Source organism: Streptomyces achromogenes subsp. achromogenes (assembly GCF_000720835.1).
GTDB lineage: Bacteria > Actinomycetota > Actinomycetes > Streptomycetales > Streptomycetaceae > Streptomyces > Streptomyces achromogenes.
The window spans coordinates 1-57,671 of the sequence record NZ_JODT01000012.1; the positions used below are offsets into that span (position 1 = coordinate 1).

The following is a 57,671-nucleotide window of genomic DNA, read 5'->3' on the forward strand; positions in this document are numbered from 1 at the left end:
CGCCCCCACTCCCTTGACGCCGCCCCGCCCCCGCCCCCGCCGTACCCTTGACGCCGATGAGACGCCGTACGCCGCCCCCGCCCGCCCCGCTCCCCCAACGCGACGGGGTCGATCCCGTACGGGTACGGCTGCCCGTCGACGGGGCCTGGGCCACCGTGCGGGAGCATCTGGTGGAACGGCTCACCGGGGCCGGGCCCGGAATGGTGGAGTCGATGTTCGCCGCCGGCCAGGTGTTCGGCGCCGACGGGCGGCCCGTGCCGCCGGACGCCCCGTACCAGCCGGGAATGTACGTCTGGTTCCACCGCGAGCTGCCCGCCGAGGTGCCGGTGCCGTTCCCGGTCGAGGTGGTGTACCGGGACGAGCACATCGTGGTGGCCGACAAGCCGCACTTCCTGGCCACCACCCCGCGCGGCTCGCATGTCGCCCAGACCGCGCTCGCCCGGCTCCGGCACGAGCTGGGCCTTCCGACGCTGACGGCGGCGCACCGCCTGGACCGGCTCACCGCCGGGCTGGTGCTGTTCACCGTGCGGCCCGGGGAACGCGGCGCGTACCAGACCCTGTTCCGGGACCGGCGGGTACGCAAGGAGTACGAGGCCGTCGCCCCGTACGACCCTTCGCTGGCCCTCCCCCGCACCGTGCGCAGCCGGATCCTGAAGGAGCGCGGGGTACCGGCCGCCCGTGAGGTCCCCGGCGAGCCGAACGCCGAGACCCGGGTGGAGCTGGCCGGACACCGGGCCGGGCTGGGCCGGTACCGGCTCGTCCCGGCGACCGGCCAGACCCACCAGCTGCGGGTGCATCTGGCCGCGCTGGGGGTGCCCATCCTCGGTGATCCGCTGTATCCGGAGGTGACCGGCCCGGTGCCGGCCGGCGACTTCCGGCGTCCGCTGCAACTGCTCGCCCGGCGACTGGAGTTCACCGACCCGGTCACCGGCGCGCACCACACCTTCACCAGCGGCCGCCGATTGAGCGCCTGGACGTCGTACACCGACTGGTCCGGCGGGTCCGGCCCGCACGGCTGACACCCGGCCGGGGCGTCAGCCGCCGTGCCACCAGCGCAGCAGCCGCTGCCACAGGCCGCGGGGAGGGGCCGGTGCGAGGGCCGCGGGGGCGGGATCCGGTGCGGACGACGGCTGGTGGGCCGCGGGCTGCGGTTCGACGGCCGGGGCCGGGTCGCTGCTCAGCGCGCCGACCTGCCAGTTGGCGCGCTGCGGCGGGACCGGCATGGCCCGCGGCGGCAGGTCCACGTCCTGCTGCAGCTTCGGTTCGAAGCGCACCGGCAGGGCCACCAGGTGCCGGGAGGCGATGGACGACCGCCAGCGCAGGTCTTCCTCGGCGCAGTCGAGCTGGATGTCGGACAGCCGGGTCAGCAGCGCGTCCACGCCGACGTCGGCGATGGCGCGGCCGATGTCCTGGCCGGGGCACTCGTGCGGGCCGCCGCCGAAGGCGAGGTGGGAGCGGTTGCCCTGCATGCTCTCCGACGGATCGGGCCGCACCCGCGGGTCGACGTTGCCGGGGGCGGGCGCGAACAGCAGCCCGTCGCCCTTGCGGATGCGCCGGCCGCCCAGCTCGGTGTCCTGCTTGGCGAAGTAGCCGAAGACCGTGCTGAACGGCGGCTCGTCCCAGAGGGACTGCTCGATCGCCTCCGGCACGGTCATCTGGCCGCCGTTGAGCTGGGCCCGGAAGCCCGGCTCGGTGAGGACCATGCGCAGCGCGTTGGCCAGCAGGTTCGCCGTCGCCTCGTAGGCGGCGAACAGGACGAGCCGCAGGTGTTCGCGGACCTCGTCGTCGGTCAGCCCGGCCGGGTGGCCGATGAGGTGACTGGTGAAGTCGTCCTCGGGCCGGGTGCGCCGCCGGGTGGTGAGCCGGCTGAGCGCGTCCATGACGTAGGTGTGGCTCTGGATGGCGGTCTCGGTGCCCTTCAGGGCGTCCCGCGCGGCCTGCACCATCCGGTCGTTGTACTCCTCGGGCATGCCGAGGATCTCGCACATCACGGCCATCGGCAGGTGCTCGGCGAACTGGGAGACCAGGTCGGCCCGTCCGCGTTCGCAGAAGCCGTTGACCAGGGCCTGGGTGTGGCGTCCGATGTGCCGGCGGACGCTGCGGTGGTCGATGGTGGCCATGGCCGCGGTGACCGCGTCGCGCAGCCGCTCGTGCTCGGCGCCCTCGGCGTGCGAGCAGATGGGCTGCCAGGCGATGTGCGGCATGAGCGGGTGGTCGGGCTTGACCCGGCCGTCCTTCAACGGGGTCCAGATCCGGCTGTCCCGGGTGTACTGCGAGGGGCTGCGCACCAGTTGCAGGTTCTCGGCGTGCCCGAGCACCACCCACATGGGTACGTCGTCGTGGAGCAGCACGGGAGCCACCGGGCCGTGCTCTTCGCGCAGGCTTTCATACAGGCCGGCGAGGTCGTCGGCGTCGGGGCCGTAGAGCCGCCGCGGTCCTGCGGGGCCGAGGCCGTGCGCGGGGCAGCCCGGCGGCGGGGCGAGGGACTCTGTGCCGGTCAGGGAGGGGGATTCAGACGTCACGGTGGTGTCGCTCCGGAAACGGATGGGGTGGGCCGGCGGCGGGTCAGGTGAGGGCGCCGGACAGGGCGAGGGAGTGCAGGAAGCGGGTGAGGGTGAGCAGCACGTCCTTGCTGGAGGCCCGGCGGCGCACATCGCACTCGATGATCGGGATCTCCGGGCCGAGGTCCAGGGCCGTGCGCAGTTCCTCCACCGGGTAATGGGGAGCGTCCGGGAAGGAGTTGACGGCGACGACGAAGGGCACGCCGCGTTCCTCCAGCCGGCCCATGACGTCGAAGCTGACCTCCAGGCGCCGGGTGTCGACCAGGACGACCGCGCCGAGGGCGCCCTCGAACAGGCCGTTCCACAGGAACCAGAAGCGCTCCTGGCCGGGCGTGCCGAAGAGGTAGAGCACCAGTTGGTCGGTGATCTGGATGCGGCCGAAGTCCATGGCCACGGTGGTGGCCGTCTTGGACTCGGAGCCGTAGTCGTCGTCCACGCCGATGCCGGCCTGGGTCATGGTCTCCTCGGTGGTCAGCGGCCTGATCTCGCTGACGGAGCCGACCATGGTGGTCTTGCCGACGCCGAACCCGCCCACGATCACGATCTTCACCGCGGCCTGGGCCGTGTGCGGCAGATGATCCTCGGTGCGCGGGCCGGGGATCGTGTCAGAGCCTTTGAAGTCCATGCATCACCGCTTCGAGGAGGGAACGGTCGAAAGCCGCCTGGCGGACGATCGGGGCGCGGGCCTGCACCAGTTCCGCCTGGATCAGCTCGGTGATCAGTACGGTCATCGCGCTGAACGGCAGTTGGAGGTAGGCCGAGAGCTCGGCCATGGACAGGGGGGCGGTGCACAGCCGGAGCACGGCCGCCACCTCCGGGGAGGCGGACAGCGGGGGCGCGGAGCGGGCCACGATCAGCGTCACCAGATCGAGTTCCGCGCGCTTGCCGTCCGTCGATCCGGCGATGGTGTAGAGCCGCTCGGGGTTGCCGGGCTTCTCCGCACCGCCCGCCGGTTTCACGGCCGGCGCCGGCGGGGGCGACTGGTGCTGCGGCCGGCGCCGCTTGCGCCGTGGAGGGGTCATACGGTCTGCCCGTTCCGCCGGGGCGGACTGGTGAGGTGGGCGCCGATCCGGACGACGAGGTCGCGCATCATGCCGCTCATCCGGCCCGGTTCGCAGGTGACGTCCGCGAGCACGGCGAGGTAGGCGTTGGGGCCGGCGTTCATCAGGTAGAAGTAGCCGCCCTCGATCTCGAACACCACGAGCTTCATGTCCCCGGCGCCGGGCAGTTCCTGGATGATGGCGCCGGCCAGGCTCTGGACGCCCGCGCAGGCGGCGGCCACCCGGTCGGCGGCGTCGGGCTCGCCGCCGTAGCGGGCGATGCGCAGTCCGTCGGCGGACAGGACCACGATCATCTCGATACCCGGGACGCCGTCGTTGAGCTGCTTGAGCATCCAGTCCAGGTTCGCTCGCTGCTGGATCACTTGAGGTCCCCCTCGTCGTCGGCCTCGGTGCCGCCCTGGGCGTATTCGGCCGGATCTTTGAGCAGATGCAGGTACTTGGTCGGGTTGCGGGTGAAGTCGGTCAGCTCGGGACCGGTGGCGTCCGGGGGCATGCCCTCCCTGAGGCCCTTCCAGAAGGCCTCGATCCCGGAGCCGATCGGCCGGTCCATGAGCTTCCTGCGCTCGGGGTCGATCTCGGGCTCGGGGTCCGGCTCGGTCCGGGTCTGGGACCAGATGGTGGGCCTGCCCTCGCGCTCGGCGCGCTCGATGGCGGCCTGTTCCGCGATCCGCTGGCTGAGCGGGGTCTTCACCCGGCTGCGGCGCTGCGGCAGCCCGGTCGCGGTCCACTCGGTGACCTCCGGAATGTCGTCCTCCAGGGAGATTCCGGCGGGGATCTTGGGGCTGGTGGGGCGGCGCGTCTTGGGCGGGCGCTTGGGGCCTTCCACGGCGCCGAGTTCGGGCTTGGGGATGCCGGTGGCGCCGATGCCGTGGGCGACGCCGACACCGGGCTCGGTGGTCGTCATGACGCGCGGCACGATGAGGATCGCGCGGACGCCGCCGTAGGCGGAGGAGCGCAGCGAGACCTCCATGTCGAACTGCTTGCAGAGCCGGCCGACGACGGCGAGGCCGAGGCGCGGGTTCTCGCCGAGGTTGTCCGCGTCGTCGAGGTTCCTGGCGTCCTCGATGGCCTTCTCGATCCGGGCCCGGGACTCCTCGCTGAGGCTGACGCCCGCGTCCTCGATCTCGATGGCGATGCCGGCCTGCACCTCGGAGGCGGTGACGTGCACCTTGGTGGTCGGCGGCGAGTACCGGGTGGCGTTGTCGAGGAGTTCGGCGGCGGCGTGGATGACCGGCTCGACCGCGGTGCCCTTGATGTTGATGTTGACGATGGAGCTCAGCTCGATGCGGCGGTACTCCAGGATGCGGGACATCGCGCCGCGCAGCGTGCTGTAGAGGGAGACCGGCAGCGGCCACTGGCGGCCGGGCCGGCCGCCGCCGAGGACGGAGATGGTGTCGGCGAGGCGGCCGATCAGCGAGGTGCCGTGGTCGATGCGCAGCAGGTCGTCGAAGACCTCGGGGTTGCGCCCGTGGTCCTCCTCCATCTCGCGCAGTTCCTTGGCCTGCTGGTGGACGATGGCCTGGACGCGGCGGGCGATGCTCACATAGGAGCGCTCGGTGGCGTCGCGCATCGAGATCTCGTGGTCGGCACCGGTCAGCGCGACGCGTACCAGCTCGCGGTAGCCGTCGGGCAGGCCGCGCAGTTCGGGGTCCTCGTCGAAGACGTAGCGCACGGTGTCGCGGAGCGCCTCGCCGCGGCGCAGCCGGATGAAGCCCAGCGGCAGGACGTTCTGGGAGAAGTGGTCCATCAGGTGGTGGTGCAGCGTGATCTGCTGTTGCAGCCGGGCGGCGTGCCGGGCGTGTTCGGCCTGGGCCTCGCGGAGCAGCCGGCCGCGCCGGGCGGCCTCCCCGGCGGTGGCGAGGACCAGCAGCACGGCCAGCACTCCGCAGACGCCGACGGCCACCCGGGCCGTGGGCGGTACCAGGGCGACGGCGGCCCCGGCCGCCGCGGCCATCACTATGGCCGGCGGCAACAGCACGCGCGCATAGGGCCGTTCACGGCGACCGGGAGGCTTCTGAACACTCACCATGGATGCCTTCTGTAACGAGTCGGCTGGGTGTCGGGGGGAGCTTGCGGGGGAAGGTATGGGGAACTGTCGGGATGTACTTCACATGGGGGAACAGGCGCACGAATTGCCTCAACTCGGTGCGCCGCGGGCGAGCTTAGTCCGACCGGATCAACGCCGTGTCACCTTCGGCAAGCACCTGAAATCGACCTGCGGCAGGAGTACGCTCAACTCTTTGCGCACACTGCGCTTTCGTTCGTACACACACAGTATCCACGCACGAGCGTGCGATTGTCACTCACCGTAACGAGTGAAAAAGCAGTCGAGGCCGCACCCGGACAGGTGCGGCCTCGGTTCCCCCGGACGAGTGATCTCGTCGGACCGGGATGGATCAGCCCACGGACGAGTAGGCCACCACTCCCCGCAGCAGCTGGTCGACGGCCTTGCGCGCGGCCTTGGCCACGGTCGAGTCCTCCGTGGGGGCGGCGGCGGAGATCTGCCCGAGGACGTCGATGAGCTGCTTGCACCAGCGCACGAAGTCACCGGCCGGCATCTCCGCCTCGCGCAGCACCTCGTCCAGCCCCTTGCCGGAGGCCCACATATAGGCGGCCCAGGCGAAGCCGAGGTCCGGCTCGCGCTGGCCGACGCCCTCCGTCTGGCTGATCCGGAAGTCCTCCTCCAGCGCGTCCAGCCGGCCCCAGATCCGGACCATCTCGCCGAGCGCCGCCTTGCCCTTGCCCGAGGGCAGCTTCGGCGCCATGGCGTCGTCACCGACCCGTGCCTCGTACACCAGCGCCGAGGCGCAGGCGGCGAGTTCGGCGGGGCTCAGCCCCTCCCAGACCCGCTCCCGCAGGCACTCGCTGGCCAGCAGGTCCAGTTCGCCGTACAGCCGCGCGAGCCGTCTGCCGTGCTCGGTGACCTCGTCGCCCCGCAGGTAGTCCAGCTCGGTCAGCAGCGCCACGATCCGGTCGAAGGTGCGCGCGATGGTGTTCGTACGGCCCTCGATGCGCCGCTCCAGCTGCGAGGTGTCGCGCAGCAGCCGGTGGTAGCGCTCGGCCCAGCGGGCGTGGTCCTCGCGCTCGTCGCAGCCGTGGCAGGGGTGCGCGCGCAGCGCCGTGCGCAGCCGCGCGATCTCGCGGTCGTCGGCGGCCTGCGAACGCTTCTTGCGGGCCCGCTCCGGCGGGATGTGCCCGGCCTTGGTGCGCAGCGCGGAGGCGAGGTCCCGGCGGGACTGCGGCGAGCGCGGGTTGAAGGACTTCGGGATCCGCATCCGGTCCAGCGGCTCCACCGGCACCGGGAAGTCCATCGTCGCCAGCCGTTTGACCTGCCGTTCGGCGGTCAGCACCAGCGGGCGCGGCCCGTCGTGGTGGTCGAAGCCGCGGTGCCCGTTGGACCGGCCCGCGGGCAGGCCCGGGTCCAGCACCAGCGCGAGGCCCGCGTACTTGCCCGTGGGCACATGGATGACATCGCCCGGCTTGAGCCTCTCCAGGGCGACGGTGGCCTCCGCCCGGCGCTGGGCGACGCCCTGCCGGGCCAGCTCGGTCTCCCGGTCCTTCAGCTCCCGGCGCAGCCGCGCGTACTCCTCGAAGTCGCCGAGGTGACAGGTCATGGAGGCCTTGTAACCGGCCAGGCCCTCCTCGTTGCGCTGGACCTGGCGGGAGATCCCGACGACCGACTTGTCGGCCTGGAACTGCGCGAAGGACGTCTCCAGCAGCTCGCGCGAACGGTGCCGGCCGAACTGCTCGACCAGGTTGACCGCCATGTTGTACGACGGCTTGAAGCTGGAGCGCAGCGGGTATGTGCGCGTGCCCGCGAGACCGGCCAGGTGCTCGGGGCTCATGCCGCGCTGCCACAGCACCACGGCGTGGCCCTCGACGTCGATGCCCCGGCGGCCCGCGCGGCCGGTGAGCTGGGTGTACTCGCCGGGCGTGATGTCGGCGTGCTGCTCGCCGTTCCACTTGACGAGCTTCTCCAGCACCACCGAGCGGGCGGGCATGTTGATGCCGAGCGCGAGGGTCTCGGTGGCGAACACCGCCTTGACCAGGCCGCGTACGAACAGCTCCTCCACGACCTCCTTGAAGGTCGGCAGCATGCCCGCGTGGTGGGCGGCTATGCCCCGCTCCAGGCCCTCCAGCCACTCGTAGTAGCCGAGGACGTGCAGGTCCTCGGAGGCGATGTGGGCGGTGCGCTCCTCGACCAGGGCGCGGACCTGTTCCCGCGCCTCCTCGTCGTTCAGCCTGAGGCCCGCGTACAGGCACTGCTGGACGGCGGCCTCGCAGGCGGCACGGCTGAAGATGAAGGTGATGGCCGGGAGCAGGCCCTCGGAGTCCAGACGCTCGATGACCTCGGGACGGCCCGGCGTCCACACCCGCGAACGCTGTCTGCGCTCCCGCTCCCGGTCGGCCTCGCGCATCGCCCGGCCGCGCCTGCGGTCCTGGTACGACGGCCTGGTGGCCTCCATGCGGGCCAGGCGGACCAGGTCGGGGTTGACGGCCTTCTTGTGGCCCTCGCCCTCCTCGAACAGGTCGTACATCCGCCGCCCGGCGAGCACGTGCTGGAACAGGGGCACGGGGCGGTGCTCGGAGACGATCACCTCGGTGTCACCGCGGACCGTGTCCAGCCAGTCGCCGAACTCCTCGGCGTTGGAGACGGTCGCGGAGAGCGAGACCAGCGTCACCGACTCGGGGAGGTGGATGATCACTTCCTCCCAGACGGCGCCGCGGAAGCGGTCGGAGAGGTAGTGCACCTCGTCCATGACCACATAGCCGAGGCCGAGGAGGGTCTGGGAGCCGGCGTAGAGCATGTTCCGCAGCACCTCGGTGGTCATCACGACCACCGGGGCGTCGGAATTCACGCTGTTGTCGCCGGTGAGCAGGCCTACCTTCGCGGTGCCGTAGCGGCGGCACAGGTCGGCGTACTTCTGGTTCGACAGCGCCTTGATGGGTGTCGTGTAGAAGCACTTCTTGCCCTGCCGCAGGGCGAGGTGGACGGCGAACTCGCCCACGATCGTCTTGCCCGAGCCGGTGGGGGCGGCCACCAGTACGCCCTTGCCCGCTTCGAGTGCCTGGCAGGCCTCGATCTGGAAGGGGTCGAGGCCGAAGTCGTACATCTCGCGGAAGGAGGCGAGCGCGGTGGCCTGCTCGGCTGCCCGCCTGCGGGCTGCCGCGTACCGCTCGGCCGGTGAGAGATCCTCTGTCATCGTACTTTCGAGCGTACCGGGCCCCACTGACAACGGGACGATCATTATCGGGATCCCGGGCGCAGGGCCGGCGGGCGCCGCCCGCGGCGGCCGGCGGGCCGGTCGCGGGAGGGGCCGGTACGGACGGATGCCCCCGTCCCCGGACGGATCCGGGGACGGGGGCATCGCGTGCGGTGCCTCGGTGGAGAAGGGGGCGGGCCGGTTACGTCGCGTCGTCGTAGCCGTTGACCCGGTCGGTGCTCGTCTGCTCCGGCAGCGTGCGGGCGGCCGAGACCGGCTCGGCCTCGCCGATGTCCTCGGGGGTGAGGTCCAGGTCGGCGGCCTCGTCGTCGCCGGGGCCGGCGGCCTCGCGCCGGCGCTTGCGCTTGTCGTTGAGGAGCGAGAACGCGACCGCCGCGAAGTACAGCACCCAGATCGGCCCGGCGAGGGCCACCATGGACAGCGGGTCGGTGCTCGGGGTGGCCACGGCCGCGAAGACCGTGATGCCGAGGATCATGGCCCGCCACCAGCCGAGCATGCGCCTGCCCGTCAGCACCCCGGTGAGGTTGAGCATGATCAGCAGCAGCGGCAGCTCGAAGGAGAGCCCGAAGACGATCACCATGCGGGTGACCAGCTGGAGCAGGTCGTCGAGCGGCAGCAGGTTCTTGATCTCGCCGTTCGGTGTGAAGTCGATCAGCACCTTGGCCGTGGTCGGCAGCAGCTTGTACGCGAAGAAGGCACCGCCGAGGAACAGCGGGACGCCGGTGAAGACGAAGGCGTAGGCGTACTTCTTCTCGTGCCGGTGCAGACCCGGCGCCACGAACGCCCAGAGCTGGAAGAGCCAGATCGGCGAGGCGGCCACCACGCCGGCCATCAGCGAGACCTGGAGGGCCAGCGTGAACGGCGCGAGAAGACCGTTGATGGTGATCTCCGCGCACTGGGTCTTGCCACTGGACTTGGCCAGCTCCGCGAAGGTCGCCCGACAGCCGACCGAGTCGAGGATCGGCTCCGTCAGGAAGTTGATGATGTCGTTGTAGTAGAAGGCCGCGACGATCGTCACGATGACGATGGCCAGCATCGCCTTCGCGAGCCGGTTGCGGAGCTCACGAAGGTGATCCGCGAGAGGCATCCGCCCCTCGGGATCCTTCTCCTTCTTGCGGGCAGGCTTGAGCAACCCACGTCCTCATCTCGTGCGGCAGGCCGGAACGTCCGGCCTTGTGTCAGCGCTGGGCGGAATCCGTCGGCTCGTTGACCGGCCGCGAGCTGCTCACGTCACCGGGGGCCGCCTGGATGGTGCGCTGGGCCGAGGACTGCTCGGTGGAACCGGACGCCTGGTTGGAGGTCTTGCCCTCTTCCTTCATCGCCTTGGCCTCGCTCTTGAGGATGCGGGCGGACTTGCCGAGCGAGCGCGCCATGTCCGGAAGCTTCTTCGCGCCGAACAGCAGGATGATGACGACCAGGATCAGAATGATCTCGGGAGCTCCGATTTTTCCACCGAACATGAATCTTTACCTTCTCACCGAGGCGGCTGGGTGGGGTGCTGTCCGACCAGTCGGACATATGTCCGATGGTCGTGCTGGCAGCGATCGTAACGCTCAGGGGTAAACGTGAGGCAATCCCCGTGCGTACTCCCGGTCCGCGGTGCGGGCCTCGTTTTCCGCATCGCGACCAGCAGGGTACCTGTCCGGCAGGGCAGCATGACAGGGCGAAGCGACCCAAATCGCTTGTATCACTGGTCTCACGGCCGCCGTCGGGCGTGGTTCAGAGCGTGTCGACGGCGCGGGCCGCGCTCACGGTCGCCCGCTCCAGGTCCTCGGCGGCCCGGTTGATACGGCGCGTCGAGTCCGTCACCTGCTGCCCGAGGCGCCGCGCCGCCACGAACACCCGGACGGCGAGCACCCCCAGGACGGCGAGACCCAGGAATCCCATGGCTACGGCGAACATCGGCCAGAACATGACGTCGAGACTAGACGGTCCGCCACCCCGGTCCGCACCCGGCCGTGCGATGGCCCGCACCGTGCCCATCCCCCGGCAGGCGGCCGCGCCGCCCGCTACACCGTGGAGTGCAGCCGCAGGGTCCTGACCCCGCCCCCGGTGAGCAGTTCCACGATCCGCTCCCCGGCCGGTTTGCGCACCGCGGCACCGCAGTCGGGGCAGGTGAAGGAGTAGAACGTCGTCCGGCTGCTGGCCCCGATGGCGAGCCGCAGCGCGCTCGCGGCGAGTTCGAAGCGGCCCCGGCAGTCCGGGCAGCCGGCCTTGAACACCACGGGGGCCACTCTTCTCATTCCCGCGAAGGCGGTCGCCACCGTCATCTCACCCGCACCGGATTCCGGAGACTCGCTCACAGGCCCTCGCTCCCTCTCCCTCTGGTCGTTCTCTGGTCGCAGCCGAATCCTCTGGTCGCAGCCGATCACACCCGGTCGTTCACCGACAGGGCCGTACGGCCCCGGTCACTGTGCCCGTAGGGCCCCGGTCGCCTACGACGCCCGCACCGCGCCGGCCGGAACGTCGTACGCCGCCAGGGCCTCGCGGGCCGCGCGGCGGGCGCTCTCGGCCAGCTCGGGCGGTGAGACGATCCGGCCGTCACGGCCGAGCCGCAGCGCCAGCCGGCGCAGGGAGGCCGGGTCGGGGGTGCGCAGGGTGATGCGCAGCCCGCCGTCGGGAAGCTCGTCGGCGCTGTCGTGCGGGTAGTACTCGGCCACCCAGCGACCGCCGGGACCGACCTCGACCACGACCTCCGGGTCCTCGGCGGCCGGCTGCACCAGGCCCTCGGAGAGGTCGCGCAGCTCTATCTCGGGCGGGGCCGAGGGCGCGTCGAGGATCCGGATCTCTGCGACCCGGTCCAGCCGGAAGGTGCGCCGGGCCTCGGAGCGGCGGCACCACGCCTCGACATAGGTGTGGCCGACGCTGACCAGCCGGATGGGGTCGATCTCGCGCTCGGTGACCTCGTCGCGGGCCGGTGAGTAGTAGCGGATCCACAGCCGGCGGCGCTCGGAGATCGCCCGGTCGACGTCGGCGAAGACACCGCCCTCGGACTCGAAGGTCACCGACAGCCGGGAGCTGGCGCCGGCCGCCTCCCCTGCCGCGGTCTCCACCTTGGCGGTGGCGCGCAGCAGGGCCTGGCGGTCGCTCTCCCGCAGGCCGGGCAGGGTGGCCACGGCGCGGGCGGCGACCAGCAGGGCGGTGGCCTCGTCGGCGGCCAGCCGGAGCGGTTCGGCCGCCTCCTCGCCGAGCGCGGCCGGGTTGTGCCACCAGATGCGCTCGCCATCGGTGTCGATGTCCAGCAGATCGCCGCCGCGGAAGCTGGTGCCGCACATGGGCAGCACATCGAGGTCGGCGACCAGCTCGTCCTCGCTGATGCCGAAGGCGCGCGCGACGTCGGCGATCCGGGCGCCGGGGCGCTCGCGCAGATACGTCACCAGGGAGAGCATCCGCCGGGTCTGGTCGATCGCGTTGCCGGTCCTGGCCGGTTTGCCTGCCACTGTCCCGCTCCCCCTCAGCCCTTGGCCACGGCGCGCAGCCGGTCCACCACGTCGGCCCGCAGCTCGGCCGGCTCCAGGACCACCACGTCCGGGCCGAACTCCACCAGCCAGGCGTCCAGTCCGTGCCCGTACGGAATCTCCAGCTCGTCCCAGCCGTCACCCAGTTCCCGGACCTTGACGGCCTTCGCCCGAAGGGGATAGCCGGCGCCGGAACGCAGCCGGATCAGGGCCGAGCGGTCGGCGATCTCGCCGGCCCAGCTCGCGACGGTCTCGCGCACGGTGACGACGTCCGGCACCGGCGCGGTGAAGCCCGTACCGCGGGAGCGGACCCTGCCGGTGATCCGGGACAGCCGGAAGACGCGTTCGGCACCCCGGTCGCGGTCGAAGCCGGCCAGGTACCAGTGGCCGCGCCAGCACTCCAGCGCCCAGGGTTCGACGTGCCGGGGCTCGGGACGGGCGGCGGTGGCCTTGCGGTAGTCGAAGAGGACCGGGCGGCGGTCGCGGCAGGCCAGCATCAGCGGCTCGAAGGCGGCCTCGTGCACCGGGATGCGCGGCTCCAGGGCGCCGTGCGCGCCGTACGGGTCGACGTCCTCGGGCAGCCCGGCGGCGCGCAGCTTCTGCAGAGCCCCGCTGGCCGCGCCGGCCAGCCGGGCCTGCTGCCAGACCTTGGCGGCGAGGCCGAGGGCGGCGGCCTCCTCGGCGTCCAGGGTGATGGGCGGCAGGCGGTTGCTGTCGCGGCGGGCGAGATAGCCGACCTCGCCGTCCAGGTTCTCCACGGTCTCGATGACCAGGCCCAGCTCGCGCAGGTCGTCCTTGTCCCGCTCGAACATCCGGTTGAAGGAGTCGTCGGAGCCCGCCTCCAGATAGGCCTCGATGGACTCGCGCAGCTCGCGCTTGCTGAGTGGCCGGCGTGCGCCGAGCAGACACAGCGCGAGGTTCATCAGCCGCTCGGCCTTGGCAATGGCCATCGACGCCCTTCGCCTTCCCTATGGTGCTTCCGACCGATGACCGTACCGCTCCGCGGGGCGTCGGCAAAAGCCGAGGGCCCCTGCCCGGCCGGGCAGGGGCCCCAGGAGGCCGGGCAGCGGCCCCGGGTGATCACGCCGGTGCGGCCCGCATTCCCCGGCGCGGACCGGTTCCGGCCGGCCGGGGGCGGGTCGTCCCGGACGCCGACGGCGCCGGCCGAAGCGGCCGGGACGCCTGGCGTGGATCAGACGGCGAGCAGGTCCACCACGAAGATGAGGGTCTCGCCGGGCTTGATCGCCGGGGTCGGGCTCTGGTTGCCGTAGGCGAGGTGGGCCGGGATGGTCAGCCGGCGGCGGCCGCCGACCTTCATGCCCTGCACGCCACGGTCCCAGCCCGCGATGACGCGGCCGGCACCCAGCGGGAACTTGAACGGAGTACCGCGGTTCCAGCTGGCGTCGAACTCCTCGCCGGTGCTGTAGGCGACGCCCACGTAGTGGACGGTGACCATCTGGCCCGCCTGCGCGACCGGCCCGTCGCCCTCCCAGATGTCCTTGATCTCGAGGTCGGCGGGCGGCGGGCCCTCGGGGAAGTCGATCTCGGGCTTGTCGTTGTTCACGTCAAAAGCTCCTGCTTGTGTACGGCACGAATCCCGGACAGTCTTTCACCCCGCCGCTCTCCCGGCCGCCAGGGTCCCGCGCTACATCGCCGCAAGGATGTCCACGGTGAACACGAGGGTGGAGCCCTTCTTGATGGCCCCGCCGCCCGGCGGCTTGTCGCCGTAGGCCAGCTCGGGCGGGACGACGATCAGGACCCTGCTGCCCACCTTCTTGCCGGTCAGGCCCTGGGCCAGGCCCTTGACCACCTCCCGCATCTGCTGCAGCGAGAACTGGCTGAGCCGGCCGGAGCCGTACGTCCGCTCGAACGTCTTGCCGCCGTCCCAGACCAGCCCCTGGAACTGGCACAGCAGCGTCTGGTCGGCCTTCAGCTCGGGACCGTCACCCTCCAGGACGTACCGCGACACGAGCTTCTTCGGCGGAGCGGCCTGGGGGACGGTGACCTTCGGCGCCCCGCCGTCGGTGCCGGTGCCCACCTTCGGCAGGGCGGCGTCGGTCTGCGGGACCGGGGTGCCCTTGGCGGAGCTCTTGGAGTTGAACGACTCGATCAGGTCGATGACGAAGACCAGCGTGTCGGTGCCCTTGATGCCCGCCTTCGGATTGCCGCCCTCGCCGTACCCCAGGGCGGGCGGGACGGCGATCTGGACCCGGCTGCCGGTCCTCTTGCCCTGGAGGGCGTACCGCCAGCCGTCGATGATGCTGCCCTGGGCGAGCTGCATGACCAGCGGGCGCTTGCGGTCGTAGGAGTTGTCGAAGACCTTGCCGGTGTCCCAGATCTGGCCGAGGTAGTCCGCCCGGATGAACTCGTTCTCCGCGACCGTCCGCCCACCGCCCGCGATCACCGTCCGGACCGCGAGGTTCTTCGACGGGGTGCCCGGTCCCTTGGCGACCGTCGGCTTCTCGCCGAACCTCCGGCCCGCGGTGATCGCCGGCAGCGGCCCCTCCACGATCTTGGGCGGGGGCGAGGCGGACGCCGACGGCGAGGCCACGGCGCTGCTGGAATCGGACGAGTCGTCACCGCATCCGGCGAGCGTGACCAGTCCTGCGGGTACGGCGGCGAGGAGAAGCGAGCGTCGGCGCACGGAAGAGCCTCGTAATCGATCGGTCCAGCGGATGGCGTGCGCGCAACTCTACGACCCGGGACGGGCGCCGTACGGAAAACGTACGGCGCCCGTGTGGCGTTTCCGCATGTCGCGGCCGGGCGGACGGTCCGCCCCGTCGCCGCTACATACCGGCGATCAGTTTCTCCACCCGGTCGTCCACCGAACGGAACGGGTCCTTGCACAGAACGGTGCGCTGCGCCTGGTCGTTGAGCTTCAGGTGCACCCAGTCGACCGTGAAGTCCCGGCGCTGCTCCTGCGCCCGCCGGATGAAGTCGCCGCGCAGCCGGGCCCGAGTGGTCTGCGGGGGAACCGACTTGCCCTCGAAGATCTTCAAGTCGTTGCAGATCCGGGCGGCTTGGCCCTTCTTCTCCAGCAGGTAGTACAGGCCGCGACGGCGGTGGATGTCGTGGTAGGCGAGGTCTATCTGGGCGACCCGCGGATGCGACATCGTCATGTTGTGCTTGGCCCGGTACCGCTCGATGAGCTTGTACTTCATGACCCAGTCGATCTCGGTCTCGACGCGGTCCAGTTCCTCGGTCTCGATGGCCTCCAGCGTGCGGCCCCACAGCTCCAGGACCTGCGCGACGGTGCCGGTGCGGATGCCCCGGCGGTCGCAGAAGTCCAGCGCCTTGTCGAAGTACTCGCGCTGCACCTCCAGCGCGGAGGCCTCCCGGCCGCTGGCCAGGCGCACCTTGCGCCGGCCGGTGATGTCGTGGCTGACCTCGCGGATCGCCCGGATCGGGTTCTCCAGGGTGAGGTCGCGCATCACCGTGCCCGCCTCGATCATGCGCAGCACCAGGTCGGTGGCGCCGACCTTCAGCAGCATCGTCGTCTCGGACATGTTCGAGTCGCCGACGATGACGTGCAGCCGGCGGTAGCGCTCGGCGTCCGCGTGCGGCTCGTCGCGGGTGTTGATGATGGGCCGGGAACGGGTCGTCGCCGAGGAGACGCCCTCCCAGATGTGCTCCGCGCGCTGACTGACGCAGTAGACGGCACCGCGCGGGGTCTGCAGTACCTTGCCGGCGCCGCACAGCAGCTGCCGGGTGACGAGGAAGGGGATGAGAATGTCCGCGAGCCGGGAGAACTCCCCGTGCCGGGCCACCAGGTAGTTCTCGTGGCAGCCGTAGGAGTTGCCCGCCGAGTCGGTGTTGTTCTTGAAGAGGTAGACGTCGCCCGCGATTCCCTCCTCGTGCAGGCGTCGTTCCGCGTCCACCAGGAGTCCTTCGAGAATGCGCTCGCCGGCCTTGTCGTGGGTGACCAGTTCGGTCACGTTGTCACATTCGGGGGTCGCGTATTCCGGATGTGAGCCCACGTCGAGATAGAGCCGGGCGCCGTTTCGCAGAAAGACATTGCTGCTGCGGCCCCATGACACGACACGGCGGAAGAGGTACCGCGCCACCTCGTCAGGAGACAGGCGCCGCTGTCCCCTGAACGTGCACGTGACGCCGTACTCGTTCTCCAGCCCGAAAATGCGGCGGTCCATGAGGGAACATTACGCCCGATCCCCCGAGCTGAAACGGGGTTCGGGGGCACGATTTGGATCATTTTCCGATGAAGCCGCAACGACACCGCCCCGCACGGGAGCCGCGAGGACCCCTCCGGTGGCGAGCAGGACCAGCAACGACACCGCCCCGGCCACGCTCGGCAGGCCGAAGCCCCACACCGTGCCGCCGGCCTGTACCACCGGCCCCGCCAGGCCCGTTCCCACCGACGCGCCCACGGTGAACGTCGTCACCAGCCAGGAGAACGCCTCGGTGACCGTGCCCCTCGGCGCGTGCCGGTCCACGATGATGAACGCGCAGGCGATGCAGGGCGCCAGGAAGACCCCGGAGACCACGCTGAGCAGCACCATCCAGACCGTGCCCGGCGTCAGCGTGAGCGGCAGGTAACACACCGCCAGCAGCGCCACCAGGACCCTCAGCCGCCGCTCGGGCGAGCCCGCCCACTGCCGGGCGCCGTAGACGGAACCGCCGGCCAGCGCGCCCAGACCGAGCCCGGCCATCAGCCAGCCGTAGACCGCGTCACCGCCATGACCGTCGGCGTACGACACCGCGGCGACCGTGATGGAGCCCAGCGCGATGCCGATGAACAGGAACGCGGCGAGCAGCGCCAGCAGGCCGGGCGAGCGCAGCGCGCCCAGCCAGTGCGCCTCGCGCGGGGCCGAACGCCAGGCCCGCGAGGGCGGCGAGACGACCACGGACAGGGCGCCGAGCACACCCAGCAGGTTCAGCACGAGCAGGGCGGCCCGCTCGTCCCACACCGAGACGCACACGGTCACCAGCAGCGGGCCGACGGTGAACATGACCTCCTGCGCGATCGCGTCCATGGCATACGCGGTGTGCACCTGCTCCTCGCGGCGCAGCACCGACGGCCACAGGGCGCGCAGACCGCCCTCCAGCGGCGGGGCGAACAGGCCGGACACCGCCACGGCCGCGTAGGCCGCCGGCAGCGGGTCGGTGCCGCGGAACGCGAAGACCGTCATGGCCAGGGCCGCCAGAACGGCCGCGGGCAGCTGGACGCGCGGCTGGCCGTAGAGGTCCACGAGCCGGCCCAGCACCGGCTGGCCGACGGCGTTCGCCACGCCGTACACGGCCGCGAGGGCGCCGGCCAGGCTGTAGGTGCCGCCGTCGGCGCGGACGAAGAGCACCAGCGCGATGGCCGCGGTCGCGTTCGGCAGCCGGCCCACCAACGTCCCGGCGAGCAGCCGGAGCGCATGTCTCGCCCGCAGGATCTCCAGGTATCCCGTGGCCATGCCCGCCTCCAAGTGTTACGTATAACTTCCCTCCTCATACGTACCATGTCCGCTGTTCACACGTCCAACGTGATGCACCCCCACACGAAGGAGCACGTCCACCGTGGCACGCAGCAGCACGCGCCCGACCAGCCGGGACGTCGCCCACGCGGCCGGGGTCTCCCAGGCGGCCGTCTCCCTCGTGCTGGGCGACAAATGGCGCGGCCGGGTCTCCGAACCCACCGCCGAACGCGTCCGCCAGGCCGCCCGCGACCTGGGCTACCGGCCCAACCTCGCCGCCCGCAACCTCCGCCTCGGCCGCACCCGCACGGTCCTCCTCGTCGTCCCCGCCCTCACCACCGAGTTCTTCGCCGGCGTCTACACCGGCGCCGCCCGCGTCGCCGCCGAGCACGGCTTCGGCGTCGTCCTCTACCCCTCCCCCGAAGGCATCGGCCCCGCCCGCGACCCCTTCGCCTCCGCACAGGCCGCCCTGGACGGCGTCATCGCCTCCTCCATGGCCGCCGACGCCCTCACCGACATCCGCGGCGACCAGCTCCCCCTCGTCATGCTGGACAGCGACCCCGCCGGCAGCCTCGGCGCCGCCACCGTCAACCTCGACATCGCCGACGGCGTCCGCCAGGTCACCGAACACCTCCTCGGCCTCGGCCACCGCCGAGTGCTCCACCTCGCCGCCGACGTCCCCTCCTGGACCTTCGACATCCGCGCCCGGGAACTGGCCGCCCGCATGGCCGCCGTCCCCGGCACCGAGGTACGCACCGCCCGCGCCCCGATCTCCATCGACGGCGCGCGCACCGCCACCGAGGCCGCCCTCACCGCACCCGGACCCCGGCCCACCGCCATCGTCTGCGACGACGACAAACTCGCCGCCGGCGCCTACAAGGCCCTGCGCCGCCTCGGCCTGCGCATCCCCGACGACATCTCCGTCACCGGCCTCGACGACCTGGCCCTGGCCACCGCCATCGACCCCGAGCTGACCACCGTACGACTGGACGCCGAGCTGTTCGGCGAACACGGCATGCGCGCCCTGCTGGCCGTCCTGGAGGGCCACAGCCCGGACAACGGGGACATCCCCGTCCAGCTCGTCGTCCGGGGCTCCACGGCCCCGCCGCCCACACCCTAGAAACGCCGGACGCCCCGGCCATCGACGGCCGGGGCGTCCCGCTGCGTGCGCCGCAAGCGGCTCACTGCTCCTCGGAACCGTCCTCCGCGGAGCTCTCCGCCTCCGTGCTCGCGCCGTCCGCCGCCAGCAGCCGGTCCAGCTGCCGGCCGACGATCCGCTTGAACTTCCGCTTCTGCGGGCGCGTACGGTCCAGCACCGCCACCTCCAGCCGCTCGGCGGGGATCTCCCGCTCGCTGCCGTTGGTGTCCCGGGACAGCGCCTGCACCGCCAGCTTCAGCGCCTCCGCCAGGCTCATCCCGTCCCGGTGCCGCTGGTCCAGGAAGTTGCTGATCTGCTCCGCGTTGCCGCCCACCGCGACCGAGCCGTGCTCGTCCACGATGGAACCGTCGTGCGGCAGCCGGTAGATCTGGTCGCCCTCCGGGGTCTCCCCGACCTCGGCCACCACCAGCTCCACCTCGTACGGCTTCTCGGCCGCCGAGGAGAAGATCGTGCCCAGCGTCTGCGCGTAGACGTTGGCCAGGCCGCGCGCGGTGACATCGTCGCGGTCGTAGGTGTAACCGCGCAGGTCGGCGTAGCGGACACCGCCGATGCGCAGGTTCTCGTACTCGTTGTACTTGCCGGCCGCGGCGAAGCCGATCCGGTCGTAGATCTCGCTGAACTTGTGCAGCGCGCGGGACGGGTTCTCCCCGACGAACACGATGCCGTCGGCGTACTGCAGCACGACCAGGCTGCGGCCACGGGCGATGCCCTTGCGGGCGTACTCCGCCCGGTCGGCCATGGCCTGCTGAGGTGAGACATAGAACGGCGTCGACACCGGTTATCCGTCCCTTTCTGTCATGGTCACTGGATCACCTTGAATAAGAACCGGGCCCGCGCGCTCAGAGCAGGGCGGCCTTGGGGCCGTCCGGCTCCTCCAGGCGCTTCTGGAGCACCGCGCGGGACACCTCCGACGCCTCCTCCTCGGTGAGCCGGCGGAAACCGTCCTCGGTGATCACGGTGATGATCGGGTAGATCCGGCGGGCGACATCGGGACCACCGGTCGCCGAGTCGTCGTCAGCCGCGTCATAGAGGGCCTGCACCACCAGTGTGGTGGCCTGCTCCTCGGACAGGTCGTCCCGGAACAGCTTCTTCATCGCACCGCGCGCGAAGATCGAGCCCGAGCCCGTCGCCGCGAAGTTGTGCTCCTCGGAGCGGCCGCCCGTGACGTCGTACGAGAAGATGCGCCCCCTCTCGCGGTCCAGGTCGTACCCCGCGAACAGAGGGACCACGGCCAGGCCCTGCATGGCCATGCCGAGGTTGGAACGGATCATGGTCGACAGCCGGTTCGCCTTGCCCTCCAGCGACAGCTGGGCGCCCTCGACCTTCTCGAAGTGCTCCAGCTCCAGCTGGAAGAGCTTGACCATCTCCACGGCCAGGCCGGCGGTGCCGGCGATACCGACCGCCGAGTACTCGTCGGCCGGGAACACCTTCTCGATGTCCCGCTGGGCGATCACGTTGCCCATCGTGGCCCGGCGGTCGCCGGCGAGGACGACCCCGCCGGGGAACGTCACGGCCACGATGGTCGTTCCGTGCGGCGCCTCGAGCACGCCCTGGGTGGGCGGCAGCTGGCGGTTGCCGGGCAGCAGCTCGGGCTGGTGCTCGGCGAGGAAGTCCATGAACGAGGAGGATCCTGGCGTCAGGAAGGCAGATGGTAGACGCCCGGTGCTACGAGTGTTGGCTTCCACGCGTTTCCTTCCACATAAGCAGCAGCCCGCCTCATGACATCGGGCTGATCCTTGAACTGCCCCAGTGCGGCATTGCAGCTGAAGCACAGTACGCCACGGACCCTACCCGTCTCATGGCAGTGATCCACATGTGCGGGCACGGCGCTGAGGGACACACAACAGACGCCCCCTCGAGAGGCGATCGACTCGCCCCGGCAGCAGACCCGCGGTCCGTCGCGGGTCGCCTTGTCGCCGGCGAAGGCTGCTCGCGGCCTGCCTTGCTCGCACCGCGAGCAGCGCTTCACCCCCTGCTCGTCGCTCACCTACACCCCCGAACCCCCGAACCTTAGATTCGAAGGCAAAAGCGGTCTACTGACCACCCTTCTGAACGAAGGAGCGCACGAAATCCTCGGCGTTTTCCTCGAGCACGTCGTCGATCTCGTCCAGGACCGAGTCCACGTCGTCGCTCAGCTTCTCGTGTCGTTCCTTCAGGTCCTCCGAAGCCTGCGCGTCCTGCGCCTGCTCCTCGACCTCCTCGGTGGACCGGGTGGCCTTCTGCTGGCCGCCGCCGGTGTCCTTGGTCGCCATAACCTCACCCCGCTCAGTTCGCCTGCCGATCGGTGATGATCAGACCCTATAGGCCGGGTCCGACATCGGCCCCGCAGTTTCCACAACGTGCGGGGCCCACCTCGATGATTCCCGGGCGGTGGGGTTTCCACCCCGACCGCCCGGGGCGGTACGAGTGTCCGCTGACCGTGCTCAGCTGCCGGACAAGACCCTGACCAGGTCTTCCGCCGTCCGGCAGCGGTCCAGGAGTTCCTTGACGTGATTTCGCGTTCCGCGTAGCGGTTCCAGGGTTGGGACGCGTTGCAGGGAGTCGCGGCCCGGGAGATCGAAGATGACCGAGTCCCAGGAGGCGGCCGCGACGTCGTCGGCGTACTGCTCCAGGCAGCGCCCGCGGAAGTACGCCCGGGTGTCCTCCGGCGGCTTCGTACGGGCCCTGTCGACCTCGGCCTCGTCCAGGAGGCGCTTGATGCGCCCGCGGGCCACCAGACGGTTGTAGAGGCCCTTCTCGGGGCGTACGTCGGCGTACTGGAGGTCGACCAGGTGCAGCCGGGCGGCGTCCCAGTCGAGGTCGTCGCGGCGGCGGTAGCCCTCCATCAGCTCGCGCTTGGCGACCCAGTCCAGCTCGCCGGCCAGGCTCATGGGGTCGTTCTCCAGCCGGGTCAGGGTGTCCTCCCAGCGGCTGAGGACGTCCTTGGTCTGGTCGTCGGCGTCGGCGCCGTAGCGTTCCTCGACGTACTTGCGGGCCAGCTCGAAGTACTCCATCTGCAACTGGACCGCGGTGAGGGTGCGCCCGCTGCGCAGGGTGACCAGGCGCTTGAGCGTCGGGTCGTGCGAGACCTGGTGCAGGGTGCGCACGGGCTGGTCGACGGCGAGGTCCACGGCGATGAAGCCGTCCTCGATCATGGACAGGACCAGGGCCGTCGTGCCCAGCTTCAGGTAGGTCGAGATCTCGGATAGGTTCGCGTCGCCGATGATCACGTGGAGCCGGCGGTACTTCTCGGCGTCCGCGTGCGGCTCGTCGCGGGTGTTGATGATGGGGCGCTTGAGCGTGGTCTCCAGGCCGACCTCGACCTCGAAGTAGTCGGCGCGCTGGCTGATCTGGAAGCCGTGCTCGTGGCCGTCCTGGCCGATGCCGACGCGGCCGGCGCCGGCGAAGACCTGGCGGGAGACGAAGAAGGGCGTGAGGTGGCGCACGATGTCCGAGAAGGGGGTCTCCCGCTTCATCAGGTAGTTCTCGTGCGTGCCGTAGGAGGCGCCCTTGTTGTCGGTGTTGTTCTTGTAGAGGTGGATCGGCTGGGCGCCGGGCAGCTGTGCTGCCCGTTCGGCGGCCTCGGCCATGATCCGCTCGCCGGCCTTGTCCCACAGGACGGCGTCGCGGGGGTTGGTGACCTCGGGGGCGCTGTATTCGGGGTGGGCGTGGTCGACGTACAGGCGCGCGCCGTTGGTGAGGATCACATTGGCCAGGCCGATGTCCTCGTCGGTGAGCTGGCTGGCGTCGGCGGCCTCCCGGGCGAGGTCGAAGCCTCGTGCGTCCCGCAGCGGGTTCTCCTCCTCGAAGTCCCAGCGGGCCCGGCGGGCCCGGTGCATCGCCGCCGCGTAGGCGTTGACGATCTGGGACGAGGTGAGCATGGCATTGGCGTTGGGGTGGCCGGGGACGGAGATCCCGTACTCCGTCTCGATGCCCATTACTCGCCGTACGGTCATGCGGCCCTCCTTGCCCGGCGGCACCCTCGGTCGTGGGCGCCGCTCAAGTGCGCTGGCGCTCCGGTGCGTGTGCGGTGCCCGTCCCCGCACGGCGCGACTCGGCGGTAGGAACGAGCCTAGAACGCCTTTGCGCTGGTGGGGAGATCATTTGCGTCATTGGCTGCTCCGGTCGTGGCCGGAAAAACAGACGGCTGCGGGTACCCGCCGAGGGCACCCGCAGCCGCCCTGCCGTTACAGGTACTGTCCGGTGTTCGCCACCGTGTCGATGGAGCGTCCGGTGTCCGCGCCCTGCTTTCCGGTGATGAGGGTACGGATGTACACGATCCGTTCGCCCTTCTTTCCGGAGATGCGGGCCCAGTCGTCCGGGTTGGTGGTGTTGGGCAGGTCCTCGTTCTCCTTGAACTCGTCCACGCAGGCCTGGAGGAGGTGGGAGACGCGGAGGCCCTTCTGGCTCTTCTCCAGGAAGTCCTTGATCGCCATTTTCTTGGCGCGGCCCACGATGTTCTCGATCATGGCGCCGGAGTTGAAGTCCTTGAAGTAGAGGACTTCCTTGTCGCCGTTGGCGTAGGTGACCTCCAGGAAGCGGTTCTCCTCGGATTCGGCGTACATCTGCTCGACCGCGGTCTGGATCATGCCCTGGACCGTGGCGGCCTTGTCCCCGCCGTGTTCGGCGAGGTCGTCGGCGTGCAGCGGGAGGCGCTCGGTGAGGTACTTGCCGAAGATGTCCTTGGCGGCCTCGGCGTCGGGACGCTCGATCTTGATCTTCACGTCGAGCCGGCCGGGGCGCAGGATGGCGGGGTCGATCATGTCCTCGCGGTTGGAGGCGCCGATGACGACCACGTTCTGCAGGCCCTCGACGCCGTCGATCTCGGCGAGGAGCTGGGGGACGATGGTGTTCTCCACGTCCGAGCTGACGCCGGAGCCGCGGGTGCGGAAGAGGGATTCCATCTCGTCGAAGAAGACGATGACGGGGGTGCCCTCGCTGGCCTTCTCGCGGGCCCGCTGGAAGACCAGGCGGATCTGCCGCTCGGTCTCGCCGACGTACTTGTTGAGCAGCTCGGGGCCCTTGATGTTCAGGAAGAAGCTCTTGCCGGCGGCCTGGCCGGTGACCTCGGCGACCTTCTTGGCGAGCGAGTTCGCGACGGCCTTGGCGATCAGGGTCTTGCCGCAGCCGGGCGGGCCGTAGAGCAGGACGCCCTTGGGCGGGCGCAGCTCGTGCTCCTTGAACAGGTCGGGGTAGAGGTACGGCAGCTCGACCGCGTCGCGGATGGCCTCGATCTGGTTGCCGAGGCCGCCGATCTGCTCGTAGCCGATGTCGGGGACCTCTTCGAGGACCAGTTCCTCGACCTCGCTCTTGGGTACGACCTCGTAGACGTAGCCGGAGCGGGGTTCGAGCAGGAGGGCGTCACCGGCGCGGATGGTGGTGCCGAGCAGGGGCTCGGCGAGCCGGACCACCCGTTCCTCGTCGGTGTGCCCCAGTACGAGGGCGCGCTCGCCGTCCTCCAGGATCTCCTTGAGGGTGACGATGTCGCCGACGCGCTCGAACTCCATGGCCTCGACCACGTTGAGCGCTTCGTTGAGCATGAGCTCCTGGCCGCGCCGCAGCTGGTCGAGTTCGACGCTGGGGCTGACGTTCACCCGGAGTTTGCGGCCGCCGGTGAAGATGTCGGCGGTGCCGTCCTCGTTGGCTTGCAGGAAGACACCGAAGCCGGCCGGCGGCTGGGCGAGCCGGTCGACCTCCTCCTTGAGGGCCACGATCTGGTCGCGGGCCTCGCGCAGGGTGTTGGCCAGCCGCTCGTTCTGGGCGGACACGCCGGCCAGGTTGGTCTGCAGCTCGACGATCCGCTCTTCGAGAATCCTCGTGTGACGCGGAGAGTCGGCGAGCTTGCGGCGCAGGACGGCGATCTCCTGCTCAAGGTAGGCGATCTGCCCGGCCGGGTCGTCGGACCCGCGTCCCGGGCGGATGCCGCGGTTCATGTCGTCGTCGTGGGCTGCCACGGTCCTCACCTCCTCCAAGGGGAGCTGGACGCTTCCAGACCCTACCTGGGTGGGTGTCGATTGAAACCCCTAGATCACAATGACTGTCAAGGTGTGTCGTCGGTCACCCGCTGCACACTCCCTCGCACGGAGGGGATACCCACTCAACGTGAGGGGAAAGCAGCTTGTTCCATGCATCCTGTGCTCGAAACCCTTCGTGACTGGCCGGAGTTGTCCGTACGGGGACCGTTGGGCCGGGATGCGGGCAGCACACAGAGCGCTCGTACGATCATCACGTAGAGCGACGGTGCAAACGGACGGTGTGACTGCCGTGGTGGCTGGGGACGATCGGTCCGGCCGCCGGTGCTTCCCTCTCCCGGTCCGGCGCTGTTACCCGGGCGGGCCGGGCCGGAAACCCCGGACGGCGCCCCGTGGCCGGGAAGCGGCCGGAGGTAGGGTCGGGGGTGTTCAACGACCGCTGGTACGGACCCGGCCGGCCCTCGGGGCGCCGGGACGTCAAGGCGAACCGAAGGCAGGAGAGATGACCGTGCAGCAGGAGGCCCCGGACGGCGAGGCGCTGGAGGTCTGGATCGACCAGGACCTGTGTACCGGGGACGGGATCTGTGCCCAGTACGCGCCGGAGGTGTTCGAGCTGGACATCGACGGGCTCGCGTATGTGAAGGGCGCGGACGACGAACTGCTCCAGGCCCCGGGGGCGACCGTGCCGGTGCCGCTGCCGCTGCTGACGGACGTGGTGGACTCCGCGAAGGAGTGTCCCGGCGAGTGCATCCACGTCCGCCGGGTTTCGGACAAGGTCGAGGTGTACGGACCCGAAGCGGACTGAGTCCGGTTCAGACGCTGTGTGCCCCGGCGGGGGTGGAGCGGACGAAGGCGTTCCCGTTCCACCGCCAGGTGGCCGGGGTGCGGGTGTCGGGGCAGCAACTGGGCACGGCGTCCGAGGAGTAGCCGAGCAGGGTGGCGGAGACGGCGCGCTCGCGTATGCGGAATGCGGTCACGGTGAGCCGCTCCCCGGGGCGTACCAGGGTGGCGACCACGCGTGCGGTGCGGCCGTCGGCGCCGCGGGTGAGGACGTAGACCCCGTCGGGCGGGGTGCCCATGGGGGCGTCGCAGTGGACCACGGCGACGGTTTCCGGCCTGTCGTCGCCGTCCAGGTCGCCGGTGGCCTTCTTGACGACGACGGCTTTCACCGGTCCGCAGTCCAGGGGGAAGTCGACGCCGGTGGTGCTCGGCGCCGCGGCGGCGGGCTTGCCGTGGGATCCGGGGGCGGGCTGGACGGCCGTGGCCGGTTCGGGCCGGACGACCGAGGAGAGGGCCACGACACCCGCGAGGGCCGTGGCGGTGGCGACCCAGTGGATGGGCCGGGTCCGGGTGTGCGCGAGTTCCGGGACGGCGGATTGCTGCACGAGGAGTGTCTCCTGCGAGGGCGGTGCCGGTGGGATGGCCTGCATCGTGCCACACGTCACAGTGCGGGGGAACGGCGGGGTCCGCCGGCGGCTGCCCGACGCGCGGGAGGGGTGCGGCCGTGCCGGGTCAACGTGACGGGCGCCGTGCCGGGACAACGGACGGGCGCCGTGCCCGGGTTCCCGTCGTGGTCGGGGAACTCGGGCACGGCGCCCTCGCGTTGTGGTGGGTGCGGGCCGGTCAGCGGCCGGCGCCGCCGTCGGCGTTGGGGCCGGCGTAGTCCTCGCCGTAGGCGCCCTTGGCGGGGCGGCGGCGGCGCATGGGCGGCTCGACGCCGTCCGCGAGGCGGCGGGCGGTGAGCAGGAAGCCGGTGTGGCCGATCATCCGGTGGTCCGGACGGACGGCCAGGCCCTCGATGTGCCAGTTGCGGATCATGGTCTCCCAGGCGGTCGGCTCGTTGAAGCAGCCGATCTCCCGGATGGACTCCACGGTCCGGGCGAGCTGGGTGGTGGTGGCCACGTAGCAGCACAGGATGCCGCCGGGGACGAGCGCCTTGGAGACGGCCTCCAGGCACTCCCAGGGGGCGAGCATGTCGAGGATGACGCGGTCCACGTCGGTGTCGGACAGGTTGTCCTGGAGGTCGCCGACGGTGAGCTGCCAGGCGGGGTGCGGGCCGCCGAAGTAGCGCTCCACGTTCTGCTTGGCGATCTCGGCGAAGTCCTCGCGGCGCTCGTAGGAGTGCAGCATGCCCTGGTCGCCGATGGCCCGCAGCAGGAAGCTGCTGAGCGAACCGGAGCCGACACCGGCCTCCACGACGCGGGCGCCGGGGAAGATGTCGGCGAAGGCGAGGATCTGCCCCGCGTCCTTCGGGTAGACGACGGCTGCCCCGCGGGGCATGGAGAGGACGTAGTCGGGGAGCAGGGGGCGCAGCGCGAGGTAGGCCACGTTGCCGGTGGTCCGGACAACGCTGCCCTCGGGAGCGCCGATCAGTTCGTCGTGCGGGAAGGAACCCTTGTGGGTGTGGAAGTTCTTTCCGGCTTCGAGCGTGAACGTGTAGTGGCGGCCCTTGGGGTCGGTCAGCTGTACCTGGTCCCCGACCTTGAAGGGCCCGCGCCTGCGGGCGGCACCGGTCGGTTCGGACATGTGACCAGCCTACCGGGTTCCCGCGGGGGGCTTGACCGTCGCCGTCGGGGCGCTACGGCGCCGGCCTGGCCATCGCCCTGACGAAGGCCCGCTCGACGTCGGCCGCCGACAGGACGCCGTAGATCTCGCCGGTCTCCTCGACCACCAGGTACTCGGTGGCGGGGGTGGCGCGCAGCACGTCCAGCAGGTCCTCCCCGGCGAGCTCGGCGGAGACCCGCATACCGTCGGTCAGCTCCTGGGCGAGGCCGCTGACGGCCACCCAGGGGCGGCGGTGTTCGGGTACGCCGACGATGGCGGCCTCGCGGACGAGGGAGACCGGGGTGCCGTCGGCGTCGACCACGACCAGGGCGCGGGCACCGGCGGCGTTGGCGCGGCGCAGCGCCTCGGAGAGCGGGGTGTCGTTCTCGACCGGCACGGCCCGCCGGGTGAGGGTGCGGGCGCGCAGTTCGGGGAGGTGCTCGCGCAGCCGGGCCATGCGCAGGCTGTTGCCGGCGCCGGTCCAGATGATCGCGGCGAGGATGGCGGCGAGCAGGGCGTCGGTGACGGTGTCCATGCCGCCGACGTCCGTTCCGCCGTCGCCGAGGACGCCGGAGGAGTTCAGCAGCGGCAGGCCGATCAGGACGGAGACGGCGAGGGCGCGGCCCACCCAGGCGGCGGCGATGGTGCCGCTCATGGGCTTGCCGGTGATCTTCCAGACGACGGCGCGGAGCATGCGGCCGCCGTCCAGGGGCAGGCCGGGGAGGAAGTTGAAGATCGCCACGATGAGGTTGGAGATCATCAGTCCGGCCAGCAGGACGCCGGGTACGGTGCCGGGCTCGACCGGTTTCATGGCGAGGTAGAACAGGCCGGCCAGCACCAGGGAGAGCAGCGGGCCGACGAAGGCGAGGACGAACTCCCGGCCCGGGGTCTCGGCCTCCTTCTCGATCTCCGAGACGCCGCCGAAGAACTGGAGCTGGATGCGGCGCACCGGGAGTTTGAAGCGGATCGCGGCGACCGTGTGGGCCAGCTCGTGGACCAGGACGGAGGCGTAGAAGGCGACGGCGAAGAAGAGGGAGACCAGATAGCGGGCGGCGCCCAGCTCGGGCAGCACGCGGTCGAGCTGTCCGCCGAAGACCCAGGTGATCAGGGCGGCGACGAGGAACCAGCTCGGCGCGACGTAGACGGGCACGCCGAAGGGGCGGCCCATGAGGATGCCGCCGCCGGGACCGGGTTCCTTGGGCCTCGGCCCGGGCGGCCGGCCCTTGGCGATGCCGGAGTGCGCGGAGGAGTGGTGCTGGCCCGGGGCGGGGGTGCCGGGAGCGTGCTGGTCGTGCTCGACCGGGCCGGGGGCGGGGGTGCCGGGGGTGTCCGTGCCGTGGGCGGCGGGCCGCTCCCGGCCGGAAGGGGGGCCCGCAGGGCCGTCGGCGGGCTGTGCCGCGCCGGAGGGGGTGTCCGCGGGACCGTCTTCGGTGGGTGTGCCGTTCGGGCGGGGTGCCGGCGGGGCGGAGCCCTCCTGCTCGGACGTGTTCTCCGGGGCCGGGGTCCCGGGGCCGCGGTGGTCGGTGGGTCCGGTCGCCGGGGCCGTAGGGTCCGCGGCGTCCTCGGCCGGCCTGTCGTCGCCGGACCGGGGCTGCCCGCTCCCGCCGCTCACGTCCACGGTGTCCCCTCGTTCGAAGCGTCTTCCGCACCTGCCTGGACGGAAGGGTCTCGGGTCGATGGTATGCGCCCGTGGCGGCGCGTTCCGCCCCGGCACCCCCGGTGTTCGCCTGGCGGACGCCCGGTGACACGGGCCGTGGCTGGGTCGCTGTCGGTGCCGGGCCGTATGGTCTGGGGCATGGACAGCAGCATCGACGAGGCAGTGACGCCGGACGCGGGAGCCGGTGCCGGGAGCGGCCCGGCGGCGGGCGGTGGACCGGGCGGGGCCGTCGGCGGGCGCGGCGCGCTCGCACCGGTCTCGTTGTCGCCGTCCCGGGCCGGTGACTTCATGCAGTGTCCGTTGCTGTACCGGTTCCGGGTGATCGACCGGCTGCCGGAGAAGCCGAGCGAGGCGGCGACCCGGGGCACGCTGGTGCACGCCGTGCTGGAGCGGCTGTTCGACGCGCCCGCCGGGGAGCGGACCGCGCCCCGGGCGAAGGCGCTGATCCCGGGGCAGTGGGACCGGCTGCGGGAGAGCCGCCCGGAGCTGACCGAGCTGTTCGCCGACGATCCGGAGGGCGAGCGGCTGGCCGGCTGGCTCGCCGAGGCGGAGCGGCTGGTGGAGCGCTGGTTCACGCTGGAGGACCCCACGCGGCTGGAGCCGGCCGAGCGGGAGCTGTTCGTGGAGACCGAGCTGGACTCGGGGCTGCGGCTGCGCGGGATCATCGACCGGGTGGACGTGGCGCCGACCGGCGAGGTGCGGATCGTCGACTACAAGACGGGCAAGGCCCCGCGCCCGGAGTACGCCGAGGGCGCGCTGTTCCAGATGAAGTTCTACGCGCTGGTCGTCTGGCGGCTGAAGGGGGTCGTGCCGCGCCGGCTCCAGCTGGTGTACCTCGGCAGCGGGGACGTGCTGACGTACGACCCGGTCCCGGCCGATCTGGAGCGGGTGGAGCGCAGGCTGCACGCGCTGTGGGAGGCCATCAGGCAGGCCACGGAGAGCGGGGACTGGCGGCCCCGGCCGACCAAGCTGTGCGGCTGGTGCGACCACCGGGCGCACTGCCCGGAGTTCGGCGGCACTCCCCCGCCCTATCCGCTGCCGGTCCGGGCGCCGGGGTCCCGGGCGGAGTGAGGCGGGGAACGGGCGGCAGGGCAGAATGGGGCGGGACTAGCGAAGGAGTGTCACGTGGCCATCCGTGTCCTACTGGTCGACGACCAGCCCCTGCTGCGTACGGGTTTCCGGATGATCCTGGAGGCCGAGCAGGACATCGCGGTCGTCGGCGAGGCCGGTGACGGTCTCCAGGCCCTCGACCAGGTACGAGCGCTGCAACCGGATGTGGTGCTCATGGACATCCGGATGCCGCGGATGGACGGTGTGGAGGCCACCCGGCAGATCACCGGTCCCGGCCGGGACGGCCCGGCCAAGGTGCTGGTGCTGACCACCTTCGACCTGGACGAGTACGTGGTGGAGGCGCTGCGCGCCGGGGCGAGCGGCTTCCTGCTGAAGGACGCTCCCGCCAACGAGCTGGTGCAGGCGATCCGGGTGGTGGCGAACGGGGAGGCGATGCTCGCGCCGAGCATCACCCGGCGGTTGCTGGACAAGTACGCCACGCATCTGCCGTCCGGCGAGGAGCCGGTGCCGGACACCCTGCACACCCTCACGGACCGTGAGGTGGAGGTGCTGAAGCTGGTGGCGCGCGGGCTGTCCAACGCGGAGATCGCGGCGGACCTGTTCGTCAGCGAGACGACGGTGAAGACGCATGTGGGCCATGTGCTGACCAAGCTGGGGCTCAGGGACCGGGTGCAGGCGGCGGTGTACGCGTACGAGAGCGGGCTGGTGCGTCCCGGCGCCCAGTAGGCATCCGCCCCGCCCGGTGGGTGCGGTACGGCGAAGGGCGCCCCGCTCCTTTGTGGAGCGGGGCGCCCTTCGCCGTGTGGCGGCTGTCAGCTGCTCTTGCTGAGTTCCCAGAACCGGAACACCGTGGAGGCGTCCAGGCAGTACTCCAGGCCGTACACGCCGTCGCGGACGACCGCGTACTGCTTGGCCTGCCAGACCGGCAGCACGGGCAGTTCGTCGGCGACGATGTCCTGGAGCCTGCCGAAGTCCTTGTCGGTGGCCGAGCGGTCGCTCTGCGCGGCGGTGCCGGGCAGCAGGGTCCCGGTGATCGTGCGGTTGTCGTAGTGGTTGTTCAGCACGTTGCCCTTGCCGAAGAAGGGGGCGGTGAAGTTGTCGGCGTCCGGGTAGTCCGGCACCCAGCCCTTCACGTAGACGCCGTACTTGCCGGCGGCAATGTCCTTCTCGTACTGGTCGAAGGCGACGGACTTGACGTCGGCGTCGAACAGGCCGCTGGCGTTGAGCTGTTCGGCGATGGCCTTCAGCTCCTCGTCGGTGGCGGGGCCGTAGCGGGACGGCGTGGACCACAGGGTGAGCTTCACCTTGCCGGTGATGTTGTCGGCGCGCAGCGCCGCGGCGGCCTTGGCCTGGGAGGGGCGGGCGCCGTAGGTGTCGAAGAAGGCGGTGTTGTGGCCGGCGACACCGGCCGGGACGATCGAGTACAGCGGGGTGGCGGTGCCCTGGTAGACGTCCTTGATGAGGGCGTCGCGGTCGATGAGGTAGGCGATGGCCTTGCGGACGCCGAGCTTGCCGGCCACCGGGTCCTTCACGTTGAAGACCAGGTGCTGCACCTCGGCGCTGGTGCCCTCGATGACGTCGATGCCCTTGTTGTCGCCCTGCTGGTCGAGCTGGGTGATGTCGGCCGCGGTCAGGCCTCGGTAGGCGATGTCGATGTCGCCGCCGAGGAGGGCTTCCTTCAGCGCCGTGCGGTCGCCGTGGAAGAACTTCAGGGTGACGCCGGAGTTGTTCGGCTTGGCGCTGCCCTGGTAGTTGCCGTTGACGGAGAAGACGGCCTGGTCCTTGTCGAAGGAGTCCAGCTTGTAGGGGCCGGAGCCGATCGCCTGGTGGTCGGTGCGCAGGGCGTTCGCGTCGTACTGGCGGTGGTCCACGATGGAGCCGGCGCCGGAGGCGATCTTGCTGGGGAAGGTGGCGTCGGGCACCTTGAGGTGGAAGACGGCCGTCTTGGCGTCCGGTGTCTCGACCTTGTCGAGCATCGGGAACATCAGGGCGGGACCGGCCGGGTCGTCGATCTTCAGCATGCGGTCGAAGGTGAACTTCACGTCCTCGGAGGTGAGGTCGTCACCGTTGCTGAACTTCAGGCCGTCCTTCAGTTCGCACTTGTAGACCATGGCCCGCGTGTCGGTGAAGCCGCACTGCTTCGCCAGTTCGGGCTGGGGTTCGGTCGCGCCCTTGGGGAAGCTGAGCAGCGACTGGAAGACGTTGTTGAACAACAGCCAGGAGCCGGGGTCGTAGCCGGCGGCCGGGTCCGTGGCGAGGACGTCGTCGGACATCCCCATCACCACGGAGGAGCCGGTGCCCCCGGAGTCACCGGACTCGGATCCGCAGCCGGTCAACAGGCCGGAGGCCAGTACCGCCGCGAGGGGCAGGACCGGCCACTGGTTGCGCAGGTTCACTCGAAGTGCCTTGTCGTCGGTTCGTCAGCCCGGGCCCGCCATCCCTGGACCCGGGCACCGGGGGCCGCACCGTGCGCGGCCCCGGGGCGAGGAGCCGTCAGCCGCTCACGCCGCGGCCGAGCTCCCACAGCTGGAGGGTGGAGGAGGAGTTGAGGGCGTAGGCCGTGCCCGTGATGTCGTCGCGGGCGGCGACGTACTGCTTGCCCTGCCACAGCGGCAGGACGGGGACGTCCTCGGCGACGCGGTCCTGGATGTCGGTCAGGCTCTTGGCGGCGCCGAGCCGATCGGCCTCGCGGCGGGACTGCGGGATCAGCGAGCGCTGGATGGTGGTGTTGTCGTACGGCGAGCCGAGGAAGTTGTCCTTGTCCAGGAAGGGCGCGAGGAAGTTGTCGGCGTCCGGGAAGTCGGGGAACCAGCCCATGCCGTAGACGTCGTACTCGCCCTTCTGCTCGGCGGGCCGGAAGGTCGACCAGGGGTGGCCCTGGATGGTGACGTCGAACAGGCCGCTGTCGTTGAGCTGCTTCTGCAGGATCTCGAACTCCTGCTTGGTGGCCGAGCCGTAGTGGTCGGTCGTGTAGTGCAGGGTCAGCTTCACCGGGGCGGTGACGCCGGCCTTGGCGAGCAGGGACTTGGCCTTGTCGGCGCTGGGGTTGCCGTACTTGTTGAAGAACGAGTTGGAGTGGCCGGTGACGGTGGCCGGGACCAGCGAGTACAGGGGCTCGGCCTGGGTGCCGTAGACCTTGGAGACCAGTTCGCCGCGGTTGATGACCTGGGCCATGGCCTGGCGTACGGCCTTGTCCTTGACGCTGGTGGCGTCGGTGTTGAAGGCCAGGTAGCGGATTTCCAGGCCGGGCATGTCGACGAGGTCGACCTTCTCGTCGTCTCCGGTGTCCAGCTTCTGGATCTGCGCGGGCGACATGGTGCGGGTCATGACGTCGATGTCGCCCTTGTCGATCGCGTCGCCCATGGCGTCGGCGTCGGCGAAGGAGCGCAGCTCGACCTTGTCGTTGTTCACCGTCACATTGCCCTTGTAGGAAGGGTTCTTGGTGAAGGTGGCCGTGGTGAGGGCGTCGTTGTCGACGTCGGCCTTGAAGGTGTACGGGCCGGAGCCGTCGATCTCGAAGCCCTCGCGGAGCTTGTCCTTCGGGTAGTCCTTCGGGTTGACGATGCCCGCGACCGGGGTGGACAGCTTGTACGGGAAGGTGGCGTCGGCGGTCTTCAGGTGGAAGACGACGTCGCGGTCGCCCTGGGTCTCGATCGTGTCGATGGTGTTCAGCAGGGCGGCCACCCCGCTGCTGGAGTTGATGCGCAGCGCGCGCTCGATGGAGTACTTGACGTCCTCGGCGGTCACCGGGTCGCCGCCGGCGAACTTCAGTCCCTCGCGCAGCTTGCAGGCGTAGCGCTCGCTGCCGCTGTCGGTGAAGGAGCAGCTCTCGGCGGCGTCCGGGACGGGCTGGCCCTCGCCCTTGGGCTGTGCCATCAGGGTCTGCACGGACTGGCGCAGGATGTTCCAGGTGCCGACGTCGTAGGCGTAGGCCGGGTCGAGGGGCGCGGGGGCTTCCTTGGTGGCCGTGAACTGGTCCGTGGTCCCGACGACGATGGCGTCACCGCTCGCGCTCCCGCTGTCGGATCCGCCGCACGCGGCGAGAACCGGGGTGAGCAGGCCGGCCACCGCCGGCAGCACCAAAGTCTTGCGGTTCATGCGGGAGTTTCTCCAGAGCTGTTCGGGTCCGTGTATCCGGCATGCGGGGGTGGTGCGAGGGGATCACGGGGGTTCTCGGCGATGTTCTCGCGATGAGATTAGTCCGCGCGCGCAGACGCCTTCACGGCCGTGCGAGTTGAGGTTTCATCACGCAGGGGAACCGGTCGCGGACGCACCGAAAACCCGACAGCGGCAGGATTAGTGCAGGTTCCCATCAATCGGGACACAAGGTCACGTCCGAACCGCCCCGGCGGGGCCGGTCGACAGGCGTCGGCAACGTTGTCGGGACCCCGTTGAGTGGCGAACATCACACGTGGGGTCGTGGTTTCGACCGATTGAATTCGGCCGGGCGGCAGCGGCGAATTCCTTGAGTGGACGGTTAGCGCGCTTCCGTCATCATGCCGCGCAGAAAGGCCAGGTCGACCTCCTCCAAGGAAGAGACGACGGTGCGCCCCAGGGCCGGGCCGATGGGTGCGACGGAGGGGACGGCGACCACGCGGCAGCCGGCGGCCTCGGCCGCGGCGACCCCGGTGGCGGTGTCCTCGATCACGGCGCACCGGGCCGGGTCGGCGCCGAGTCCGGCGGCGGCGAGCAGATAGGGGTCCGGGAAGGGCTTGGTGCGGGAGACCTCGTCGCCGGCGACGGACAGGGTGAAGTGGTGCGGGCCCAGCACGGCCAGCACGCGGTCGATGATGCGCCGGTGGGAGGCGGAGACCAGGGCGGTGGGGATCTCGTGCGCGTGCAGTTCGGCGAGCAGCCGGGCGGCGCCGGGCATCAGCGGCAGTCCCCCGTCGATCCGGCTCTCGAAGCCCTCGTTGAGCAGCACGGTGAGTTCGGCGAGGCTGATGTCGGCGCCGGTGGCCTCGATGAGGAAGCCGGCGCTGCGGGTCATGGGGCCGCCGACCACGACATGGCGCCAGGTGTCGTCCAGGGTGTGTCCGAGGGAGGCGAAGACCTCGACCTCGACGTCCCACCAGAAGCCTTCGGAGTCCACCAGGGTGCCGTCCATGTCCAGCAGCACCGCTTGCAGGGCGGAGCCTTCGGCCGTACGGGTTCCTAGCGCGGGGACCGTGCTGGTCATCCGGGCGCACCTCCTTGAGGGACGACCAGGCCGGTTCCCCGGCGGGGAACCGGCCTGCGGTGGACCGACCAGTGTACGACTTATCCGATCAGTGTGCCGAGTGAGACGTGCGTCACCGTGCGTTGAAGTACTTCGCCTCGGGGTGGTGGATCACGATGGCGTCGGTGGACTGTTCGGGGTGGAGCTGGAACTCCTCGGACAGGTGGACGCCGATGCGCTCCGGGCGGAGCAGGTCGGCGATCTTGGCGCGGTCCTCCAGGTCGGGGCAGGCGCCGTAGCCGAGGGAGAACCGGGCGCCCCGGTACTTCAGGGCGAACATGTCCTGCATGTCGGCCGGGTCCTCGCCGCCGAAGCCGAGTTCGGCGCGGACCCGGGCGTGCCAGTACTCGGCGAGTGCCTCGGCCAGCTGGACGGACAGGCCGTGCAGTTCGAGGTAGTCGCGGTAGGCGTTGGCCTCGAAGAGCTTCGCGGTCTCCTCGCCGATGCGGGAGCCGACGGTGACGACCTGGAAGCCGACGACGTCGGTCTCGCCGGATTCCTGGGGGCGGAAGAAGTCGGCCAGGCACAGCCGCCGGCCGCGGCGCTGGCGGGGGAAGGTGAAGCGGGTGCGTTCGTTGCCGTGCTCGTCGAGGATGATCAGGTCGTCGTCCTTGGACACGCACGGGAAGTAGCCGTAGACCACCGCGGCTTCGAGGAGGTTGTCGGTCTGGAGCCGGTCCAGCAGGCCGCGCAGCCTGGGCCGGCCCTCGCTCTCCACGAGTTCCTCGTAGGTGGGGCCCTCGCCGGTGCGGGCCTGCTTCAGTCCCCACTGGCCCTTGAACAGCGCGCCCTCGTCCAGCCAGCTCGCGTACTCCTTGAGCTGGATGCCCTTGACGATCCGGGTGTCCCAGAACGGCGGGGCGGGCACGGGGTTGTCGGTGGCGACGTCGGAGCGTACGGCGCCCTGCTCCGGCTTCTCCTCCACCTGCGCGCCGGCCGTGGCACGGACCCGGCGCTGGCGCAGTTCGGGCAGTTTCGCGCCGGGCACGCCGCGCTTGACGCCGATCAGGGCGTCCATCAGGTGCAGGCCCTCGAAGGCGTCGCGGGCGTAGCGGACCTCGCCTTCGTAGATCTCGTGCAGGTCCTGTTCGACGTAGGCGCGGGTGAGGGCGGCGCCGCCGAGGATGACCGGGAAGCGGGCGGCCAGGCCGCGCTGGTTGAGCTCCTCCAGGTTCTCCTTCATGATCACGGTGGACTTCACCAGCAGTCCGGACATGCCGATCACGTCCGCGCGGTGTTCCTCGGCGGCCTCCAGGATCGCGGAGACCGGCTGCTTGATGCCGAGGTTGACCACGTTGTAGCCGTTGTTGGACAGGATGATGTCGACCAGGTTCTTGCCGATGTCGTGCACGTCGCCGCGCACGGTGGCCAGCACGATGGTGCCCTTGCCCTCGGCGTCGGACTTCTCCATGTGCGGTTCCAGGTAGGCCACCGCGGTCTTCATCACCTCGGCCGACTGCAGCACGAACGGCAGCTGCATCTGCCCGGAGCCGAACAGGTCGCCGACGACCTTCATCCCGTCCAGCAGCGTGTCGTTGACGATGTCCAGGGCGGGGCGGTCGGCCAGGGCCGCGTCGAGGTCGGCCTCCAGGCCGTTGCGCTCGCCGTCGATGATCCGCCGCTTGAGCCGCTCCTCCAGCGGCAGCGCGGCCAGTTCCTCGGCCTTGCCCGCCTTGAGCGATTTCGCCGTGGCGCCCTCGAAGAGCTGCATGAGCTTCTGCAGCGGGTCGTAGCCCTCGCTGCGGCGGTCGTAGATCAGGTCGAGGGCGGTGGTGACCTCCTCCTCGCTGAACCGGGCGATGGGCAGGATCTTGCTGGCGTGCACGATCGCCGAGTCCAGGCCCGCCTTGACGCACTCGTCCAGGAACACCGAGTTCAGCAGGATCCGCGCGGCCGGGTTCAGGCCGAAGGAGATGTTCGACAGGCCCAGCGTGGTCTGCACGGCCGGGTGGCGCCGCTTCAGCTCGCGGATCGCCTCGATGGTGGCGATGCCGTCCTTGCGGGACTCCTCCTGACCGGTGCAGATGGTGAAGGTCAGGGTGTCGATGAGGATGTCCTCCTCGCGGATGCCCCAGTTCCCCGTCAGGTCCGCGATCAGCCGCTCCGCGATCTCGACCTTCTTCTCCGGGGTGCGGGCCTGGCCCTCCTCGTCGATGGTGAGCGCGATCAGCGCCGCACCGTGCTCCCGGGCCAGCCGGGTGACCTGGGTGAACCGGGAGTCGGGGCCGTCGCCGTCCTCGTAGTTCACGGAGTTGATCACCGCTCGGCCGCCGAGCTTCTCCAGCCCCGCGCGGATCACGTCGACCTCGGTGGAGTCCAGCACGATGGGCAGCGTGGAGGCGGTGGCGAAGCGGCCCGCCAGCTCCTCCATGTCCGCCACGCCGTCCCGGCCGACGTAGTCCACGCACAGGTCGAGCATGTGCGCGCCCTCGCGGATCTGCTCCCGGGCCATCTCGACGCAGTCGTCCCAGCGGCCCTCCAGCATCGCCTCGCGGAACTTCTTCGACCCGTTGGCGTTCGTCCGCTCGCCGATGGCCAGGTAGGAGGTGTCCTGCCGGAACGGCACGGACTGGTAGAGGGAGGCGGCCCCGGGTTCGGGGCGGGGGTCGCGCTCGGGCGGGGTCACGCCCCGGACCCGCTCCACCACCTGGCGCAGGTGCTCGGGGGTGGTGCCGCAGCAGCCGCCGACCAGCGACAGGCCGTACTCGCGGACGAAGGTCTCCTGGGCGTCGGCCAGCTCCGGCGCGGTCAGCGGGTAGTGGGCGCCGTCCTTGCCCAGGACCGGCAGCCCCGCGTTGGGCATGCACGACAGCGGGACGCGGGCGTTGCGGGCGAGGTAGCGCAGGTGTTCGCTCATCTCGGCCGGGCCGGTGGCGCAGTTCAGGCCGATCATGTCGATGCCCAGCGGCTCCAGGGCCGTCAGAGCTGCGCCGATCTCCGAGCCCAGCAGCATGGTGCCGGTGGTCTCGACGGTCACGGACACGATGACCGGCACGTCCAGGCCGAGGGCCTCGATGCCGCGCCGGGCGCCGAGGACGGCGGACTTGGTCTGTAGCAGGTCCTGGGTGGTCTCCACCAGCAGGGCGTCGGCGCCGCCCGCGAGCAGGCCCTCGGCGTTGCGCTGATAGGCGTCGCGCAGGGTGGCGTAGGGGGCGTGGCCCAGGGTGGGCAGCTTGGTGCCGGGGCCCATCGAGCCCAGCACCCAGCGCGGCCGGCCGTCCCGCGCGCTGAACTCGTCGGCGGTCTCCCGGGCCACCCGGGCACCCGCCTCCGACAGCTCGTACACGCGGTCGGAGATGTCGTACTCGCCGAGCGCGGAGTGGTTGGCGCCGAACGTGTTCGTCTCCACGCAGTCCACGCCGACGGCGAAGTACGCCTCGTGGACCGAGCGGACGATGTCGGGGCGGGTCAGGTTGAGGATCTCGTTGCAGCCTTCGAGGTTCTCGAAGTCCTCGAGGGTGGGCTCCTGGGCCTGGAGCATCGTGCCCATGGCTCCGTCGGCGACCACCACACGGGTGGCGAGCGCCTCGCGGAGCGCGGACACACGGGCCCGGCTGTCGGCGGAAGGGGACGTTGGCGACGAGGCCATGTAAGGGCTCCCTGGGATGCGACGGCTGTCGGCTATGCGGCTTCCCCGGACGGGCGGGGCTTGCCGCACGGCGTCAGGGTAACCGGGAGTCGGCTTGGATGGGCACCACGTCCACGAGACGGACGTGTGTGGCCGGAATGTCACGCAGGGATCCCGTGTGATGTAACAGGTGGCGTCCGACCATTAGCGGGAGGTCGGCATGGACCGGTAGTGTTCGGCATTGCCGAACGGTGACTGCGCACTACGCAGTCGAAGGGGACGGAGGCAGGACGGCGATGGCACGGAACATCCAGTCGCTCGAACGGGCGGCGGCGATGCTGCGGCTGCTCGCGGGCGGCGAACGGCGGCTGGGGCTGTCGGACATCGCCTCGTCGCTGGGTCTCGCCAAGGGCACCGCCCACGGCATCCTGCGCACTCTCCAGCAGGAGGGGTTCGTGGAGCAGGACGACGCCTCCGGCCGCTACCAGCTGGGCGCGGAGCTGCTGCGCCTGGGCACCACCTATCTGGATGTGCACGAGCTGCGGGCGCGGGCCCTGGTGTGGGCGGACGACCTGGCCCGCTCCAGCGGGGAGAGCGTGCACCTGGGGGTGCTGCACCAGCAGGGGGTGCTGATCGTGCACCACGTCTTCCGGCCCGACGACAGCCGGCAGGTGCTGGAGATCGGGGCGATGCAGCCGCTGCACTCCACGGCGCTGGGCAAGGTGCTGTCGGCGTACGACCCGGTGGCGCACAGCGAGGCGCTGGAGGCCGACCGGAAGCCCTTCACCGACCGCACGGTGTGCGACGCCGCCGGCTTCGAGCACATCCTCGACCTCACGCGCGCGCGGGGCTACGCGGCCGATGTGGAGGAGACCTGGGAGGGCGTGGCGTCGATCGCCGCGCCCATCCACGACCGGCGCCGCATGCCGGTGGGCGCGGTCGGCATCACGGGAGCGGTGGAGCGGCTGTGCCGGGAGGGCGAGCTGCGCCCGGAGCTGATCGCGGCGGTGCGGGACTGCGCCCGCGCGGTGTCCCGGGACCTGGGCGCCGGACGGTTCTGAGGAAACAGAGTCGGAGGAGAGCAGCCGGGATGCCACGCGGCATTCCGGCTGTTGATCTACCCTAAAACGGACAAAAAGCTCTATATCGTATGTCCGCGCACGAAGGTCGATAACCCGCAGCGATCAATAACGATCCTGTTTTCGATAACAGAACTCTTGACGCACGCGTAACGCCGAACAAGACTCCCGTCCATCGGTCGGCATTGTCGAACACCTACCGGCAATACGCGCTAGAGTGTGACAACGCCAAGGGCCGGCATCGCTCTCACCCACGAGGGCGCCAGAACCACCGGAGGGACCCGGGGTTCGGCTACCCCTGGACGAAGGACAAAGGAGTCGCGGGTGTCCAGCTCCGACATCTTCATCGGCGAGACCATCGGTACCGCCATACTCATCCTGCTCGGCGGCGGGGTCTGTGCCGCCGTCACGCTGAAGGCCTCCAAGGCCCGCAACGCCGGTTGGCTCGCCATCGCCTTCGGGTGGGGCTTCGCCGTCATGACGGCCGCGTACATCTCCGGGCCGCTGTCCGGCGCGCACCTCAACCCGGCCCTCACCGTCGCCCTGGCCATCAAGGACGGCGGGTGGAACAACGTTCCGGTCTACTTCGCCGGTCAGCTGCTGGGTGCCGTCATCGGCGCCGTCCTGGTGTGGGCCGCCTACTACGGCCAGTTCCTCGCCCACCTGACGGACAAGGAGATCGTCGGCGGTCCCGGCGCGCAGGCCACCTCGGCCAAGGCCGTCGAGGCCCAGGAGAAGGGGGCCGGCCCGGTCCTCGGCATCTTCTCCACCGGTCCGGAGATCCGGAACGTGGCGCAGAACCTGGCCACGGAGATCATCGGCACCGTGGTGCTGATCCTCGCCGTGCTCACCCAGGGCCTGAACGACCAGGGCAACGGCCTGGGCGTCATCGGCGGTCTGATCACCGCGCTCGTGGTGGTGTCCATCGGTCTGTCGCTGGGCGGTCCGACGGGCTACGCGATCAACCCGGCCCGCGACCTGGGCCCGCGCATCGTGCACGCCCTGCTGCCGCTGCCCAACAAGGGCGGTTCCGACTGGTCCTACGCCTGGATCCCGGTGGTCGGTCCGCTGGCCGGCGGCGCGATCGCGGCGGGCATCTACAACCTCGCCTTCGCCTAGGAAGCTTGCGGACAGCACGAGTCTTCGCGCGCACGCCGTACGCACAGCCCCATCCCCACGGACTTCCAGGAGCACACAGTGACCGACGCCCACACCGCAGGCCCCTTCATCGCGGCGATCGACCAGGGCACGACCTCCTCCCGCTGCATCGTCTTCGACCGGGACGGCCGCATCGTCGCCGTCGACCAGAAGGAGCACGAGCAGATCTTCCCCAAGCCCGGCTGGGTCGAGCACGACGCCAACGAGATCTGGACCAACGTCCAGGAGGTCGTCGCCGGCGCCGTGGCCAAGGCCGGCATCACCCGGGACGACATCAAGGCCATCGGCATCACCAACCAGCGCGAGACCACCGTGCTGTGGGACAAGAACACCGGTGAGCCCGTCCACAACGCCATCGTCTGGCAGGACACCCGCACCGACGCCCTGTGCCGGGAGCTGGGCCGCAACGTCGGCCAGGACCGCTTCCGCCGGGAGACCGGCCTGCCGCTGGCGTCGTACTTCGCCGGGCCCAAGGCCCGCTGGCTGCTCGACAACGTCGAGGGCCTGCGCGAGCGCGCCGAGGCCGGCGACATCCTCTTCGGCACCATGGACACCTGGGTCATCTGGAACCTGACCGGCGGTGTCGACGGCGGCCGGCACGTCACCGACGTCACCAACGCCTCGCGCACCCTTCTGATGAACCTGCACACGATGCGCTGGGACGACAAGATCTGCGAGTCCATCGGCGTGCCGGAGCAGATCCTGCCCGAGATCCGCTCCTCCGCCGAGGTCTACGGCGAGATCAGCGGCGGCCGGCTGGGCGAGCTGCTCGGCGGCATCCCGGTCGCCTCCGCGCTCGGCGACCAGCAGGCGGCCCTTTTCGGCCAGTGCTGTTTCTCCGAGGGCGAGACCAAGTCGACCTACGGCACCGGCACCTTCATGGTGATGAACACCGGCGAGAAGATCATCAACTCCTACGCCGGTCTGCTCACCACCGTCGGCTACAAGATCGGCGACCAGCCGACCGTGTACGCCCTGGAGGGCTCGATCGCCGTCACCGGCTCGCTGGTGCAGTGGATGCGCGACCAGATGGGCCTGATCTCCACCGCCGCCGAGATCGAGACGCTCGCGCTCTCGGTCGAGGACAACGGCGGCGCCTACTTCGTGCCGGCCTTCTCCGGCCTGTTCGCCCCGCACTGGCGCTCCGACGCGCGCGGGGTGATCGCCGGCCTGACCCGGTACGTGACCAAGGCGCACCTCGCGCGCGCGGTCCTCGAGGCCACCGCCTGGCAGACGCGGGAGATCGCCGACGCCATGGTGAAGGACTCCGGCGACGAGCTGGTGACCCTCAAGGTGGACGGCGGCATGACCGCCAACAACCTGCTGATGCAGACCCTGGCCGACGTCCTGGACGCGCCGGTGGTGCGGCCGATGGTCGCCGAGACCACCTGCCTCGGCGCCGCCTACGCCGCCGGTCTCGCCGTCGGCTTCTGGTCCAGCACCGACGACCTGCGCGCCAACTGGCGCCGGGCCGCCGAGTGGACCCCCCGCATGGACGCGGAGACCCGCGCCCGTGAGTACAAGAACTGGCTCAAGGCCGTCGACCGGACCATGGGCTGGCTCGACGACGAGAACTGAGCGGCTCATCCGGCTCAGTTCAGCTCTGACGAGGAGTAAGTACCCGACATGACCAGTCAGTCCACCCTGCAGTCCGTGCCTGCCCTGGGGACGCGCCCGGCCTCCGGCTCCCACCCGAGCCGCGCCGAGACCAGGGAGCAGCTCTCCAAGGCGTCGTACGACCTTCTTGTGATCGGCGGCGGCATCCTGGGCATCTCCACCGCCTGGCACGCCGCGCAGTCCGGGCTCAGGGTGGCGCTGGTCGACGCCGGCGACTTCGCCGGTGCCACCTCCTCCGCCTCCTCCAAGCTGCTCCACGGCGGCCTGCGCTACCTGCAGACCGGCGCGGTGAAGCTGGTGGCGGAGAACCACTTCGAGCGCCGGGCGGTCTCCCGCCAGGTGGCCCCCCACCTGGCGAACCCGCTCACCTTCTACCTGCCGGTGTACAAGGGCGGCCCGCACGGCGCGGCCAAGCTCGGCGCGGGCGTGTTCGCCTACTCCGCGCTGTCCGCGTTCGGCGACGGCGTCGGCCACCTGCTCTCGCCGGCCAAGGCGGCGCAGGACGTGCCCGAGCTGCGCACCGAGAACCTCAAGGCCGTGGCCGTGTACGGCGACGACCAGATGAACGACGCGCGGATGGCGCTGATGACGGTCCGCGCGGCCGTCGAGGCGGGCGCGGTCGTCCTCAACCACGCCGAGGTCACCGGGCTGCGCTTCACCCAGGGCCGGGTGACCGGCGCGGACCTGAAGGACCGCCTGTCCGGCGAGGAGTTCGGGGTCAACGCCCGCCTGGTGCTGAACGCGACCGGCCCGTGGGTCGACCACCTGCGCAGGCTGGAGGACCCGAACGCGGCGCCGTCCATCCGGCTGTCCAAGGGCGCGCACCTGGTCCTGAAGCGCACCTCCCCCTGGAAGGCCGCGCTCGCCACGCCCATCGACAAGTACCGCATCACCTTCGCCCTCCCCTGGGAGGACATGCTGCTGCTCGGCACCACCGACGAGGAGTACGAGGGCGACCCGGCGGACGTGTCCGTCAATGAAAAGGACATAGCCCAGATCCTGGACGAGGCCGCGTTCTCCGTCCGGGACCAGCAGCTGCGGCGCGAGTTGATCACCTACGCGTTCGCCGGTCTGCGGGTGCTGCCGGGCGGCCCCGGTGACACCGCCAAGGCCAAGCGGGAGACCGTGGTGACCGAGGGCAAGGGCGGCATGCTGTCCGTCGCGGGCGGCAAGTGGACGACGTTCCGCCACATCGGACGCACGATCATGAAGAAGCTGGAGGCGCTGCCGGGCCACCCGCTCGGCGACGACTTCGAACCGATCTCCTCGCTGCCGAAGAAGCTGCCGCTGCCCGGTGTCGCCAACCCGCGCGCGGTCGCCCACCGGCTGCTGGTCGACGCCCCGGCGCCCGGCCCGCGCATGGCCGCCGACACCGCCAAGCACCTGGCCACCCACTACGGTTCGCTGGCCTTCGACATCGCCCGCCTGGCGAACGACAACCCGGAGCTCGCCGAGCGCGTCCACCCCGACGCCCCCGAGATCTGGGCGCAGGTGGTGTGGGCCCGTGACCACGAGTGGGCCGAGACGCCGGACGACGTGCTGCGCCGCCGCACCACGCTGACCATCCGGGGCCTGGCCACGGACGAGGTCCGGGCGAAGGTCCAGAAGGTCCTGGACGAGAAGTAGGTCCGTCCGCGAGGAACGGGCCGCATCCGCGAGGGGGCGCCTCCGGCCGAGGGAGGCGCCCCCTCGCGCGTGCCCGCGTTTCCGTGGCGGCCCCCTCCGACGCCCGCGCGGCGCGGGCCGGTTGACGGCGGTGTCCGCGCTCCGCGCCGTGAGTCGGGCGCGTCCGCGTGTTCCGAGGTGGCGGACGGGGCAGTGATCCGTTCACTCCCCCGTGCAAGGGGGCTGCGGGCGCCCCCGCGGGACGCCGTAAGGTTGGTGGGTCAAGCGAGGGCACGTCGGAAGGAGGCACTGGGTGATCGAGCTGGAGGGGGTTCCCGAGCTGATCGACCCAGTCATGGTGGCCGCGTTCGAGGGCTGGAACGATGCCGGCGACGCCGCCTCCACGGCGGTCGCGCACCTGGAACGCGAATGGAAGGGCGAGGTGTTCGCGGCGCTGGACGCCGAGGACTACTACGACTTCCAGGTGAACCGTCCCACGGTGTTCATGGACGGCGGTGTGCGCAAGATCACTTGGCCGACGACGAGGTTGTCGGTGGTCCGGGTCGGCGGCGACAAGCCGCGCGACCTGGTGCTGGTCCGGGGCATCGAGCCGTCCATGCGGTGGCGTTCGTTCTGCAACGAACTGCTCGGCTTCGCGCACGAGCTGGGCGTGGAGCTGGTCGTCATCCTGGGTGCCCTGCTCGGTGACACCCCGCACACGCGTCCGGTCCCGGTCAGCGGGGTCACGTCCGATCCGGACCTGGCCCGCCGCATGGATCTGGAGGAGACCAAGTACGAGGGTCCGACGGGCATCGTCGGCGTCCTCCAGGAGGCGTGCACGCACGCGGGCGTCCCGGCGGTCTCGCTGTGGGCGGCCGTACCGCACTACGTCTCCCAGCCGCCCAACCCCAAGGCCACGCTGGCGCTGCTCAACCGCCTGGAGGACCTGCTGGACCTGCGGATCCCGCAGGGCGAGCTGCCCGAGGACGCGCGGGCCTGGCAGGTGGGCGTGGACCAGCTGGCGGCGGAGGACAGCGAGGTCGCCGAGTACGTCCAGACGCTGGAGGAGGCCCGGGACACCGCGGAGCTGCCGGAGGCGTCCGGTGAGGCGATCGCCCGGGAGTTCGAGCGGTATCTGCGGCGCCGGGACGTGGGCCCGCCGGGCGGGAAGCCGAAGCCGCCCGCCGCCGGCGGTCCGGCCGACGACGACGAGGACGGCCCGGAGGGCTGAGGGCACGGCCCCGAGGGCCGGCGGTACGGAAGAAGGGGCGCTTCCCGTGGGGGAAGCGCCCCTTCCGCTACAGCCTCACGGCCCCGGCCGGGGTGTCTACAGGGCCACGCCCAGCAGCGCGTCCACCGCCCGCGTCACCAGGCCCGGGGCGCCCGTGTCCGTGCCGCCCTCGTCCTCCTGCCGGGCCGCCCAGCGGTCCACCGCCGCGAGGGCGGCCGGGGCGTCGAGGTCGTGGGAGAGGGCCTCGCGGATCTCCTCCACCAGGGCGTCGGCCGAGGGGCCGTCGGGGCGGGAGACCGCCGCGCGCCAGCGGCCGAGGCGGGCCACGGCGTCCTGGAGCACCTGGTCGGTCCACTCCCAGTCGGCCCGGTAGTGGTGGGCCAGCAGGGCGAGGCGGATGGCGGCCGGGTCGACGCCGTCGCGGCGCAGCCGGGAGACGAAGACGAGGTTGCCCTTGGACTTGGACATCTTCTCGCCGTTCAGGGCGACCATGCCGGCGTGCACATAGACCTTGGCCATCGGGAACTCGCCGGTGAGCACCTGGGCGTGCGAGGCGCCCATCTCGTGGTGCGGGAAGGCGAGGTCGGAGCCGCCGCCCTGGACGTCGAAGCCCATGCCGAAGTGGTCCAGCGCGATGGCCACGCACTCGATGTGCCAGCCGGGGCGGCCCCGGCCGAGCGAGCCGCCGTCCCAGCTGGGCTCGCCCTCACGGGCCGCCATCCACAGCATCGGGTCCAGCGGGTTCTTCTTGCCCGGGCGGTCCGGGTCGCCGCCGCGTTCGGCGGACAGCAGCCGCATGGCGGCGGCGTCCAGGTGCGAGACCGCGCCGAAGTGCGGGTCGGACTCGACGGAGAAGTAGATGTCGCCGTCCAGCTCGTAGGCCGCGCCGATGTCACGCAGCCGCTCGACGAGCGGGACGATGCCGGGTATGGCCTCGACCGCGCCGATGTAGTGCCGCGGCGGGAGCATCCGCAGGGCGGTCATGTCCTCGCGGAAGAGAGCCGTCTCGCGCTCGGCGAGGGCGGTCCAGTCGACGCTGTCCCGCTCGGCCCGCTCCAGCAGCGGATCGTCGACGTCGGTGACGTTCTGGACGTAGTGGACCTGCCGCTTGGTGTCGAGCCACACGCGCTGAACGAGGTCGAACGCGTTGTAGGTCGCCGCGTGACCCATGTGGGTCGCGTCGTACGGCGTGATGCCGCAGACGTAGATGCGGGCGACGGGACCGGGGTCGAGGGTGACCAGGCCGCCGGTCGCGGTGTCGTGGATCCTCAGGTCGCGGCCCTGACCAGGCAGGGCGGGGACCTCGGAAGCGGGCCAGGCATGCATGTACATGAGCCTAACCGGCCCCGACCCGCAGGTACGAACGGGATCGCGCCGGATGACCGGTTCCGCGTTCTTGAACATCGGCGCCGACTGTGCTGGGCCCCCGTCCGCTCACCCCGCGTGGCCACGCGCGTGCGGTGGGGTGGCCCCGCGGGTGCTCATACCGGCGGCCAGGGGATGGCGGGCCAGTCGCCGCTCGGCTCCGGGTGGCGGCCGGAGGTGAGCAGCGCGTCGACCCGCGCGCGCGTGGCGTCGACCTCGGCGGTCGTGATCAGCGTGGCCAGCCGGGTGCCCAGGGGGCCGTCCAGGGCGTCCCGCAGTGTCTTGAGGACGCCGACGGCCTCCTCCGGCAGGGGTTCGCCGGCCCAGCCCCACAGCAGGGTGCGGAGCTTGTTGTCCACGTTGAAGGTGACGCCGTGGTCGATGCCGTAGAGCCGGCCGTCGGCGGTGGGCAGCAGGTGGCCGCCCTTGCGGTCGGCGTTGTTGATGACCGCGTCCAGGACGGCGAGCCGGCGCAGCCGCGCGTCGTCGGCGTGCACCAGCAGCGCGGTGCGGCCCTCGCCCACCTCGGCGAACCCGACCGCCTTCCAGCCCGGCTCCGGCTCCTCGCCGTCGACCAGGGCGAGCAGCTCGGCCTCGGGGTGGACGTCGATCCACAGCTGGCACATGCCCTCGCCGTACGGCCCCTCGCGCAGCACGGTGGGCGGCACCAGCTCCCAGCCGGTCGCCTCGGACACCTCGTAGGCGGCCACCTCGCGGCCCGCCAGGGTGCCGTCGGGGAAGTCCCACAGGGGGCGCTCCCCGGCGACCGGCTTGTACACGCAGGAGGCCTGGCGGCCGTCGAGGGCCACCGTGCAGAACAGGGCCGCGTTGGACGCCTCGCGGATCCGGCCGCGTACGGTCAGCTCACCGTGCGCGAGCAGCTCGGCCGGGTTCGGGTCGGGCGTCACGCTCCGCGGCGGTATCCGTTCTGGCGCGGACATACGTGTCCTTCCGGATCGAGCGGGAGGCTGCACAGCGGGCACGGCGGCCGCCCGGCGTTGACGACGTCGAGGGCGCGCTTGGCGAAGGCCCGGGCCTGCGCGCCGGTCAGCCGGACCCGCAGCATCGGGGGTCCGTTCTCCTCGTCCTGAAGCAGGCGCTCCTCGGCCTCGGCGAGGTCTTCCTCGTCGTCGGCGTCCAGCTCGACCAGCGCCTGCGCCTCGACGATCATGCGCTGGTCCTCGCCGTCCCAGGCCAGGGCCATGGTGCCGACGCGGAACTCCTCCTCGATGGGTGTGTCGAGCGGTGCGGTGTCGGTGATCTCGGCGGGGGCGACGGCCGGGACGGCGGCGCTGCCGCCACTACGCCGTACGACCTCGTCCAGCAGTTCGTCCATGCGCTCGGCGAGCGCGGCCACCTGGGTCTTCTCCAGGGCCACGCTGGTCACCCGGGAGCCTGCGATGGCCTGGAGGAAGAACGTACGGCGCCCGGGCAGTCCGACCGTGCCGGCCACGAAGCGGTCCGGCTGGTCGTAGAGGAACACCTGACGGGACACGTCCTGTCTCCATAAAGTCGTGGTTTCGAGAGGTTCGGCGGTTGGCCGTACGGGGCAGCGAACGGGATGGGTCGCTTCACCCTACTGCGGCCGACGATCACGGTGCGCCCGCACCGCCTCCGACCGGTGCGTCACCCTCGCCGGGTTCCTCGCGGGGGGCGAGCGAAGCGAAGTCCCCGGTGTCGCCGAGGCGGACGAGATACGGCCGGAGCCGGGTGTAGCGGATCGCGGTGACGGAGCAGGGTTCGACGGAGATCCGCTGGAACAGGTCGAGGTGCAGGCCGAGGGCGTCGGCGACGAGGGACTTGATGATGTCGCCGTGGGAGCACATCAGGTAGACGGCGTCGGCTCCGTGGTCGCGCTCCACGCGCGCGTTCCACTCGCGTACGGCCTCGGCGGCGCGGGTCTGCATGGCCCGCATGGACTCGCCGCCCGGGAAGGCGGCGGCGGACGGGTGGCTCTGTACGACCTCCATCAGCGGCTCGTCCTTCAGCTCGGCGAGCTTGCGGCCGGACCAGTCGCCGTAGTGGCACTCACCGATCCGCTCGTCGGTGTGGGAGCGCAGGCCGGGGCGGGCCTCCAGCAGCGGGCGCACGGTCTCCTGGCAGCGCTGCAGGGGGCTCGCGACCACCTCGGAGATCGGCAGTCCGGCGAGCCGGCCGGGCAGCGCGGCGGCCTGCGCGGCGCCGCGCTCGTCCAGGGCGACGCCGGGCGTCCACCCGGCGAGCAGCCCGGAGGTGTTGGCGGTGGAACGTCCGTGCCTTACGAGGATCAGCGTGGGCATGCGGCAAGGGTAGGCGCATCGGGAAGTGCGCCGTTGACCGGGCGAAGGGAGAATGCGCTCCGTGATCGTCGACTGCGCCGTCTACCGGCACGGGCACCGCAGCGAGGGGCCCTCGGATCTGTCCGACGCGCTCGCCGGGGCACGGGCCGCCGGCGGCTTCGTGTGGATCGGCCTGCACGAGCCCTCCGAGGAGGAGTTCGAACTGGTCACCCAGGAGTTCGGGCTGCATCCGCTGGCCGTGGAGGACGCCCTCAAGGCACATCAGCGGCCCAAGCTGGAGGTGTACGACGACTCGCTGTTCTTGGTGCTGAAACCGGTGGTGTACGAGCCGGAGAGCGACGCGGTCTCGGCCGGTGAGGTGATGGTCTTCGTCGGTGAGAGTTTCGTGGTGACGGTGCGCCACGGGGAGGGTTCGCCGCTGGCGGCCGTACGGCAGCGGCTGGAGCAGGAGCCGGAGATGCTGGACAAGGGCCCCACCTCCGTGCTGTACGCGATCGCCGACGCCACCGTGGACCACTATCTGGAGGTGGCCACGGAGCTGCAGAACGACCTGGACGAGCTGGAGACGGAGGTGTTCCGGCCGGACACCGGCGGTTCCCGCAACACCGCGTCCCGGATCTACACCTTCAAGCGGCAGATCCTGGAGTTCCGCCGGGCGACCGGCCCGCTGGCGCTGCCGCTGACCCGGCTGGCCGGCAGCGGCCCGCTGGGCAACTCGGTGCCGTTCGTGCACGACGAGTCGCGGCCCTTCTTCCGGGACGTGGGCGATCACCTCACGCGCGTGAACGAGTCCGTGGAGGCCCTGGACCGGCTGGTCTCGGACATCCTGTCGGCACATCTGGCGCAGATGAGCGTCCGGCAGAACGACGACATGCGGAAGATCTCCGCGTGGGCGGCGATGGCGGCGGTGCCCACGATGATCGCGGGGATCTACGGCATGAACTTCGACCACATGCCCGAGTTGCACTGGCTGTGGTCGTACCCGGCGGTGATCGTGCTGATGGCCGTGCTGGAGGTGCTGTTGTACCGGCTGTTCAAGCGGCGTGGGTGGTTGTGAGAGTGGTTGTGAGCGCGGGGCGGGCTGGGTGCTGGTGTGAACGCGGTTCACGCGGCTTCGGGTGCGGGGGCGGGGGCGCCGCCGAGGGTGTCGTGGGAAAGAAGGGCGCCGAGGGTCGTAACCGTGCGGCGCCGGGGGCGTTGTTCCCGGTGACGGCCGTGGCGGGGAAGACCCCCGAGCCCCCACCACGGCCGTGGAAATCCCCCGCCGCGCTTCCGCGCGGTGATGTCCCGCCGCGCTCCCCCTCGGGGTGGTCGCCGCGGGACTTCCCTCACGCCAGCCCGGCGCGCTCCATGGCCTCGCTGCCGGCCCGCAGGGAGGCGAGCCGCTCCTCGAGCGTGAAGCCGGCCGGGGCCAGGCTGAGGGTGGTGACCCCGGCGGCGGCATAGGCCTTCATCCGGTCGGCGATCCGGTCCACGGAGCCCAGCAGGGTGGTCCGGTCGATGAGGTCCTGCGGGATCGCGGCGGCAGCGCCCTGCTTGTCCCCGGACAGGTACTTCCGCTGGATCTCGGCGGCTTCCTTCTCGTAGCCCATGCGCTGGGCCAGCTGGTTGTAGAAGTTCTGCTTGGCGCTGCCCATGCCGCCGACGTACAGCGCGGTGTACGGGCGGAAGGTGTCGGCGAGCCGGGCCACGTCCTTGTCGTCGCCGAGGGCGATCGGCAGGGTCGGGCACACGTCGAAACCGTCGAGCGTCAGCCCCGCCTTCTCCCGCCCGGCGCGCAGGTACTTGACCGTGGTCTCCTCCAGGTGCTCGGCGGAGGGGAAGATCAGCAGCGCGCCGTCGGCGATCTCGCCGGTCTGCTCCAGGTTCTTCGGGCCGATGGCGGCGATGTAGAGCGGGATGTGCTCGCGCTGAGGGTGCACGGTCAGCTTGATCGGCTTGCCGGGACCGCCGGGCAGCGGCAGCGTCCAGTGCTCGCCCTCGAACGTCAGCCGCTCCCGGGTCATCGCCTTGCGGACGATCTCCACGTACTCGCGGGTGCGGGCCAGCGGCTTGTCGAACTTCACGCCGTACCAGCCCTCGGAGACCTGCGGGCCGGAGACGCCGAGACCGAGCCGGAACCGGCCGCCGGAGAGCGAGTCGAGCGTGGCCGCGGTCATCGCCGTCATCGCGGGCTGGCGGGCCGGGATCTGGAAGATGGCCGAGCCGACGTCGATGCGCTCGGTCTGCGCGGCGACCCAGCTGAGCACGGTGGCCGCGTCGGAGCCGTAGGCCTCGGCGGCCCAGCACACCGCGTAGCCCAGCCGGTCGGCCTCCTGCGCCACGGCCAGGTTGTCGCCGTCCATTCCGGCACCCCAGTAACCGAGGTTGATCCCGAGCTGCATGCGCGATTCCCCTTACCCGTGAGTAACGTGCTTGTGGGGCAGACCTTAGCGCGGGGGCGGGGCGGGAGGGCAGAGCGCCGGGACCACCACCTCGGGGAGGCGGGGGCCATCGCCTCGGGAAACGGAACGGCGGGGCCGTCCCCTCCGGCGGGCGGCACGCGGGGGTCGTCCCCTCCGGTGGACGGAACGCGGAGGTCGTCCCCTTCGGGGGTGGTTATCCACAGGCAACCCATCGCACCGGTTCTGGCCAGTAATCTCGCCCGCATGGAGCAGAGGCATCTCGGCCGTACCGGCCTGCGCGTGTCCCGGATCGGACTCGGCACCCTCACCTGGGGGCGGGACACCGACGAGCACGACGCCGCTGACATGCTGAAGACGTTCTGGGAGGCCGGCGGCACGCTCGTCGACACCGCCGACGTGTACGGCGACGGGGAGGCGGAGTATCTGCTCGGGCGGCTCATGGACGGGCTGGTGCCGCGCCGGGATCTGGTCATCTCCACCAAGGCCGGCAGCGTGCCCGACCCCGAGCGCCGCTTCGACGGCTCCCGGGGCCATCTGCTCGCCGCGCTCGACGCCTCCCTGGCCCGCCTCGGCACGGAGTACGTCGACCTGTGGCACATCCACGCCTACGACCCCGGGACCCCGCTGGAGGAGACGCTCCAGGCGCTCGACCTGGCGGTGAGCAGCGGCCGGGCCCGGTACGCCGGTGTCTCCAACTTCTGCGGCTGGCAGCTGGCCAAGGCGGCCACCTGGCAGCTCGCGGCGCCGGGCACCCGCACCCGGCTGGCCAGCACCCAGATGGAGTACTCGCTGCTCCAGCGCGGTGTGGAGCGCGAGGTGCTGCCGGCCGCGCTCGACCTCGGCGTGGGCCTGCTGCCGTCCTCGCCGCTCGGCCGGGGTGTGCTGACCGGAAAGTACCGGCACGCCACTCCGCCGGACTCGCGCGGTGCCTCCGAGGACCTCGCTCCGTTTGTCGAGCCGTACCTGGACGACACCGCGACCCGTATCGTGGACGCGGTGACGACGGCGGCCGACGGGCTCGCGGTCACCCCGCTCCAGGTGGCGCTGGCGTGGGTACGGGACCGGCCCGGGGTGGCCGCGCCGATCGTCGGCGCGCGCACCGCGCAGCAGCTCACGGCGGCGTTGTCAGTGGAGGCCCTTAGTCTTCCTGACGAGATCTGCCGGGCGCTGGACGATGTGTCGGCGCCCGTGCACCGCTATCCCGATCACGACTGGAGCACGCTGTGAGCACGGAGCCGGAGACCACGGAGGAAGCCGGGCCGGGGACGCCGGACACCCGTGGAACACGGGAGGGGGACGCCGACGCGGGTACGGAGGGGCGTACCGAGAGCGGCGCGGCCGAGGGGGCCGAGGACGGCATCGCGGCCGAGGGGGCGGAAGGCGCCGCCGCTGAGGACGAAGGTGCCACGGACGAAAGTGCCACCGAAGGCGCCGAGGGCGCCGAGGGCGCCGTCGGGGAGGGCGCGGTCGGCGCGGGAGAGCTGTCCGAGGCGGAGGCCGAGCTGGCCGCGCAGCGGATCGAGCGGGAGCGGATCGAGCGGCGCAAGGCCGAGAAGAGGGGCCCCATCGCCAGCGGCACCAAGCTCAGCGGCAAGGCGGCCGACCTGCTCGCGGCGGTCCGGGCGGTGGAGAGCGGCGAGAAGCCGGTGGCCACGGTGTTCACCGAGCCCGCCCCGGCACCGCGCCGCCCCGCTCCGGAACCGGTGCGCCGGCCCCAGCCCGCCCCCGCCGTCGCGCCCGGCGCCCCCGCGCCGGAGACCGTCGACGCCGTGCGCCCGGTGCTGACCGAGGGCGGCGCGCCGGACGCCCTGGCCCCCCAGGTGGCCGCGGTGCTCGGCGAGGGCGCCGGCACCGTGCTCCGGGAGGACCCCTGGCAGCTGCTCCGGGTCGGCGGGGTACGGCCGGAGCAGGCCGACGGCTTCGCGCGGGCGCTGCTCGGGCCGGACTGCGGCCCGGACGACGCGCGGCGCGGCCGGGCGCTGACGGTCTGGCTGCTGGAGCAGGCGGCCGTGGCCGGGCACACCGCCCTGGAGCTGCCCACGCTCACCGCGGCGCTCGGCCGGCAGGGCGTGCCGGACCCGGACGCGGCGGTGCAGGACGCGCTCGCCGAGGGTGAGGCGCTGGTGTTCCAGGACGCCCTGGAGGAGCCCGGCGCGCCCGCGCCCCAGGACACCGACGAGGAGCAGGAGCGGCCGGTCCGGGTGCTGGTCGGGCTGGAGCGGTACGCCTTGGCCGAGGAGAGCCTCGCCGACGGCCTGGCCCGGCTGGCCAACTCCGTGCCCGAGCAGGCCGGGCAGGCGTGGGAGACGGTCACGGCCGGGCTGTCCGGCGGCGCTGCCGAGCTGGCCCGCGCGGTCGCGGGACACGGCCTGGTGCTGCACACCGGCGGCGAGGCGGCCCGCGCCGAACCGGCCGCGCTGCTCGGCGCCGCCCGCGCGGCGGGCCTGCGGGCCTACGCCGCCTGCCACACCCCGAACGGGCGCGGCCGCCTGACGGCCTACCTGGCAGCATCCTCCGAGCGGCAGGGCGAAGCCACGGGGCGGCCGGGTACAGCTCCGGTCGAGCCGGGCGCAGCCGCCGCGGAGCCGGGCGCGGCGCCCGCACAGCCGGGGGACGGGCACCCGGCCCGGCCGGCCGGGGATCCCGGCGCCCAGGGAGTCGTCACCGTTTCCGGGCTGCTGGCCGGGGTCGAAGGGCCCGGGCGGGACGCGGACGGGGCTCTGGAGGTCGATCTGCTGATCGTGCTGGACGCGCCGCAGCTCGATGTGGAGAGTGCCGCGATGCTGGTGGAGTCGTTGCCCGACGGGGCGCGGCTGGTGCTCAGCGGTGATCCCGGGGTGCTGTGGTCGGCCGGGCCGGGCCGGGTCTTCGCGGATCTGCTCGCGGCCGGGGTCTGCCCGCAGACCGTCTCCCGCGTCCCGGACCCCGGCCCGCTGGGCGAGCTGGTCTCCGGCATCGGCGTCGGCGAGCTGAACCAGGTCGCCGCCCCCGGCAAGGAGATCGTCATCGTGCCGGTGCGGGACGCGGGCGAGGCGGTGCACCGGACGGTGCAGCTGGTGGCGGACTCGGTGCCGCGGGCGATCGGCGTCCCGGCCGGCCAGACCGTGGTGATCACCCCGGGCCACGGCGGCGCCGCGGGCACCCGCGCCCTCAACTCCGCGCTGAAGGAGCGCCTCAACCCCGGTCCCGGCCGGTTCGGCGGCTTCGACCCCGGTGACCGGATCGTCTACTCCCCCGCGCCGGGCCGTACGGTGCCGGGCGTGGTCGTGAAGGCCGACACCGACGGGCTGCACCTGTCGTGTGCCGGCGCCCCCGTCGTCGTGCCGCGCGAGCGGGTCGAGGGCAGCGTCCGGCACGGCTGGGCACTCACGGCGCACCAGGCGGTGGGCGCCCGCTGTCCGGCGGCGGTCGTGGTACTGCCCGGTGACGCGCCGCAGGCGCTCAGCCGCCCGTGGGTGTACACGGCGTTCGGGCGGGCGGAACGGCATCTGTCCGTGGTGCACGGCGTGGAACAGGCCCTGCCCAAGGCGGTCGCCGAGGTCCCCGCCAAGCCCCGCACCACGCGCCTGGCGACCCTGCTGCGCACGCAGGCGCCGGCGAGCTGACCCCGCCCTCCCCGACGCCACGGCGACGGGAGGGAGAGCGGGGTCCGGCGGTGCCGTACCGGGCCGGGCCTGGTACGGCACCGCCGGACCCGCCTCACTTGTCGGCGTCGAGCGGCTCCTCCTCGCCGTCCTCGTCGTCCTCGTCGTCCTCGTCGTCCTCGTCGTCCTCGACGAAGTCCAGCTCGTCCTCGTCCTCGTCGTCGGAGGCGTCGTCGTCGAAGACGGCGCTCACGTCGAAGCGGCACACCACCGCTTGCGGATCGATGTGCTCGAACGGCGCCGCCAGCCACTCCCCGGCCTCGGGTGGTTCCTCCGCCGCCGTGACCCAGAGCGTGGAGTCGCCCTCCTCCAGGCCGAACTCCTTGTGCCGGGAGGCGACCTCGTCCGGTTCGAACTCGCCGAACAGGATCCCCAGCGCGCCGGGGACGCTTCCGGCGGCCTCGTCCTCGTCCCCGCCGTCGTCGTACTCCGCCGCCTCGACCCGCTGGGCCTGGGCCAGCAGCCGCTGGGGTTCCGCCACGGTGTAGTCGCGGCGGATCAGCACACTGATCGCATGGGGTTCCCCGGGCCCGGCGTACGGCGGCAGCGTGTCCTCGGCACCGGGGATCTCGAAGGGCGTGACCTCGTCGTAGCGGTCGTAGAGCAGCTCGTCGTAGGCCTCGGCGGCTGCGGCCAGCTGGTTGAACGCCTCGGAGACGGCCGGGTCGTCCTCTCCCGACCTGCGTTCGATCGCAGCCAGATGACGGTCGAGCGCGGTCTTGACCGCCTCGGCGGCGGCGCGTACCTCGGCAGCGGTGGGCTGCGCAGCATCAGACATAGTGCAGACGCTATCCGTACCGGGCACCAGCCCGCACAATAGATGCGATGCCGGAATACGAATTTGTCGACGTGTACGTGCCTCGCGGGGTCTCCCGCAAGGAGGCGACGCGTCTGCTGACGGATCATGCCGAGTACGGACACTGGGAGTTGGACCGACTGAGTCTGTTGCGCGACGGCAGTCGCAAGGTGCGGCTGCGCCGGCGGATCATCCGCCAGGTGCGAGCCACATGGTGAGCCCGGCGCCGGGGCCGGGCACCTACGGAGCGGGCCCCGCCGGCATGGCAGGGCCCGCTCCGTTGTCCGCTCACCGTCTGTGCGGTCACCGTTTCCCGGTCACCGCGGTGTCACCCTGTCCCGGTCACCGCGGTGAGGTGGCCCTGTTCCGGTCACCGGTGCGCGGTCATCGCGCGGCCCGGGCCCTGCGGTAGAGGACCGTACCGGCGAGCAGCGCGCCCGCGCCGGCCGGCAGCGCGATACCGAGCGGCACGTCACCGCCGGTGTGCGCGAGCTGACCGACGGTCTGCGGCCGGCTGGAGCGGCCCGCCTCCGCCGTGGCCTCGGACCCGCCGCGGGGGCCGGAACCGTGCTGGGCCGGCGGGGTGCCGGGACCGGGGTGGCCGGGGTGGCCGGGGTGGCCGGGGTGGCCGGGGTGGCCGGGCTTACCGGGGTCGCCCGGCCGGCCGGGGTGACCCGGCTGCCCCGGCTTGCCCGGCTGCCCTGGGTCACCCGGCTTCCCGGGCTCCCCCGGATGCCCTGGCTGCCCCGGATGCCCCGGACCGCCCGGCTCCCCCGGCCCACCCGGCTTCGCGGGCGGGTTGCCGTACCCGCCGTCGTCGGCGCAGCCGTTGCCCGTCGTGGCGTTGCCCACACCGATGACGTCGACGCTGTTGCCGCACACGTTCACCGGGACGTCGACCGGCACCTGCACGGTGTTCCCGGAGCCGACGCCCGGCGAGCCGCCGGTGTGGCCGTCCGCGCGCGAGCCGTCTGAGCCGCTGCCCGCGGGACCGCCCGGCCGGCTCCCCGAAGTGCCGCCGTGGTGGGCGCACTTGTTGCCCACCGACGGGTTGAGCAGCCCGACGACGTTCACCGTGTTGCCGCAGATGTTCACCGGAGCGTGCACCGGCGCCTGCACCGTGTTGCCGGACAGTACGCCGGGTGAGTCCCCGGCGGCGCCCCTGGCGCCCGAGTCGGCGTGTGCGTAGCCGGTCGCGGCGGCGATCACGCCGGTCGCGGCGGCCATGGTCATCAGGCCCTTGCGCGTGCCCTCACGCATGCTGGATTCCCCCCTGCCTTCCGTGCTTTCGTTCTCCGAGAAGCCGGTCGGCCCCGGAGCGCGTGGCGCGCGCTCCGGGGCCGACGGCTCGTAAAAGGACGCCCCTCAGGGAGCCTGTGTCACTTGTTGACGCAGGCGTTGCCGAAGGCGGGGTTCAGGACACCGATCACGTCGATCGTGTTGCCGCACACGTTCACCGGGACGTGGATGGGCGCCTGGATGACGTTGCCGGACACGACACCCGGGGAGTTCAGGGCGGCACCCTGGGCACCGGAGTCGGCGACGGCGAGGCCCGCACCCGCGAGAACCAGACCACCGGTGGCGGCCGCAGCTGCGACGACC

The 57,671-nt window shown here is 71.4% G+C and carries 50 protein-coding genes and 1 pseudogene (1 of these 51 running past the window's edge); 14 read left to right on the plus strand and 37 right to left on the minus strand.

Annotated elements, in window-relative coordinates; genetic code table 11:
* The first annotated feature begins 56 nt into the window (after positions 1-56).
* A complete protein-coding gene (locus tag IH25_RS0113645) occupies positions 57-1,019 on the plus strand; it encodes an RluA family pseudouridine synthase (RefSeq protein WP_030608260.1) in 963 nt (320 codons plus the stop codon).
* A 15-nt stretch (positions 1,020-1,034) separates the two neighbouring features.
* On the opposite strand, the gene IH25_RS0113650 is transcribed toward IH25_RS0113645, so the two are convergent.
* From IH25_RS0113650 to IH25_RS0113725, 16 genes are all read right to left on the minus strand, one after another.
* Complete coding sequence (locus tag IH25_RS0113650; protein WP_030608263.1) at positions 1,035-2,522, minus strand: cytochrome P450; 1,488 nt, start codon at positions 2,520-2,522, stop codon at positions 1,035-1,037.
* A gap of 43 nt (positions 2,523-2,565) precedes the next feature.
* Positions 2,566-3,186 (minus strand): GTP-binding protein, encoded by a 621-nt coding sequence (locus IH25_RS0113655; RefSeq protein WP_030608265.1) that lies wholly within the window; start codon positions 3,184-3,186, stop codon positions 2,566-2,568.
* Entirely contained in the window at positions 3,167-3,583 is a 417-nt protein-coding gene (locus tag IH25_RS0113660) for a DUF742 domain-containing protein (protein WP_030608268.1), read from the minus strand. The genes IH25_RS0113655 and IH25_RS0113660 overlap by 20 nt, the downstream gene beginning before the upstream one ends.
* A complete protein-coding gene (locus IH25_RS0113665; protein WP_030608271.1) occupies positions 3,580-3,984 on the minus strand; it encodes a roadblock/LC7 domain-containing protein in 405 nt (134 codons plus the stop codon). The genes IH25_RS0113660 and IH25_RS0113665 overlap by 4 nt, the downstream gene beginning before the upstream one ends.
* A complete protein-coding gene (locus IH25_RS0113670) occupies positions 3,981-5,651 on the minus strand; it encodes a sensor histidine kinase (RefSeq protein ID WP_245172790.1) in 1,671 nt (556 codons plus the stop codon). Before IH25_RS0113670 ends, IH25_RS0113665 begins: the two co-directional genes overlap by 4 nt.
* A gap of 367 nt (positions 5,652-6,018) precedes the next feature.
* The gene (locus IH25_RS0113675) at positions 6,019-8,871 is read right to left on the minus strand and encodes a DEAD/DEAH box helicase (protein ID WP_030608277.1); all 2,853 of its coding nucleotides are present in this window, start codon (positions 8,869-8,871) and stop codon (positions 6,019-6,021) included.
* 157 nt (positions 8,872-9,028) lie between these two features.
* Entirely contained in the window at positions 9,029-9,979 is a 951-nt protein-coding gene (gene tatC / locus IH25_RS0113680; RefSeq protein WP_030608280.1) for a twin-arginine translocase subunit TatC, read from the minus strand.
* 46 nt (positions 9,980-10,025) lie between these two features.
* On the minus strand, positions 10,026-10,307 hold the full coding sequence (gene tatA / locus IH25_RS0113685; protein WP_030608283.1) for a Sec-independent protein translocase subunit TatA: 282 nt from the start codon (positions 10,305-10,307) through the stop codon (positions 10,026-10,028).
* Between the two features lie 259 nt (positions 10,308-10,566).
* The gene (locus IH25_RS0113690; RefSeq protein ID WP_030608286.1) at positions 10,567-10,761 is read right to left on the minus strand and encodes a hypothetical protein; all 195 of its coding nucleotides are present in this window, start codon (positions 10,759-10,761) and stop codon (positions 10,567-10,569) included.
* Positions 10,762-10,856: 95 nt separating this feature from the next.
* Complete coding sequence (locus IH25_RS0113695) at positions 10,857-11,117, minus strand: hypothetical protein (RefSeq protein WP_037654916.1); 261 nt, start codon at positions 11,115-11,117, stop codon at positions 10,857-10,859.
* Positions 11,118-11,282: 165 nt separating this feature from the next.
* Positions 11,283-12,287: a helix-turn-helix transcriptional regulator gene (locus IH25_RS0113700; RefSeq protein ID WP_030608293.1), complete on the minus strand. Its 1,005-nt coding sequence runs from the start codon at positions 12,285-12,287 to the stop codon at positions 11,283-11,285.
* A gap of 14 nt (positions 12,288-12,301) precedes the next feature.
* A complete protein-coding gene (locus IH25_RS0113705) occupies positions 12,302-13,255 on the minus strand; it encodes a helix-turn-helix transcriptional regulator (protein ID WP_030608296.1) in 954 nt (317 codons plus the stop codon).
* A 242-nt stretch (positions 13,256-13,497) separates the two neighbouring features.
* Positions 13,498-13,869 (minus strand): FKBP-type peptidyl-prolyl cis-trans isomerase, encoded by a 372-nt coding sequence (locus IH25_RS0113710; RefSeq protein ID WP_030608299.1) that lies wholly within the window; start codon positions 13,867-13,869, stop codon positions 13,498-13,500.
* An 81-nt stretch (positions 13,870-13,950) separates the two neighbouring features.
* Positions 13,951-14,949 carry an FKBP-type peptidyl-prolyl cis-trans isomerase gene (locus IH25_RS0113715; RefSeq protein WP_030608303.1) on the minus strand — a complete coding sequence of 333 codons (999 nt, stop codon included), beginning with the start codon at positions 14,947-14,949 and terminating at the stop codon, positions 13,951-13,953.
* A 142-nt stretch (positions 14,950-15,091) separates the two neighbouring features.
* The gene (gene pafA, locus IH25_RS0113720; protein ID WP_030608306.1) at positions 15,092-16,453 is read right to left on the minus strand and encodes a Pup--protein ligase; all 1,362 of its coding nucleotides are present in this window, start codon (positions 16,451-16,453) and stop codon (positions 15,092-15,094) included.
* Positions 16,454-16,462: 9 nt separating this feature from the next.
* The gene (locus tag IH25_RS0113725; protein ID WP_030608309.1) at positions 16,463-17,722 is read right to left on the minus strand and encodes an MFS transporter; all 1,260 of its coding nucleotides are present in this window, start codon (positions 17,720-17,722) and stop codon (positions 16,463-16,465) included.
* A gap of 103 nt (positions 17,723-17,825) precedes the next feature.
* Between IH25_RS0113725 and IH25_RS0113730 the strand changes: the two genes are divergently transcribed.
* On the plus strand, positions 17,826-18,842 hold the full coding sequence (locus IH25_RS0113730; RefSeq protein ID WP_030608311.1) for a LacI family DNA-binding transcriptional regulator: 1,017 nt from the start codon (positions 17,826-17,828) through the stop codon (positions 18,840-18,842).
* Positions 18,843-18,903: 61 nt separating this feature from the next.
* On the opposite strand, the gene prcA is transcribed toward IH25_RS0113730, so the two are convergent.
* The 6 genes from prcA to arc form a co-directional block, all read right to left on the minus strand.
* Positions 18,904-19,656 (minus strand): proteasome subunit alpha, encoded by a 753-nt coding sequence (prcA, locus tag IH25_RS0113735; protein ID WP_030608314.1) that lies wholly within the window; start codon positions 19,654-19,656, stop codon positions 18,904-18,906.
* Between the two features lie 64 nt (positions 19,657-19,720).
* Positions 19,721-20,566 carry a proteasome subunit beta gene (prcB, locus tag IH25_RS0113740; RefSeq protein WP_030608319.1) on the minus strand — a complete coding sequence of 282 codons (846 nt, stop codon included), beginning with the start codon at positions 20,564-20,566 and terminating at the stop codon, positions 19,721-19,723.
* Complete coding sequence (locus IH25_RS42960; protein WP_342447352.1) at positions 20,518-20,868, minus strand: endonuclease domain-containing protein; 351 nt, start codon at positions 20,866-20,868, stop codon at positions 20,518-20,520. Before IH25_RS42960 ends, prcB begins: the two co-directional genes overlap by 49 nt.
* Positions 20,869-20,914: 46 nt before the next feature.
* Entirely contained in the window at positions 20,915-21,133 is a 219-nt protein-coding gene (locus IH25_RS0113750; RefSeq protein WP_030608326.1) for a ubiquitin-like protein Pup, read from the minus strand.
* Positions 21,134-21,304: 171 nt separating this feature from the next.
* Positions 21,305-22,816, minus strand: coding sequence for a depupylase/deamidase Dop (dop, locus tag IH25_RS0113755; protein ID WP_342447353.1), 1,512 nt, complete (start codon positions 22,814-22,816; stop codon positions 21,305-21,307).
* Between the two features lie 231 nt (positions 22,817-23,047).
* Positions 23,048-24,814, minus strand: a complete 1,767-nt coding sequence (gene arc / locus IH25_RS0113760) for a proteasome ATPase (RefSeq protein ID WP_030608332.1) — start codon at positions 24,812-24,814, stop codon at positions 23,048-23,050.
* 520 nt (positions 24,815-25,334) lie between these two features.
* Here arc and IH25_RS0113765 point away from each other — a divergent pair.
* Positions 25,335-25,637: a ferredoxin gene (locus IH25_RS0113765; protein ID WP_030608335.1), complete on the plus strand. Its 303-nt coding sequence runs from the start codon at positions 25,335-25,337 to the stop codon at positions 25,635-25,637.
* Between the two features lie 7 nt (positions 25,638-25,644).
* Here IH25_RS0113765 and IH25_RS0113770 read toward each other — a convergent pair whose 3' ends face one another.
* The 3 genes from IH25_RS0113770 to IH25_RS0113780 form a co-directional block, all read right to left on the minus strand.
* A complete protein-coding gene (locus tag IH25_RS0113770; protein WP_030608340.1) occupies positions 25,645-26,217 on the minus strand; it encodes a hypothetical protein in 573 nt (190 codons plus the stop codon).
* 238 nt (positions 26,218-26,455) lie between these two features.
* Positions 26,456-27,358: a tRNA (adenine-N1)-methyltransferase gene (locus tag IH25_RS0113775; protein WP_030608343.1), complete on the minus strand. Its 903-nt coding sequence runs from the start codon at positions 27,356-27,358 to the stop codon at positions 26,456-26,458.
* 52 nt (positions 27,359-27,410) lie between these two features.
* On the minus strand, positions 27,411-28,994 hold the full coding sequence (locus IH25_RS0113780) for a site-2 protease family protein (RefSeq protein ID WP_030608345.1): 1,584 nt from the start codon (positions 28,992-28,994) through the stop codon (positions 27,411-27,413).
* Between the two features lie 177 nt (positions 28,995-29,171).
* On the opposite strand from IH25_RS0113780, the pseudogene IH25_RS0113785 reads away from it, so the two are divergent.
* Positions 29,172-30,144, plus strand: a pseudogene (locus IH25_RS0113785) (RecB family exonuclease).
* Between the two features lie 14 nt (positions 30,145-30,158).
* The gene (locus IH25_RS0113790) at positions 30,159-30,830 is read left to right on the plus strand and encodes a response regulator (RefSeq protein WP_030608351.1); all 672 of its coding nucleotides are present in this window, start codon (positions 30,159-30,161) and stop codon (positions 30,828-30,830) included.
* Between the two features lie 86 nt (positions 30,831-30,916).
* Here the strand turns inward: IH25_RS0113790 and IH25_RS0113795 are convergent, their stop codons facing one another.
* From IH25_RS0113795 to metH, 4 genes are all read right to left on the minus strand, one after another.
* Entirely contained in the window at positions 30,917-32,500 is a 1,584-nt protein-coding gene (locus tag IH25_RS0113795; protein WP_030608354.1) for an ABC transporter substrate-binding protein, read from the minus strand.
* Between the two features lie 97 nt (positions 32,501-32,597).
* Entirely contained in the window at positions 32,598-34,202 is a 1,605-nt protein-coding gene (locus IH25_RS0113800) for an ABC transporter substrate-binding protein (RefSeq protein WP_030608357.1), read from the minus strand.
* 379 nt (positions 34,203-34,581) lie between these two features.
* Complete coding sequence (locus IH25_RS0113805; protein ID WP_030608359.1) at positions 34,582-35,283, minus strand: HAD family hydrolase; 702 nt, start codon at positions 35,281-35,283, stop codon at positions 34,582-34,584.
* 112 nt (positions 35,284-35,395) lie between these two features.
* The gene (gene metH / locus IH25_RS0113810; protein WP_030608363.1) at positions 35,396-38,911 is read right to left on the minus strand and encodes a methionine synthase; all 3,516 of its coding nucleotides are present in this window, start codon (positions 38,909-38,911) and stop codon (positions 35,396-35,398) included.
* A 275-nt stretch (positions 38,912-39,186) separates the two neighbouring features.
* Here metH and IH25_RS0113815 point away from each other — a divergent pair, with 275 nt between their 5' ends.
* The 5 genes from IH25_RS0113815 (at position 39,187) to IH25_RS0113835 (ending at position 45,580) form a co-directional block, all read left to right on the plus strand.
* Positions 39,187-39,951, plus strand: a complete 765-nt coding sequence (locus IH25_RS0113815; RefSeq protein WP_030608365.1) for an IclR family transcriptional regulator — start codon at positions 39,187-39,189, stop codon at positions 39,949-39,951.
* 342 nt (positions 39,952-40,293) lie between these two features.
* Positions 40,294-41,088, plus strand: a complete 795-nt coding sequence (locus IH25_RS0113820; RefSeq protein ID WP_030608368.1) for an MIP/aquaporin family protein — start codon at positions 40,294-40,296, stop codon at positions 41,086-41,088.
* A gap of 78 nt (positions 41,089-41,166) precedes the next feature.
* Entirely contained in the window at positions 41,167-42,705 is a 1,539-nt protein-coding gene (glpK, locus tag IH25_RS0113825) for a glycerol kinase GlpK (RefSeq protein ID WP_030608371.1), read from the plus strand.
* Positions 42,706-42,753: 48 nt separating this feature from the next.
* Positions 42,754-44,370 (plus strand): glycerol-3-phosphate dehydrogenase/oxidase, encoded by a 1,617-nt coding sequence (locus tag IH25_RS0113830; protein WP_030608375.1) that lies wholly within the window; start codon positions 42,754-42,756, stop codon positions 44,368-44,370.
* 292 nt (positions 44,371-44,662) lie between these two features.
* Positions 44,663-45,580, plus strand: coding sequence for a PAC2 family protein (locus IH25_RS0113835; RefSeq protein ID WP_030608378.1), 918 nt, complete (start codon positions 44,663-44,665; stop codon positions 45,578-45,580).
* Positions 45,581-45,676: 96 nt separating this feature from the next.
* On the opposite strand, the gene mshC is transcribed toward IH25_RS0113835, so the two are convergent.
* The 4 genes from mshC to IH25_RS0113855 all read right to left on the minus strand — a co-directional run bounded on the left by mshC (position 45,677) and on the right by IH25_RS0113855 (position 49,224).
* Complete coding sequence (mshC, locus tag IH25_RS0113840; protein WP_030608380.1) at positions 45,677-46,906, minus strand: cysteine--1-D-myo-inosityl 2-amino-2-deoxy-alpha-D-glucopyranoside ligase; 1,230 nt, start codon at positions 46,904-46,906, stop codon at positions 45,677-45,679.
* 155 nt (positions 46,907-47,061) lie between these two features.
* Positions 47,062-47,886 carry an SCO1664 family protein gene (locus IH25_RS0113845; protein ID WP_051753919.1) on the minus strand — a complete coding sequence of 275 codons (825 nt, stop codon included), beginning with the start codon at positions 47,884-47,886 and terminating at the stop codon, positions 47,062-47,064.
* Entirely contained in the window at positions 47,850-48,440 is a 591-nt protein-coding gene (locus IH25_RS0113850) for a DUF3090 domain-containing protein (RefSeq protein WP_030608384.1), read from the minus strand. Before IH25_RS0113850 ends, IH25_RS0113845 begins: the two co-directional genes overlap by 37 nt.
* Positions 48,441-48,537: 97 nt before the next feature.
* Positions 48,538-49,224, minus strand: coding sequence for a histidine phosphatase family protein (locus IH25_RS0113855; RefSeq protein WP_030608385.1), 687 nt, complete (start codon positions 49,222-49,224; stop codon positions 48,538-48,540).
* A 61-nt stretch (positions 49,225-49,285) separates the two neighbouring features.
* On the opposite strand from IH25_RS0113855, the gene corA reads away from it, so the two are divergent.
* Positions 49,286-50,281 carry a magnesium/cobalt transporter CorA gene (gene corA / locus IH25_RS0113860; RefSeq protein ID WP_030608386.1) on the plus strand — a complete coding sequence of 332 codons (996 nt, stop codon included), beginning with the start codon at positions 49,286-49,288 and terminating at the stop codon, positions 50,279-50,281.
* A gap of 271 nt (positions 50,282-50,552) precedes the next feature.
* Here the strand turns inward: corA and IH25_RS0113865 are convergent, their stop codons facing one another.
* A complete protein-coding gene (locus IH25_RS0113865; protein WP_030608387.1) occupies positions 50,553-51,608 on the minus strand; it encodes an LLM class F420-dependent oxidoreductase in 1,056 nt (351 codons plus the stop codon).
* Between the two features lie 264 nt (positions 51,609-51,872).
* Between IH25_RS0113865 and IH25_RS0113870 the strand changes: the two genes are divergently transcribed.
* Positions 51,873-52,856, plus strand: coding sequence for an aldo/keto reductase (locus tag IH25_RS0113870; protein ID WP_030608389.1), 984 nt, complete (start codon positions 51,873-51,875; stop codon positions 52,854-52,856).
* Complete coding sequence (locus tag IH25_RS0113875; protein WP_030608391.1) at positions 52,853-55,234, plus strand: helix-hairpin-helix domain-containing protein; 2,382 nt, start codon at positions 52,853-52,855, stop codon at positions 55,232-55,234. Before IH25_RS0113870 ends, IH25_RS0113875 begins: the two co-directional genes overlap by 4 nt.
* Before the next feature lie 94 nt (positions 55,235-55,328).
* Here the strand turns inward: IH25_RS0113875 and IH25_RS0113880 are convergent, their stop codons facing one another.
* A complete protein-coding gene (locus IH25_RS0113880; protein ID WP_030608393.1) occupies positions 55,329-56,051 on the minus strand; it encodes a hypothetical protein in 723 nt (240 codons plus the stop codon).
* A gap of 47 nt (positions 56,052-56,098) precedes the next feature.
* On the opposite strand from IH25_RS0113880, the gene IH25_RS39385 reads away from it, so the two are divergent.
* Positions 56,099-56,287 (plus strand): DUF5703 family protein, encoded by a 189-nt coding sequence (locus IH25_RS39385; protein WP_043407302.1) that lies wholly within the window; start codon positions 56,099-56,101, stop codon positions 56,285-56,287.
* 166 nt (positions 56,288-56,453) lie between these two features.
* Here IH25_RS39385 and IH25_RS0113885 read toward each other — a convergent pair whose 3' ends face one another.
* Both IH25_RS0113885 and IH25_RS0113890 read right to left on the minus strand, forming a co-directional pair.
* Positions 56,454-57,329 carry a chaplin gene (locus IH25_RS0113885; protein WP_030608395.1) on the minus strand — a complete coding sequence of 292 codons (876 nt, stop codon included), beginning with the start codon at positions 57,327-57,329 and terminating at the stop codon, positions 56,454-56,456.
* A gap of 119 nt (positions 57,330-57,448) precedes the next feature.
* A protein-coding gene (locus IH25_RS0113890; RefSeq protein ID WP_030608397.1) for a chaplin crosses the window boundary here: on the minus strand, positions 57,449-57,671 show its 3' portion. It continues 11 nt past the right edge of the window; the window shows 223 of its 234 coding nt (coding positions 12-234); its start codon lies beyond the right edge, outside the window; it ends in the stop codon at positions 57,449-57,451.

What these genes read in the sequence shown, in the direction of transcription:
- IH25_RS0113645 (WP_030608260.1), top strand. Translation starts at nt 57, where the DNA reads ATGAGACGCCGTACGCCGCCCCCGCCCGCCCCGCTCCCCCAACGCGAC.
- IH25_RS0113655 (WP_030608265.1), bottom strand. Translation starts at nt 3,186, where the DNA reads ATGGACTTCAAAGGCTCTGACACGATCCCCGGCCCGCGCACCGAGGAT.
- IH25_RS0113660 (WP_030608268.1), bottom strand. Translation starts at nt 3,583, where the DNA reads ATGACCCCTCCACGGCGCAAGCGGCGCCGGCCGCAGCACCAGTCGCCC.
- IH25_RS0113670 (WP_245172790.1), bottom strand. Translation starts at nt 5,651, where the DNA reads ATGGTGAGTGTTCAGAAGCCTCCCGGTCGCCGTGAACGGCCCTATGCG.
- IH25_RS0113675 (WP_030608277.1), bottom strand. Translation starts at nt 8,871, where the DNA reads ATGATCGTCCCGTTGTCAGTGGGGCCCGGTACGCTCGAAAGTACGATG.
- tatA (WP_030608283.1), bottom strand. Translation starts at nt 10,307, where the DNA reads ATGTTCGGTGGAAAAATCGGAGCTCCCGAGATCATTCTGATCCTGGTC.
- IH25_RS0113690 (WP_030608286.1), bottom strand. Translation starts at nt 10,761, where the DNA reads ATGTTCTGGCCGATGTTCGCCGTAGCCATGGGATTCCTGGGTCTCGCC.
- IH25_RS0113695 (WP_037654916.1), bottom strand. Translation starts at nt 11,117, where the DNA reads ATGACGGTGGCGACCGCCTTCGCGGGAATGAGAAGAGTGGCCCCCGTG.
- IH25_RS0113705 (WP_030608296.1), bottom strand. Translation starts at nt 13,255, where the DNA reads ATGGCCATTGCCAAGGCCGAGCGGCTGATGAACCTCGCGCTGTGTCTG.
- pafA (WP_030608306.1), bottom strand. Translation starts at nt 16,453, where the DNA reads ATGGACCGCCGCATTTTCGGGCTGGAGAACGAGTACGGCGTCACGTGC.
- IH25_RS0113725 (WP_030608309.1), bottom strand. Translation starts at nt 17,722, where the DNA reads ATGGCCACGGGATACCTGGAGATCCTGCGGGCGAGACATGCGCTCCGG.
- IH25_RS0113750 (WP_030608326.1), bottom strand. Translation starts at nt 21,133, where the DNA reads ATGGCGACCAAGGACACCGGCGGCGGCCAGCAGAAGGCCACCCGGTCC.
- dop (WP_342447353.1), bottom strand. Translation starts at nt 22,816, where the DNA reads ATGACCGTACGGCGAGTAATGGGCATCGAGACGGAGTACGGGATCTCC.
- IH25_RS0113765 (WP_030608335.1), top strand. Translation starts at nt 25,335, where the DNA reads ATGACCGTGCAGCAGGAGGCCCCGGACGGCGAGGCGCTGGAGGTCTGG.
- IH25_RS0113775 (WP_030608343.1), bottom strand. Translation starts at nt 27,358, where the DNA reads ATGTCCGAACCGACCGGTGCCGCCCGCAGGCGCGGGCCCTTCAAGGTC.
- IH25_RS0113800 (WP_030608357.1), bottom strand. Translation starts at nt 34,202, where the DNA reads ATGAACCGCAAGACTTTGGTGCTGCCGGCGGTGGCCGGCCTGCTCACC.
- IH25_RS0113805 (WP_030608359.1), bottom strand. Translation starts at nt 35,283, where the DNA reads ATGACCAGCACGGTCCCCGCGCTAGGAACCCGTACGGCCGAAGGCTCC.
- metH (WP_030608363.1), bottom strand. Translation starts at nt 38,911, where the DNA reads ATGGCCTCGTCGCCAACGTCCCCTTCCGCCGACAGCCGGGCCCGTGTG.
- IH25_RS0113815 (WP_030608365.1), top strand. Translation starts at nt 39,187, where the DNA reads ATGGCACGGAACATCCAGTCGCTCGAACGGGCGGCGGCGATGCTGCGG.
- IH25_RS0113830 (WP_030608375.1), top strand. Translation starts at nt 42,754, where the DNA reads ATGACCAGTCAGTCCACCCTGCAGTCCGTGCCTGCCCTGGGGACGCGC.
- mshC (WP_030608380.1), bottom strand. Translation starts at nt 46,906, where the DNA reads ATGCATGCCTGGCCCGCTTCCGAGGTCCCCGCCCTGCCTGGTCAGGGC.
- IH25_RS0113845 (WP_051753919.1), bottom strand. Translation starts at nt 47,886, where the DNA reads ATGTCCGCGCCAGAACGGATACCGCCGCGGAGCGTGACGCCCGACCCG.
- IH25_RS0113855 (WP_030608385.1), bottom strand. Translation starts at nt 49,224, where the DNA reads ATGCCCACGCTGATCCTCGTAAGGCACGGACGTTCCACCGCCAACACC.
- IH25_RS0113865 (WP_030608387.1), bottom strand. Translation starts at nt 51,608, where the DNA reads ATGCAGCTCGGGATCAACCTCGGTTACTGGGGTGCCGGAATGGACGGC.
- IH25_RS0113870 (WP_030608389.1), top strand. Translation starts at nt 51,873, where the DNA reads ATGGAGCAGAGGCATCTCGGCCGTACCGGCCTGCGCGTGTCCCGGATC.
- IH25_RS0113880 (WP_030608393.1), bottom strand. Translation starts at nt 56,051, where the DNA reads ATGTCTGATGCTGCGCAGCCCACCGCTGCCGAGGTACGCGCCGCCGCC.
- IH25_RS39385 (WP_043407302.1), top strand. Translation starts at nt 56,099, where the DNA reads ATGCCGGAATACGAATTTGTCGACGTGTACGTGCCTCGCGGGGTCTCC.
- IH25_RS0113885 (WP_030608395.1), bottom strand. Translation starts at nt 57,329, where the DNA reads ATGCGTGAGGGCACGCGCAAGGGCCTGATGACCATGGCCGCCGCGACC.